This is a genomic window from Bradyrhizobium niftali, from assembly GCF_004571025.1.
GTDB lineage: Bacteria > Pseudomonadota > Alphaproteobacteria > Rhizobiales > Xanthobacteraceae > Bradyrhizobium > Bradyrhizobium niftali.
On record NZ_SPQT01000016.1, the window covers coordinates 1 to 54,985 of the forward strand.

Consider the following 54,985-nt stretch of genomic DNA (forward strand, 5'->3'; position numbering starts at 1 on the left):
CAGCGGCCCAGCCTCCAGCCCGATCCGCTTCACTGCAAAGCCAAGCGTCTCGAAAAATTCAACCAAGGCGTTGGGTTCGCTCGTGACCTTCGCTTCCTTCAGGATTTTACCTTGGGCATCCACAACGCATACGCTCGACAGTTCCAATGACACGTCAATTCCGGCATAGTTCTCCACGGCTGTCCTCCGTCTCCAGATGCTTGGGGCCGACTCAAGTCGTGACCCCGTTTCATCATCTATCGGGGGACAGCCACCATCATCACCCCTTGCTCGGAGCCGGGCCCATTACCGCATCTAGGTTAAAGTCGGCGTCGACCCGCTCACGTCGGAGAAACATGCTCGCTCGAACCCTGTTTGCGGCCACCGTCCTGTTGATGCTCGCGCACCCGGCAATGGCGCAGGAGCCGCTCGCGACCTACAAATCCCTGAGTCCCGAGCTGGCGCTTGATCTGGCCCGGGCAGCGCTTGGCGATTGCCGATCACGCGGGTACCAGGTCGCCGTCGCGGTCGTCGATCGCTTCGGGGGGACTCAGGTGATCCTTCGTGACAGGTTCGCGGGCGCTCACACCGTTTCGACGGCCTCGGGCAAGGCGTGGACCGCAGCAACATTCCGTACCAGCACCACCGAACTGAATGCCGTCAGCCAACCTGGCATGATGCAGGCCGGTATCCGCAATCTCCCCGGCGCGGTCATCATAGGTGGCGGATTGATTGTCGAAGCGGGCGGTTCGCTGGTCGGAGCCGTCGGTGTGTCTGGGGCGCCTGGCGGCGATGCTGACGAAGCCTGCGCCAGGGCCGGAATCGACGCCATACGCGACAAGCTCGAGTTTTAGGGCCGCCTTGCCCGCCTCAGCGGGGCCTTGAGCGCGTTAGCGTGAGGGCTTCGGCAACCGCGAAGCCCTCAATGCGCCGTGGCGATGAGGACGCGCCTAGATCCCCAGCAGCTTGCGCGCGTTGGCCTTGAGCACCTTCGGCCGGATCTCGTCGCGGATGTCGATCTTGGCGAAATCCGACAGCCAGCGGTCCGGCGTGATCACCGGCCAGTCCGAGCCGAACAGCATCTTGTCCTGGAGGATCGAGTTGATGTAGCGCACCAGGATCGGCGGGAAGTATTTCGGCGACCAGCCCGAGAGATCAATGTAGACGTTCGGCTTGTGGGTCGCGACCGACAGCGCCTCTTCCTGCCAGGGGAAGGAAGGGTGGGCGAGGATGATCTTGAGGTCGGGAAAGTCCGCCGCGACGTCGTCCATGTACATCGGGTTGGAATATTTCAGCCGCATGCCCATGCCGCCGGGCATGCCCGAGCCGACGCCGGTCTGACCGGTGTGGAACAGCGCGATCGCGCCGCCATTGTTGATCTCTTCGTAGAGCGGATAGGCCATGCGGTCGTTGGCATAGAAGCCCTGCATGGTCGGATGGAATTTGAAGCCGCGCACGCCGTATTCCTCGATCAGCTTGCGCGCCTCGCGGGCGCCGAGCTTGCCCTTGTGCGGGTCGATCGAGACGAACGGGATGAGGACGTCGAGATGGTCGGAGGCAACCTCCAGCATCTCGTAATTGTTGTAGCGGCGGAAACCGGTCTCGCGCTCGGCGTCGACCGGGAAGATCACGGCGGCGATGTTCTTGGAGCGGTAGTAGGCCGCGGTCTCCGGCACGGTCGGCGGATGCTTGTTCGGCGACTTGAAGTACTCCGCCATCTGCGCCTGGAAGTCGTCATAGCCGTCGTCAGCGTGGCAGCCACAGGGCTCTTCGGCGTGGGTGTGGATGTCGATCGCGACGACATCGTCGATATTGGGCAGCTTCAGCTTCGGCATTGGTTTCCTCCCGACGGGTTGCCAAATTGATTATATGATATAACGAATTTGGCAAGGCATTGCCGCCGTAGCTTATCGATCTCGCCGATCGGGCCGATCCGGCCACTTCTACTGTGCATGGGGTTGTTTTCGCGAAATTGCCGGTTCGGAACCGGGCAGTTAACATTGACATCCCCTCCCGCGATGCCTTAAGAACCGCCCCGTCCCGGGCGGTCGGTCCGCCAGCGGGAAAAATCTCATTTTGCCACATTCGCGCGTGCCGAAACGGTAGTGCCGAACACGGCCTTTCGAACGTTCAGGATTCTGCCATGAAGGTCCGTAACTCGTTGAAGTCGCTGCGCGGTCGCCATCGCGCCAACCGCCTGGTCCGCCGCAAGGGCCGGGTCTATGTGATCAACAAGGTGCAGCGCCGCTTCAAGGCTCGTCAGGGCTGATTTCGCCCTGCCGGACGCCCCGCGCGCCCCGCAAGACCACGGTCTCACACGAGTTTGACGCCGCCTTTGCTTTGCAAGGGCGGCTTTGCGCGTCTAGACTTCAGTCATGGCAGTGAGATTCCCTTTCGCGCGCACCCTGTGTCTGGCCCTTGCTCTGGGAGCCGCCGGCCTCGCTCCGGCCGCGGCGCAGCAGGTTGAGCCGCCGCCCCCTCCCGGCAAGCAGAAGAAGCTTCCCGAAGCGCCGGCCAAGCTGCCCAAGGTCGATCGCGGCAAAAATCTCGATTTCCTGTTCGGCGCGCTGAAGGCGGCGCCCGACGATGCCAGCGCCAAGCATGTCGAGGCGCGGATCTGGGCGATCTGGCTCCAGACCCCGAGCGACACCGCCTCGCTGCTGATGGCGCGGGCCAAGACCGCCGTCGACGCGCAGAAGATCGACGTCGCGATCAAGCTGCTGGATTCGGTCATCAAGCTGCGGCCCGACTACATCGAGGCCTGGAACCGGCGCGCCACGCTCTACTACATGCAGAACGATTACGGCCGCTCGCTCGCCGACATCCAGCAGGTGCTGATCCGCGAACCCCGCCATTTCGGCGCGCTCGCGGGGCTCGGCATGATCATGCAGGAGGTCGGCGACGAGAAGCGCGCGCTCGAGGCCTATCGCAAGGCGCTCGCCGTCAATCCGCACCTCGAGAAGATCCCCGATCAGGTCAAGTCGCTGACCGAGAAGGTCGAAGGCCGCGACATCTAGAGCACGATCCGGACCCGAAGGGCCGCGCCAGCGCAAAGGGATAGTTTGATCATTTCCCGAGCGATTGCGGCGCACGCGGATTAACCACGATCACACGCGTCGCATGAGCTGGGGTATCGTCCATGCGGCCGCAGGCCTACCTGCATGGCAGGAGCAAAGCCATGAAGCGTTTGATTTTTGCGGGTAGCTTGCTGCTCGCGTCGGGAACGATGAGTCTCGCCGACGGACTGTTCTGGGTGGTCGGCAACCGCGCCACCGGCAGATGCAACATCGTGACCAGCAATCCGGTCATCGTCGGCGACATCTGGTTCGGCGATGGTCCCTACAAGTCCATGGCCGACGCCAAGCTTGCCCGCTCGACCATCCGCGCCTGTCCCGCGGTCAACCCCGACGACCAAAAGGACGAGGACAAGACGGACTAGAGTCTGGCCCGCCTAGTGCAGGACGCTGCCGCCGCGCTCTGCGAGGCCGCGATCAGCTGCAGCGGCGTAAGCCTTGGCGAGCTCCGTCTCGAGATGCTCGTTGATCAGGAGCAGCGCCCGCACGGCACCGCGCAGGTCACCGTTGCAGCTCGCGACGATCTCGTCGATTGCAGTGTCGTTCGATCTCAAGCTCATCGAAGAATCCTCCGGTTCAAACCAGGACAAATCTTGCCGGTCTTTCCCGCATCTCCTGAGGTGCGAGGAGGATCGGCGCCCACCCGCGCCTAAATGGCGGAACCGACCATGGCGATTATATGGAAGCCGCGATGACGACCGCATGAAGCTGGTCCGAAGCTTGCGTGCCATCGGGAATATCATTGATTCTATTGAGTTTTTCCGACCTGCAATTATGCACATATCCACAGCCCCTCATTTCCGGTGGAAGTGCTGAGGCGCCTGGGGCGAAACTGCCGCGTGCCACGCTCGTAATCACCAGGTGGCTTATGACCAAGTGCCCTGGATCGTCCGGATTCAATCCATGATCGTGATGACAGTCGTGACGGCGCTGGTTCTGCTGGCGCTGGCCACGCAGGCCGGAATCGTCGCCGTGCAACGCGCCTTTCCACCTCAGGGCCGGATGATCGAGGTCGATGGCGCGACGCTTCACGTCGTCGACATCGGCCCGCGCGATTCAGGCCTGCCGATCGTGATGCTGCACGGCGCGAGCTCCAATCTCGAAGCGATGCGGCGCCCGCTCGGCGATCTCCTCGCAAAAGACCATCGCGTCATCCTGATCGACCGTCCCGGTCATGGCTGGAGCACGCGCGCTCGGCGGCAGGATTCGACGCCGCAGATCCAGGCGCGGATGATCGACGAGGCGCTCGGCAAGCTCGGAGTCGATCGTGCGGTCTTCGTCGTGCATTCCTGGAGCGGGGCGCTCGGCGCGCGCCTCGCACTCGATCATCCGGGCCGCGTCGCGGGCCTCGTGATGCTGGCGCCCGTCACCCATCCCTGGCGCGGCGGCGTCGGCCGCTACAACGAGCTCATCGCAACGCCCGTGATCGGCCCGCTGCTCGCCTACACCATCACGCTGCCGCTCGGCTATGTCGTCGCCGAGTCCGGGGCGCGCAACGTGTTTCTGCCGCAGACCATGCCCGATGGTTTCGTGCAGGACTCCGCGACGCCGCTGCTGCTGCGGCCGCGCGAGTTCATCGCAAATGCCTATGATCTGGTGACGTTGAAGGAAGCTGTCGCCGCGCAAGTCGCGCGCTATGGCGAGATCAAGGCGCCGGTCACCATCATCGCCGGCGAGCCCGACAAGACAGTGAAGACCAGCATCCACGCGCGACCGTTCGCCGCGACCGTACAGAATGCGAAGCTGATCGTGCTGCCCGATCTCGGCCACATGGTGCAGAACGCAGTGCCGGATCTGGTGAAGGCGGAGATCGAGACGATGATCGCTACAATCGTCCCGGCGCAGGCGGCCGCCGATTGAAGCGTTTTCGAGCGAATTGGATACTTCGCGTGAAGAAAACGCGCCAAGACAAGAAGCCTGAGCCTCGGTTCTGATTCAGTCGGAACCGAAGCTCTGGCGGCCGCCTCTCGCGCGCTTACTGCTTGATCTTCCCGTCCTTGTCGAACTGCGAGATGAAGGTCCAGAGATTGTTGATCTCGGTCTCGTTCTTGATGCCGGCGAATGCCATCTTGGTGCCGGGGATCTTGGCCTTCGGATCCTTGATGTACTCCTTGAACGTGGCTTCGTCCCAGGTGATGCCGGAATTCTTGTTCGCGTCCGAATAGCTGTAATCCGGGGCGCTGCCCGACTTGCGGCCGTTGATGCCGTTGAGCTCGGGGCCGACCTTGTTCTTGGCGCCTTCGCCGATCGCGTGGCAGGCCAGGCATTTGTTGAACGACGTCTTGCCGGCCGCGACATCCTGCGCCATCGCGGCGGGTGCGGTGGCAGTCACGGTGAGGGCAACCAGCGCGGCGAAAGTCAATTTTGTCATAGGATGCTCTTCGTCTCTTCCCGGGTCAGATTGAGGGGCGTGGTTTTGGCAGGTCCGCTGCAAGTGGACAAGCCGCGAGATCTTGACAGGTTTCATGGTAGCAGACTTGCCCCAGAGAGAACTTGCGCTGCAACAAAGCAATGGGACCTTCGGAGGACCTACCCAAGAGCGGGCAGACGTGCTTGATTTGCCGGAACAAATTCCAATGCCGGACGAAGGTTTCGTAACATGGCCATCATGATGCCCGCGAGCGATCAGGCGGTGCTGGCGCGTCGCAGCGAGATCGTCGCCGCCTTGCGCGCGATCGTATCCGGCGAGGGTGTGATCGACAGCGCCGCCGAGATGCGGGCCTATGAATCCGACGGGCTGACCGCCTATCGGCAGCCGCCGATGGTCGTGGTGCTGCCCGATACGACCGAGCAGGTCGCGCTCGTCCTGAAATATTGTGCCGCCCAAGGCATCAAGTTGGTGCCGCGCGGCTCAGGCACGTCGCTCTCAGGCGGTGCGCTGCCGCTCGAAGACGGCGTGCTGCTCGGGCTCGGCAAGTTCAAGCGCATCCGCGAGATCGATTTCGACAACCGCGTCGTCGTCACCGAGCCCGGTGTCACCAATCTGGCGATCAGCCAGGCGGTCGCGCATGCCGGCTTCTATTACGCGCCCGATCCATCGTCGCAGATCGCCTGCTCGATCGGCGGCAATGTCGCGGAAAATTCCGGCGGTGTGCACTGCCTCAAATACGGCATGACCACCAACAACGTGCTGGGCTGCGAGATCGTGCTGATGAGCGGCGAGATCCTGCGGATCGGCGGCAAGGGGTGCGAGAACGCCGGCTACGACCTGATGGGCGTCATCACCGGCTCCGAAGGCCTGCTCGGCGTCATCACCGAGATCACGGTGCGCATCCTGCAGAAGCCGGAGACGGCGCGCGCGCTGATGGTCGGCTTCGCAGAGGTCGAGGCGGCCGGCGAATGCGTGGCGCGCATCATCGGCGCCGGCATCATTCCCGGCGGCATGGAGATGATGGACAAGCCGGCGATCCACGCAGCGGAAGCCTTCGTCCATGCCGGCTATCCGCTCGACGTCGAGGCGCTTCTCATCATCGAGCTCGACGGTCCCAAGATCGAGGTCGACGAGCTGATCACGCGCGTCGAGACGATCGCGAACGCCTGCGGCTCGACCACCTGCCAGATATCGACCTCGGAGGCCGAGCGCAATCTGTTCTGGGCGGGCCGCAAGGCCGCGTTTCCGGCCGTCGGCCGCATCTCGCCCGACTATCTCTGCATGGACGGCACGATTCCCCGCGGCGCGCTGCCGAAGGCGCTGGCGCGCATCCGCGAGCTGTCGGAAAAATACCAGCTCGGCTGCGCCAACGTGTTCCACGCCGGCGACGGCAATCTGCACCCGCTGATCCTCTACGATGCCAACAAGCCCGGCGAGATCGAGCGTGCGGAGGCGTTCGGCGCCGACATCCTGCGCGCCTGCGTCGAGTTCGGCGGCGTGCTCACCGGCGAGCACGGCGTCGGCATCGAGAAGCGCGACCTGATGCCGGAGATGTTCAGCGAGATCGACCTCAACCAGCAGCAGCGGCTGAAATGCGCCTTCGACGCGCAGGGCCTGCTCAACCCTGGCAAGGTGTTCCCGACCCTGCACCGCTGCGCCGAGCTCGGCCGCATGCATGTGCACGCGGGCAAGCTGGCGTTCCCGGATATTCCGCGGTTCTGAAGGCAGCGGTGACGGTGCACCCTCTCCCCTTGCGGGAGAGGGTGGCTCGCCGCAGAGCGGCGAGACGGGTGAGGGGTATCTCTCCGCGCAAACCGCTTGCAGTTGAGTTCGCTGAAGCAACCCCTCATCCGGCGCCATAGCCAAAGCTTAGCTTCGGCGTTCTTAAGAACGGCGGCCGAAGGCCGCCTATGCCACCTTCTCCCACAAGGGAGAAGGAAGAAGAGCACTCACAGCAATCCGTATTGCGCTCGCTCCCGCTTCGCCAGCAGCGGCAGCGCTTCGCCGGCGATGTAGGTCTTGAAATGTGCGCTCTCCTGGTGCGCCTTGAAGGCGGCCTCGTCGCGGAACAGTTCGTAGAACAGGAACTGGGCCGGATTGTCCTTGGCGCGCGAGATCAGGAACAGCTTGACGCCGTCCTCGCGCTGCGCCTCGGGCAGGAAGCGGTCGAGGATCGCAGCGACCTTGTCGGCCTCGCCCGGTTTCGCCTCCCATTGCGCGACGACGAGCAGGCCGCCGCCGTCGACGGCGTCGCTGAGGGATTTCTGCGTGGCGTAGTGGTTCATGGTCCTTCCTCCTTGCTGCTGGGCTTGAGATGACGACGTCCATGGCGAGAGATAGATTGCCAGGACGGCTCCGAAGGCGGTGATCACCGACCTCCGGCTGAACACTTCGTGGACGCGCGGCGCCGGCGGCCGCGCATATGTCGATCGCTTCATGTCTGTCTCCATCGGCTGAGCTCGATCGCGATCGGCGCAAGCTTGTAGCGATGGCCTGCCGGCTTTGGTTCGCCGGTGATCGAAGTGTCGATGTCGTGAACGCTTCGATATTTATCGAACCGTTGCTGTCGGATTTCGCGGAGCCGGCCTGACGGATTTTCGTCGCATGTCGGACCGTCGTCGCGCCGACAGGTGGTCGCCGCGTCACGCTGCATTTGATTTTGGCGGCGAATTTCGCTACCGCCTTTTCCCGTGGATACGCTTAGGGTCAGAGACGCCAAAGACGTCGAAGAGGTGGTGCGCGCGGCGATTGCCAATGAGCAGCCGCTCGAGATCATCGGTCATGGCAGCAAGCGCAGCATTGGCCACGCCATGGCGACCAACGCCGTGCTCGACGTCTCCGCGCTGAATGCCGTCACCTCCTACGAGCCCAACGAGCTGATCGTGACGCTTGAGGCGGGTGCGCCGCTGGCCGACGTGCTGTCGCTGATCGATGCCAAGAACCAGCAATTCGCCTTCGAGCCGATGAACACCGCGCCGCTGCTCGGCACGCCCGTATCAGGCACCATCGGCGGCATGATCGCGGCGGGCCTCGCCGGCCCGCGGCGCATCAGGGCGGGCGGGGCGCGCGATCACCTGCTTGGGGCGCACGCCGTCTCCGGCTTCGGCGACAGCTTCAAGACCGGCGGCAAGGTGGTGAAGAACGTCACCGGCTACGACCTCTGCAAGCTGCTCGCCGGTTCCTGGGGCACGCTGTCTGTCATGACCGAGGTCACGCTGAAGGTGATGCCGAAGCCGGAGGCCGAGCGGACGCTGCTGCTGCGCGGGCTCGACGAGGCCGTCGCCAACAAGGCGATGACCGCGGCGCTCGGCTCGCCCTTCGACGTCTCCGGCGCCGCACACCTGCCGAAATCCGCATTCCGGGCGAAGACCGACGGGCTCGGCGACATCGCGGGCCAGGGCGAGGCGCTGACCGTTCTCCGGCTCGAAGGCATTACCGCCTCCGCCGCGCATCGCGCCGGCTCGCTGCGCGAATTGCTGGCGCCGTTCGGAACCGCGACCCTGGTCGAGGACGCCGAGTCGTCGGCACTATGGGCTACCATCCGCGACGTCCTGCCGTTCGCGGCCAGTGGCGCGCTGGGGGCCTGGCCGGTGTGGCGGATCGTCTGTCCGCCGGCATCGGGTGCGGCGCTCGGGACGCAGCTGGCGCGCGAGACCGGCGGCGACATGATCTTCGATTGGGGCGGCGGATTGATCTGGGCCGCATTGCCGCCGAAGGGCGATGCGCATGAGCCGGCCGTGCGCGCGTGTGCGAATGCGGTCGGAGGGCACGCCATGCTGATCCGGGCGGCCGAGGATGTCAGGCGCGAGGTCGATGTGTTCCAACCGCAGGCGCCCGGCATTGCCGCCTTGAGCGAGCGGGTACGCGCCAGTTTCGATCCGAAGTCCATTCTCAACCGGGGACGGCTGACGCGGGGCGCTGCGGCATGAAGACCGAATTCTCACTGGCGCAACTCGCCGATCCCGATATCGCGGAGGCCGACAAGATCCTGCGCGCCTGCGTCCATTGCGGCTTCTGCACTGCAACCTGTCCGACCTATGTGCTGCTCGGCGACGAGCTCGATAGCCCGCGCGGCCGCATCTATCTGATCAAGGAGATGCTGGAGAAGGACCAGGCGCCGACGGCGGAGGTGGTCAAGCATGTCGACCGTTGCCTGTCGTGCCTGGCCTGCATGACGACCTGCCCCTCCGGCGTGAACTACATGCACCTCGTCGACCAGGCCCGGGTCAGGATCGAGCAGCGCTATCAGCGGCCGCTCACCGAGCGGCTGCTCCGCCAGGTGTTGGCCTTCGTCCTGCCGGACCCGCAGCGCTTCCGCGCCAGCATGTGGCTGGCGCGGCTGGCCCGTCCGCTGGCCGTATTCCTGCCGACGCCGCGGCCCTCGGCCACGCCCGGACTGATCCAGCGCCTCAAGGCGATGCTGGCGCTGGCCCCGAACCGGCTGCCGTCGCCCGGCCCCCTCCCGGGCAGCGTGTTCGCGGCGCTCGGCAAGAAGCGCGGCCGGGTCGCGCTGCTCCAGGGCTGCGCCCAGCAGGTGCTGGCGCCGCGCATCAACCAGGCTGCGATCAGTCTTCTCACCCGCCACGGCATCGAGGTCGTCCTGGTCAGGGACGAGCAATGCTGCGGCGCGCTGACTCATCACCTCGGCAACGACCACGATGCGCTGGCGCGGGCTCGCGCCAATATCGCGGCATGGCGCGCGGAGGCGGCCGGCGAGGGGCTCGACGCCATCCTGGTGACGGCGTCCGGCTGCGGCACGGTGATCAAGGACTACGGCTATCTGCTGCGCGAGGATGCTGCGTTCGCGGCCGATGCGGCGAAGGTGTCCGCACTTGCCAAGGACATCACCGAATACGTTGCCGGCCTCAGTCTTCCGACCACTGCGATAGGCGACAACATCGTCGTCGCCTATCACTCCGCGTGTTCGTTGCAGCACGGACAGAAAATCACGGGCCTTCCGAAAGAATTGCTTTCCAAGAATGGATTCGTGGTGAAAGATGTGCCCGAGAGCCATTTGTGTTGCGGTTCGGCGGGGACCTACAACATTCTCCAACCCGAGCTTGCGGGCAGGTTGCGCGATCGCAAGGTCGCCAACATCGCAAGCGTCAAGCCGGACATGATTGCCGCGGGCAATATCGGCTGCATGGTGCAGATTGCCAGTGGCACGTCAGTTCCGGTCGTACACACGATTGAGCTTCTCGATTGGGCTACGGGCGGGTCGCGGCCGGCATTGAACGCGTCGAGCTGAGCTTTCGTCCGAAGGTGACGGCGGAAAGACGCCCGATCGATCATTGTACGGCGGCAACAGGAGGACCACGATGGCGAAAGCGAAGAAGAAGAAAAGCAAGAAGGCCAAAAAGGCCAAGAAGGCTGTAGCGGCGAAGAAGACCGCGAAGAAGGCGACGAAGAAGAAGAAGGCAGCCAAGAAGACCGCGAAGAAATCTGCCAAGAAGGCCGCTAAGAAGGCCGCGCCGAAGAAGTCGGCCAAGAAGGCTGCAAAGAAAGCTGCACCGAAGAAGGCCGCCAAGAAGGCTGCGAAGAAAGCGGCACCGAAGAAGGCGAAGGCAGCTCCCGCGCCGAAGCCGTCAGCGCCGGTGGCGGCTCCGGCTCCCGAGCCTGTCGCCGAGACAAGCTGGGCGATGCCTTCGTCTTCTGCGGAACCGACGCCGGCCGAGGGGCAAGGTTAGGCCCAGCGTCAGGCCCGGGCTGCCTGGGGTCAGGCCGAAGGCCGGCTCCAGTCCAGCGACCATGATCGACAGCAGGAGGGCCGCGGCGGCGACGCTGCGGCCTTTTTGCATCTCAAGCGCCGGCCCCCGGAGGCCGCCTTCCACGGTGACCGCCCGATTCGTGGCGAGCGCAGCACGCACCGCCGGACTCCCGTACTAACCCGGTCCTCCAGTGCCCGTTGGAATGCAAATAATGTGATCGAGAAGCCACACAGGCCGACAACCTTCTTTGGAATCGCCAGAACGCCTAAAAAGTCGGCAGATGCTCGCGTTTTTTGCTTCACGGTTTGCATCCCTCAATCCAGATTGTCGCAGTAACGCAATTTTGCATATGGGTCGTACGCCCCGGGGGGCTTCCGGGAAACCGACTGGGTGAGAACTGGTGATGGGGATCGAAATGAAAAAAGTGGCTTTGTTGGCAACGGCGCTGGCAATGGTGACGACGGGTTCCGCTTTCGCGGCGGACATGGCGGTGAAGGCCAAGAAGGCTCCGCCGGTCGTTGCCTTCGACCCCTGGGATATCGCCTTCGGCGGCGCGATCATGAGCGACTACATCTTCCGCGGCGTCACCCAGTCGAACCACCAGCCTTCGGTCACCGCCTATTTCGAGCCGCGCTACAACGTCACCAAGGACCTCCAGCTCTACGTCGGCGTGTCCGCCGAGAGCATCTCCTTCGCCAATCGCGCCGCGGCTGAAGTCGACGTCTACGGCGGTATCCGCCCGACCTTCGGCGCCTTTGCGTTCGACATCGGCGTCTGGGGCTACCTGTATCCGGGCGGGAGCTGCGCCGACAACGTGCTCACCGGCGGCATTCCCGGCGGCAACGTCTGCGGCGTCAGCACGACCACGATTTTCCTCGCCGACGGCAACGTCATGAAGAAGGACGTCAGCTTCTTCGAAGTCTACGGCAAGGTGAACTACACCATCAACGACAGCTTTACCGTTGGCGCGACCGAGTACTACTCGCCGAACTTCCTGAACTCGGGTGCCTGGGGCAACTACGCTTCGTTGACGGCCAAGTACACGGCGCCCAGCACGGTCTTCGGCCCCTCGGGCGTCGGCATGTACGTGTCGGGTGAGTTCGGCCGTCAGTGGTTCGGCACTTCGGACGCCTTCTACGGCACCGGCGCCGGCACCGTGTTTGCCAACGGCATTCCCTACAAGGACTACAACACCTGGAACATCGGCATCGGCTTCACCTACAAGGTGTTCACGCTGGATCTGCGTTACTCCGACACCGACCTGAACAAGGGTGATTGCAACGCCTTCACCAGCGCGTTCAACGCCACCGGCACCACCAACGTCACCGCGATCAACCCGGGCGGCGCTGGCTCCAACTGGTGCGGCGCGGCGGGTATCGCCAAGCTGTCGTTCGACCTGACGGCGATGAGCAACCTGAAGTAAGTTTCTTCCCGAAACGGCTTACGAGGGCGGCAGAGCAATCTGCCGCCCTTTTGCTTTTTGCGGCCTGGAGCGCTGCGGCCGTGCCGGGCCTTCATGGTTCGAGACGCGCCGTCAGGCGGCGCTCCTCACCATGAGGGTCTGGGATTTTGCCGCAAAATCCCACCTCATCCTGAGGGCCCGCCAAAGGCGGGCGTCTCGAAGGTTGGGCCGCAAGGAAAGGCGCCTATCGAGGTCTTTCAACTACGATAGCGATCGCCTTGCGCGCTCAGCGCGCCGCGGTCGGCTCCGTCTCGGCCGGCACGCCGCTCTTGCCGAGGACGTGGATCTTGCCCTCCTTCACCATCGTCACCTTGCGGGTGTGGAAGGCGTCGAGGGTCGAGCGGTGGCCGATCGAGACGATGGTGGCTTGTGGCAGCCTCTCCGTCAGCAGCCGGTACAGCCGGGCCTCGGACGGCTCGTCCAGCGAGGCGGTGGCCTCGTCCAGGAACAGATAGTCCGGCACGTGCAGCAGCGCGCGGGCGAGCCCCAGGCGCTGTTGCTCGCCGAGCGACAGCATCCGGTTCCAGTGGCCGTCCTCGTCGAGCCGCTCGGCGAGGTCGGGCAGTCCGACCGCGATCAGCGTGTCGCGGATCCGTGCGGTCTCGAACGCGCCTGGTGCAGCGGGATAGACCAAAGCATCGCGCAGAACGCCGACCGGGAAATAGGGGCGCTGCGGCAGCATCATCAGCTTCGCCTTCTCGGGGACGAAGATGGTGCCGGTGCCGAACGGCCAGATGCCGGCGATGGCCCGGAACAGCGTCGACTTGCCGGAGCCGGACGGCCCGGTCACCAGCACGCGCTCCGGCATCTGGACGGCAAAGGCGTCGGCGGCGACCAGCGGCGTGCCGCTGGGCAGGTTCACGCAGAGCTGATCGAGGGCGATGCTGCCGTTGCCGCCGGCGGCCTTGAGGGCGATCGCCGGCTCATGGGCCGGCAGGTTCGCGGCTGAATCGACCGACATCTCGAATCCGTCGAGACGCGCGACGATCGAGCGCCATTCCGCCAGCGATCGGTAGGCCGTGACGAAGAACGACAATGCGCCTTGTACGCTGGAAAAGGCCGATGCGGTCTGCATCATGTCACCGAGCTGGATCTTCTTGGCGAAGAAGGCCGGCGCCACCAGCACATAGGGAAAGATCACGGCGGCCTGCTGGTAGCTCGCGGTGAACGCGGTAAGGCGTTTGGTCCGGCTCATGATGGCGTACCAGTTGCCGATCACGAAGCCGAAGCGGTCCAGCAGCCGGCCGCGTTCGGCGCCTTCGCCCTTGAGCAGCGCGATCTGCTCGGAATTCTCGCGGACGCGGACGAGGTTGAAGCGGAAGTCGGCTTCATAGCGCTGCTGCTCGAAATTGAGGTTGACCAGCGGAGCGCCGATCCAGTGCGTCAGCGCGGTGCCGAAGATCGCGTAGACCAGCGCGCCCCAGCAAAGATAGCCCGGGATCACGAGGTCGGTGCCGAACAGGTGCAGCGGGGCGGCGTTGGAGAGACCCCAGAGGATGATCACGAAGGAGAACAGCGTCACGATCGACGACAGCAGGCCGAGTCCGATGGTCAGGGTCTGCTCGACGAAGTTCTTGACGTCCTCGGTGATGCGCTGGTCCGGGTTGTCAGCCGCATCGCCCTTGAGCTGCATGCGGTAATGCGTGGCGTCTTGCAGCCATTCGCCCAGATAGTGCCGGGTCAGCCATTGCCGCCAGCGGATCTGGAGCCATTGGTTCAGGTACAGCTTGTAGACCGCCAGCGCGATATAGATCGAGGCGAGGGCGATGAAAATCCAGATCTGCGTGACGAACGCGTCCCAGTCGCTCGCCTGGAGTGCGCTGTAGAACCGGTTCTGCCACTGGTTCACGAGCACGTCGATCGCGACCAGGGCCAGCTCCATCGCGATCACGGCGCCGAGCAGGCCGCGGCCGGCCCATTTGTCCTCCGATCGAAAATAGGGGGCGGCGATTCGCCAGACGATCGCGAGCGTGGCGCTGATGTTCTTCACAGAGCTCTGTCTCCTGAGGGGATGTGCACAAATGCCTTGAGCCAAATGGCCGAGGCAATGGCCGAAATGGGCGCGCTTAGACTAAAGTCGCAAGTTCTGCAATTTGCGTTGGCTTGTCGCGGCTTGCAACCCTAGCATGGGCCGTAACGGCGCGGGGTGGGGGCCTTCGGGACTTCGCGAGCTTGTGAGCGGACGGGAACCGCCGCATTCGCGAGGAATTCGCGTCCAGCTCGGGGGTTATCGCTTCCAGCGTCAAGCAGGTTCGGCTGTCCACGCGGGCCGCCTGCCGCAAACATGCGTGGGGGAGGAAGACCATGTGGAATCAAATCTATGACCCGCTGCACAGCCCCGTGCTGTCGACGATCGCGGCGGCGGTGCCTGTCATCACGCTGCTGGTCCTGATTGCGAGCGGCCGCGTCCAGGCCCACATCGCGGCCGTCATCGCCGTGATCGTGGCCAACCTGATCACGATCTTCGTTTTCACCATGCCGGCGAACATGTCGATCCGCGCCTCGATCCTCGGTATCGTCACCGGCTTCTTCCCGATCGGCTGGATCGTCCTCAACGTCATCTTCCTCTACCAGGTCACGGTCGGCTGCGGAAAGTTCGAACTCCTGAAGCGCGCCATCGGCGGCGTCACCGAGGACCGGCGGCTGCAATTGCTGCTGATCGCGTTCTCGTTCGGCGCCTTCTTCGAGGGCGCCTCCGGCTTCGGCACGCCGGTCGCCATCACGGGCGCGGTGCTGATCGGGCTCGGCTTCTCGCCGCTTGCGGCTAGCGGCCTGTCGCTGATCGCCAACACCGCGCCGGTCGCCTATGGCGCGCTGGGCACGCCGATCCAGGGCCTTGCCTCGGTCACCGGGCTCGATCCCTACATCCTCGGCGCGATGGTCGGACGGCAATTGCCGTTCTTCTCGCTGATCGTGCCGTTCTGGGTGGTATGGGCGTTCGCGGGCTGGAAGGGAATGAAGGACGTCTGGCCGGCGATCCTCGTCACCGGCGTGTCGTTCGCGATCCCGCAATTCGTGATCTCGAACTTCATCAATCCATGGATCGTCGATATCGGCGCCTCCCTGATCTCGATGGGCGCGCTGATCCTGTTCCTGAAGGTGTGGCAGCCCAGGCAGCTCTGGCTGTCGCCGGCGCTGCGCGGCCGCGATGAATCGGCGGCCACCATGGCGCCGGCAAAGCCGCTCGACAAGACACCGCTGACGCAAAGCGAGCTCTTCAGCGCGCTGCTGCCGTGGATCATCGTCTGCATCGTGATGCTGATCTGGGGCAACGGCGCCTTCAAGACCTGGGCGAACTCGATCTTCGTCTGGAATTATCCCGTTCCCGAGCTGCACCAGATGATCAACAAGATGCCGCCGGTCGCACCAGGCCCGACGAAGGAGAACGCGGTGTTCAGCTTCACTTACCTGTCCTTCACCGGCACGGGCATGCTGATCGCGGCGATCATCTCGGGCTTCCTGATGGGCGTCGGTCCCGGCAAGCTCGTGACCGAGTACGGCCGCACCATCCGGCTGTGCGCGATCTCGCTGATCACGATCTCGGCGATGCTCGCGATCGGCACGCTGACGCGGCTGTCCGGCGTCGACGCGACGCTCGGTCTCGCCTTCGCCGCAACCGGGGTGCTCTATCCCTTCTTCGGCACGCTGCTCGGCTGGCTCGGCGTGGCGCTGACGGGATCGGACACCGCCTCCAACGTGCTGTTCGGAAATCTGCAGAAGATCACCTCCGAGCAGCTCGGCCTGTCGCCGATCCTGATGGGCGCGGCGAACTCCTCCGGCGGCGTGATGGGCAAGATGATCGACGCGCAATCGATCGTCGTCGCTTCCACGGCCACCAACTGGTACGGCCACGAAGGCACCATCCTGCGCTTCGTGTTCTGGCACTCGATCGTGCTGGCCTGCCTCGTCGGTGTGCTCGTGACGTTGCAGGCCTATGTCTGGCCGTTCACGGCGATGGTGCTGAAGTAACAGGCCCTACTTCGACGCAAATCCCCGCGGGCTCGTCCCCGCGGGGATTTTTGCATCGCGTGTGGGCGAACCTTCTCAATTGCGCCGCCGTCTTATAGAAGGTGCGGCAAATCAGGTCGGTCGAGAGGTTTCATGGTTTCGCTCAGGCAGGTGGTGTGTGCGACGGTTGCAATGCTGGCGATGTCCATTGTCGCGCGTGCTGAGGACGGTTTTCCCTTCGGCACCGAGATGACGCTGGAGGCGCTGCCGCAGCCGGGCTCGAAGCGGATTCCGAATATCGAGATCGGCGACAATGGCGAGGTCGTGCTGGAGCTGTGGTGCAAGGGCGGCAAGGGCCAGTTCTCGGTCGCCGGCAACACCGTGATCTTCGTGCCCGGCCAGATCCAGGACCGGTCCTGCCCGCCTGCAAGGGCCCAGGCCGACGACGATCTCGTCGCGGCGCTCGGCAGCGTCGAGACCTGGAAGCGCCAGGGCGACGTGCTGACGCTTCTCGGCCCCAAGCCGCTGCGCTTCCGCGTCAACGGGAATTAGGTCTCGTGTCCCGGACGCGGGCGTAGCGCGTAAGCGCTGCGCCGCAGAGCCGGGACCCAGTTTTCTTTCGACGATCTCGCGTGCGGCCTCTGGGCCCCGGCTCTGCAGCGCCTACGCGCTGCGTCCGGGGCACGATAGCCCGGCCTATTTCCACACCGACTTGTCGGCGTCCCAGCGCTGGCCCTTCAGCTCCTTTGCGAGCGCCTCGATCGAGCCGTTGTCGTCGGGCTGGTCGCCTTCCTCGTCGGCCGAAGCCTCGTCCGAGAGATTGAGCTTGGCGCCGCCGCTCTCGTCGGCGGTGGTGGTTGCGGGGCTGCCGATCCAGAGCATGAGCTTGTCGGTCGTGCCCGGCTTGTCGGGCGAGATGAGCCCTGCGACCTCGATCGTGTCGGTGAGATCGAGCGCCGGGAAATCCTGGTTCGGCCGCTTGAAGACCAGCTTGAGCTTGCCGGTGGCCGGGTTGAAGCTTTGCGAGACCGGCTTTGCCGCGAGCGTCCGGCTCAGCACGCCCGCCACCGCGGCCGCGAGCTTGTCGCGGTTGATCTTGTCGCCGTCGCGCCAGTCGGCCCCGGCGAAGCGGATTGTGCGGTCCATCTCGGTCATGCCCGCGGTCCAGCCCGCGGCGACGACGCCGGGCATCGCCTTGAACTTAGCCAGCAGCGCGCCGGCCCGCTCCGGGTCGACCGACATGTTGATGGTCTGCTCGCCGGCGCGCAACGCGTCGCAGCCGACGCTGAGGCTCGCCAGCGTCACTTCGACCTCCTGGCCCTTCAGGCTCTTCAGGAACTCGGTCGCGGCATCCAGCTTGACCTTGACCGCGATCGCCTCCGGCGAGACGTCGGTGAAATCCTTCGGCTGCGGCGTGATGCCGTCGTCGGAGGTCTGGTTGTCCAGAAACTCCTTCTCGCTGAGATCGGAATTGTCGGGCGAGGTGACCTCGGTCACAGCCTGGCCGATTCCAATCTGGCCGCGGAACTCGAAAGTGTCTCCGGCCTGCTTGCGCAGCAGCTTGACGGTGACGGGCGCCTTCGCGCCGAGGCTCTGCGTCGTGCCGGTCAGCATCTGGCCGGCGACCTGGAGATTGACGACGAAGCGATCCTTGCGGTCGGAATTCTTCGCGACCGGATAGCAGACGTCGAGCACGGCCGCCGTGACCGTCTTGCCCTGGCGGGTCTCCTTCAGGATCACGTCGGCATTGCCGTCCATCAGCCCGTCGATCGAGGTGAAATAGCGCGTCTCGGGTCCGCCCGGCGCCGTCGCCTTCGGCGACAGCTTCATCTGGGCGGATGCGACCTCCGGCGAAACAGCAAGCAGAGCAAGGGCCGTGGAGCAAACCAGAAGCGCGCGCATCGACGAAATCCTCGAGCAAGGGAGCATGATCCGGAAAAGTGTGACGCGGTTTTCCGAAAAGATCATGCTCAAACAATAACCTAAAGCGCGATGACGACTCATTTTCCGATCTCATCGCGCTTTAGAATCGGCGCCACCGTAGTGGGTTTTGGCCGTCGGTTGAATCGGAAAGCGTGAGCCATGGTCGGCAAAAAAGAAGGCCGCCCGGAGGCGGCCTTCGCAACATTGTCACGGAACGGTCGGCTCAGAAGCCGCCCATGCCGCCGCCGGCCGGCATCGCGGGCGGAGCTTCCTTCGGCGTCTCGGCGACCATGGCTTCGGTGGTCACCAGCAGGCCGGCCACGGAGGAGGCGTCCTGGAGCGCGGTGCGCACCACCTTGGCGGGGTCGATGATGCCCTTCTCGACCATGTCGACATAGGCCTCGTTCTGGGCGTCGAAGCCGAAGGTCTCGGACTTGTTCTCGAGGATCTTGCCGACGACGATCGAACCTTCCACGCCCGCGTTCTCGGAGATCTGGCGGATCGGGGCTTCCAGCGCCTTCAGCACGATGTTGATGCCGGCCTGGACGTCGTCGTTGGCGTTGGTGAGACGGCCGACCGCCTTCTTGGCGCGGAGCAGCGCGACGCCGCCGCCGGGGACGATGCCTTCCTGCACCGCGGCACGGGTGGCGTTGAGGGCGTCCTCGACGCGGTCCTTCTTCTCCTTGACCTCGATCTCGGTCGCGCCGCCGACGCGGATCACCGCGACGCCGCCGGCCAGCTTGGCGAGGCGCTCCTGGAGCTTCTCGCGGTCGTAGTCCGAGGTGGTCTCCTCGATCTGCGCCTTGATCTGGCCGACGCGGGCCTCGATGTCGGGCTTCTTGCCGGCGCCGTTGACGATCGTGGTGTTCTCCTTGTCGATCACCACCTTCTTGGCGCGGCCGAGCATCTTCACCGAGACGTTCTCGAGCTTGATGCCGAGCTCTTCGGAGATGAGCTGGCCGCCGGTGAGGATCGCGATGTCCTCGAGCATGGCCTTGCGGCGGTCACCGAAGCCCGGCGCCTTGACGGCGGCGACCTTGAGGCCGCCGCGCAGGCGGTTGACGACCAGGGTCGCCAGCGCCTCGCCCTCGACGTCCTCGGCGATGATGACGAGCGGCTTGCCCGACTGCACCACGGCTTCGAGCACCGGCAGCATGGCCTGGAGGCCCGAGAGCTTCTTCTCGTGCAGGAGGATGTAGGCGTCCTCGAGCTCGGCGGTCATCTTCTCGGCGTTGGTGACGAAGTAGGGGCTGAGATAGCCGCGGTCGAACTTCATGCCCTCGACGATGTCGACTTCGGTGTCGAGCGACTTGTTCTCCTCGACGGTGATGACGCCCTCGTTGCCGACCTTCTGCATCGCCTGCGCGATCATCTTGCCGATGGCGGCATCGCCGTTGGCCGAGATGGTGCCGACCTGGGCGACCTCGGAGGAGGCGGCAACCGGCTTGGCGCGCTTCTCGATGTCCTTGATGACCGCCGCAACCGCGATGTCGATGCCGCGCTTGAGGTCCATCGGGTTCATGCCGGCGGCAACCGCCTTGGCGCCTTCGCGCACGATGGCCTGGGCCAGCACGGTCGCGGTGGTGGTGCCGTCGCCGGCGAGGTCGTTGGTCTTGGAGGCGACCTCACGCACCATCTGGGCGCCCATGTTCTCGAACTTGTCCTCGAGCTCGATCTCCTTGGCGACGGTGACGCCGTCCTTGGTGATACGGGGCGCGCCGAAGCTCTTCTCGATGACGACGTTGCGGCCCTTCGGGCCGAGCGTCACCTTGACGGCGTTGGCGAGAATGTCGACGCCGCGCAGCATGCGTTCGCGCGCGTCTCCGGAAAACTTGACGTCTTTGGCAGCCATTTCTGCAATCCCTCGTGTTTGGTGACGTGTCTTGTTTCGTAATGTGGCGGCGGAATGATGGATGCCCGGATCGCGCGATCCGGGCATGACATTCAGCGGCTGTTCAGGCGGATGGCCCTAGGCCAGAACGCCCATGATGTCCGACTCCTTCATGATCAGGAGCTCTTCGTTGTCGATCTTGACCTCGGTGCCCGACCACTTGCCGAACAGCACGCGGTCGCCCGCCTTGAGGTCGATCGGGATCAGCTTGCCGGTCTCGTCACGGCCGCCGGGGCCGACGGCGACGACTTCGCCCTGGGAGGGCTTTTCCTTGGCTGTGTCCGGAATGATGATGCCGCCCTTGGTCTTTTCCTCGGCGTCGATACGTTTGACCACGACACGGTCATGCAGCGGACGAAATTTGGATTTAGCCATGACGTTTCCCTTTGGAGGCTCGCTTCGGAAGTAATGAAGTGGGTGGGGCGGCGCTTCCGTCCGTCCTCTTCCCGAGGATCGAACGGCGCGCTTAGCAATCGGGCTTTCCGAGTGCTAATAGTGCGCCCGGAAATATGGCTTGGCCGCGATCCTGTCAAGCAAAGGTGGTTAAGCGATTGGTGAGGCGGATATAGGATGGTGGCATTGGAAACGTGTTCGGGGCGCCGGCGTATCAAAGGACGTCATTGCCCCGGCGTCGGTTTTGCGCTTGGCTGCGGGAGGGGTGCGGCCATGGTCTTGTTCGGGGGAATGCCATGATCAGTTCAGCTCGCGCGCGCACGGTAGCCAATCTGGCGGCCGCGTCTTCTCTGGCGCTGTTGCTGGGCGCCTGCGGCGGCGGCATGAGCCTGCCGTCCTTCTCGTCGTCGTCTCCGCCGCCCGAAGCCGAGCCCGGTACCGGCCCGGAAATGCCGGCGAGCATCCGCGCCGACGAGATCGTCGGCCGCTGGGGTCTTGCCTCGTTCCAGAACCCGGCCGACCGCGCCCGCACCGAGGCTGCGGCGCGGTCCCAGTGCAAAAATCCCTACGTGATCGGCGCCGGAACCTCCGGCGGCGTGGTCATGCATCTGGCCGACCAGGCGACGCCGCAGGAATTGCGGCTCAAGGGTTCGCCCAGCGGCAAGAACTATATCGGGCCGGCCGGTCCGACCCCCGGCGAGCAGGACCGCGAGATCGTGTCCTTCGACGGCCGCGTCCTGATCACCCGCTTCATCGACAAGGACGCCGCCACCCGCTACGGCAACATGGTCTACGTCCGCTGCGCCCCGAGGGCGTAGTCTCTCGCCTCCGTCATGCCCCGCGAAGGCGGGGCATCCAGTACGCCGCGGCTTCTCGGCTCTAGCCTCGCTGTCTCTGGAATACTGGATGGTCCGCCCCAATGCGCAATTGCGCACAAGGCGGACGATGACAGCGTGAGATAAATCCCCAAAAACAAAAACGCCGGCTCGCGCCGGCGTTTTGCTTGTCCGCGATCTCGCGTCCGTTCAGTCGAACAGCGCGTCGATGTCGTCCTGCGAGGCGTGGCCGACGTCGCCGGCGAGCTTCGGACCATTGAGGAGTTTTTCGTCGTCGCTGCGGGCGTCGACCGGCGCCGGCACATGGGCCTTGATCGCGTCGACGCCGCCCCAGATCTCCATCATCGCGTTGATGTGCTGCTCGATGAACTTCATCGTGGTCATGACCTTGCTGATGCGCTGGCCGGTCAGGTCCTGGAAGTTGCAGGCCTCGAAGATCGAGATGACGCGTTCCTGGATGTCGTCGGCGAGCCGCTTCTGCTGGTCGGCCGATTGCACCTTGGACATCGCGCTGGCCGCCTGGTCGATCGACTCGGCGGCTTCCAGGATCTGCTGGGTCGCCTGCTCGGTGCCGCCGACGACCGCGCCGAGTTCGCCATTGACCTTGGCCATCTCGCCGCCGTCGAAGCTCTTGCCATGCAGCGTCGCGATTTCGCGCTTGGTGCGGTCGATGGCGTCGTGGATGAGGTCGAGCTCGACCTTCAGCTTCTCGCACTGCTCGATCTGCGCCCGGTACGTGTCGAGCATGGTGCGCGTCTCGGCAAGCTCATGGGCCGTGGAAGCATCGATCGCCGCCATCGCCGCGCTGGCGGACAGTGGGGCAGCGGTGCCCTTCGCCATCTGTGCGCGGATCGCGCGCAGCTCCGCCATGATCTCGTTATGCATCGGCGCAGCCTCCTCAATCATTTCGGGGCTGGGCATCTCGCCGACAATAGCCTCTTCGACACGAAAACGTTTGCGGTGAATCGCCATCAGGAACTCCCCCCACCTCACTCACGCGTCTTTTTAGGCAGAAGCAATTTAACACGAGGTTCACGACCGGAACTGTTGCGCGGCCGCGCGCGACGGCCCGCAAACGAGCGATTAACCATGAGCATGAGGCGTTCATCGAAAATAAACGCTGATCGCCAAATTGGGCCGTCGCTCGCGACGTGGTGAATCAAAACGGCGTTTCCGTTTACCAAACAAAACGCCTTTTGCTTTTTATTGACCACGTCGCGGACGCCGATCAGCCATCAGCTCTGCACGACGCATGTGATCTAGACGAAACAGTACAGAGTACGTCGATGTTCAAGAAAATGTCTGTCGCGCTGCTCGGCGGCGCTTGCACCCTCGTTGCCGGCGCAACAAGCGCCAGCGCCTTCGACAATACCGTGCCGAACGATCCGCCCGCAGTGCTCTACCAGCCGCAAGTGGCGCCGGCGCCGGTGCGCGTCGCCTCCAACGCGAACATGGGCGGCGGCTTCATCGAGTTCCTGTTCGGCGACGGGCCCGGCCGCGGTCCGGCCTACGCTCCGCCGCCGGTGTATCAGCAGCAGCCGGGCTACAACGATCCGCGCCGCCTGCCGCCGATGGGCGAGCCGCAGATGCAGGGTGGATATCAGCAAGGCGCAGGTCTCCAGCAGGAGGCGGTCGATCCGCGGCAGCGTCAATTCGATCCGAGATTCGAGAAACAACTCGTTGACTATAGCGGCAAGGAAAGTGCCGGCACGATCGTGGTCGATACGCCGAACAAGTTCCTCTATCTCGTCGAGGGCAACGGCCGGGCGATGCGCTACGGCATTGGCGTCGGCCGTCCCGGCTTCACCTGGTCCGGCGTGAAGTCGATCACGGCCAAGCGCGAGTGGCCGGACTGGACCCCGCCGGCGGAAATGATCGCGCGCCGCCCCGACTTGCCGAGGCACATGGAAGGCGGTCCGGAAAACCCGCTCGGCGCCCGTGCGATGTATCTCGGCTCCACGCTCTACCGCATCCACGGCTCCAACGAGCCCTGGACCATCGGCACCAACGTCTCCTCCGGCTGCATCCGCATGCGCAACGAGGACGTCATCGACCTCTACGGCCGCGTCAATGTCGGCACGAAGGTCGTGGTGATGTGAGGTCCGAGTTTCGAAATGAAAACGGCCGCCCCATGGGCGGCCGTTTTTGTTTGCGCGCTATCGAGCCGCCTTACGCATAATCGCTGCCGCCATCGTCACCGCCGCCGAAATCGCTGTCGTCGGCCATGTCGACGTTGTCGTCATTGTCGTTCTGATCGTTGTAATTCTGGTCGTCGTTCGAAGCCTGGTCGACAAAGCCTTGGCGGGAATCGCCGCCGCGGTCGCGGCTGGAGCCGATGTCGTTGAGGCCGGCATCGCGCGCGAGCGAGCCGCCGGACTGGTCGCTGCCGCCCCAAGGACTTCCACCAGCGCTGCGGTCGCCCAGGGCGTTGGTGTCGCCGAAGGCCTGCTGGTGCGATCCGCCCATCATGCCGCGGATGCTGGAGAGCAGCAGTGAGCCGCCGACGACGCCGGCCGCGGCCGCCGCGGCCGTACCGAGGAACGAGCCGCCGCCACCGCCGACCGGAGGGGCACCATAGCCCGGGGCCGGAGCCTGACCGTAAGCCTGTCCATAGGGCGGCGGGGCGCCGTAACCGGGTTGCGTCTGTTGCATCGCCTGGCCGCTGTTCCAGACTGGCCGCGAATCGCGCGGCGGCACGTTCGGAACCGAGCCGCGCGAGGGGCCCCCACCGAACAGCGTGTCGCGCATGGTATCCAGGAAGCCGCCGGATTGCGCCTGTTCGGGCGCATGGGCGGCCTCCAGCTCCTGGATGCGGTTATGGGCGCGCTTCAGCGCTTCGTCCTGCAACAGCGTGGTCTGCACCAGCGCGTAAATCGCGCCGGGCGCCTTGCGCAGGCCGTCGGAGATCGCGGCGATCGCGTCGGGATCGCGCGGTGCATTTTCCAGTTTCGAAAGCCGGTCAAAAAGCTCGTCGACGAGCTGGCGTTCCTGCGGCGTCATGATCAATCTCCCTCGCGCAAAACCAAGCGCGCAGGAGATGTAGGGTTCCATTGTGGCCCCAACAGTGCCGGCCGGATTAAATTTCGGTATGCGACAAGCTGCCTCGTCGGGCCGGCGCTTTCGCCGGCTTTCACCCCAGTGTGGTATTGGTCTGCGCCAGCAGCCGCACGAATTCGTCGCTCCCGAGATAGGCATATTCGCGTTCGCGCACGTCGGTCATCGGATCAAGCGCGGCAAGGACGTCGTCGACGAAGCCGGGATGGCACATCACGAGGCCGCCATCCGGCAGGCCGTCCAGGAATTGCCGCATCATTTCGCCGAAATCGGCGGCGCGGCTGAAGTCATAGGCGCCGGCGAAGCCGGGATTGAAGCCGAGGCCGGCACCGGCGGCGCGGCGGCGGAATTGTGCGCTGAGGATGTCGAGCACCATGGCTTTGGGTGAGGCCAGCCGCTGCTTCAGCGGCAGGTCGCGGCCGCCCTGACGCACCCAGGCGTTTGGCGCGGTTTCGATAACCGCGTCGACAAAGCCGTCGCGCACCTGCGGATAGAGCTGCACATGCTGATGTCCGTCGACGAAGTCTGGAGTGCGGCCGAAAGCATCAGCGAAGGCCGCGAGCTGCGCCTTCACCTCATTGCGAAAGAATTCGCGGTCGAGCCGCCGCAAAACACCCGCGCACAAGAGCTTCGGAAACGGCATGAACATGTCGCCGTCGAGCGGGCGAAAATGCATGGTAAGCGGCCGGAACGGCGCGGACAGCGTCACGTGCAACCCGATCGCGCAGCGCGGGCTCGTCTTCGCTGCGGCCTGGAGCGCCTCGATCTCGCCGCGAGCGATCGTGGGGCCCACCATCATCACCGAGGTGGCGTTGAGGCGGCCGCGTTCGATCAGGTCACGGATGGCGCGGTTGACGCCCGGGCTGATGCCGTAATCGTCGGCGCAGAGCCAGATCCGCCGCGGCGGCGCCGCCGCGCTCATTCCGCCGCCGTCCTCTTCGAGGCGTCCTCCGCCTTGTCGGTGTCGAAGTGCTTTTCACTGTGTTCGGCGACGAAGTAGATCGGGCGGGCCTTCAGCTCGGAGAGGATCTTGCCGATATATTCGCCGACGATGCCGATCATGATCAGCTGGACACCGCCGATCGTCATCAGGCCGACCACGAGCGAGGGATAGCCGGGGACCTGCTTGCCGGTGGTGAAGACCTCCCAAAGAATGGAGAGGCCGAACAGGAAAGCGATGCCGGCGAGCACGACACCGAGCAGGCTGGCGAAGCGCAGTGGTGCCACCGAGAACGAGGTCAGGCCCTCGATCGACAGGCCGAGCAGGCGCGCGGCGTTGAAGGTGGTGACGCCATGGGCGCGCGGCGCGGGCTCGTAGTCGACGCGGATCTGGCGGAAGCCGATCCAGCTTGCCAGGCCCTTGAAGAAGCGGTTGCGCTCCGGCAGTTGCCGAAGCGCTGTAACCGCGCGCGGCGAAAGCAGGCGGAAGTCGCCGGCATCTTCCGGAATCTTCTGGCGGGCGCCCCAGTTGATCAGGGCGTAGAAGCCGTGCACGGCGAGCCGCCGCAGGAAGGTTTCGTTGTCGCGATGCGCCTTGGCCGTATAGACGACGTCATAGCCGTCATCGATCCAGTGTCGCACGAGCTGCTCGATGAGAGCCGGCGGATGCTGGCCGTCGCCGTCCATGAACATCACGGCGCCGAGGCGGGCATGGTCGAGGCCGGCCATCAGCGCCGCCTCCTTGCCGAAATTGCGCGACAGCGAGACCACCTGGACGTCGATCGCGTCGGCCGGCAGGCTGCGTGCGATCGACAGCGTCGCGTCCGCGCTGCCGTCGTCGACATAGACCACCTCGCAAGCGAGGCGATGGCGCTGCCGCAGGGTCCTTGCGAGATCGCAGATGCGCTGGTGCAGGGCGGCGAGGCCCGCCGCCTCGTTGTAGACGGGGACGACGATCGACAACCCCTTCGCGGCGGCGCTCGCCGCGGTGGTCGTCAGGCCGGAAACGTCAGAGCCCAGCGTCATCGATCAAGGTTCCAGAGGGCGTTCAAGGTCATCTCAACAGCATATGGTAGCTGCCGTTTGCTGTCGCTACGCTGAACGGACCTGAGGCTCACCGCCGCAGGAACGCCTCGAGCTTGGCGAACAGCGGGTTCTCCCGGTCGAACACGTAGTCGAGCGAAACCACCGAGACGGTCTCGGCGCCATGCTCGCGCAGGAAGCTTGCGAGCGCATAGAGCTGTCCCGGCGGGCAGTGCAGCGTCAGCATGCCCGACGAGGTCGGCCCGCCGAACGGGGCCTCGACGCCGAAGCGGCTGTAGGCCTCGCCGAGCAGGGCGGCGTCGCACTGCCGGAAACGGGTCCGGACCTCGCGGTACTTGTTGGCCCGCGCCCGCGCCGCGATGTGGTCGAGGATGATGCGCGCGGTCTCCCGCGCCTGCGGCGACCAGTCGGCATCCCTGGAGGCGACCAGATTGGCCTGGCTGCGCAGGATCATGCCGTCGTCGAGCACCCGCAAGCCGTTGGCGGCGAGGGTCGCGCCGGTCGTCGTGATATCGACGATCAGTTCGGCGCTGCCGGCCGCCGGCGCGCCTTCGGTCGCGCCCGCGCTTTCGACGATGCGGTAATCGGTGATGCCGTGGTTCTGGAAGAACGCGCGGGTGAGATTGACGAACTTGGTCGCGACCCGCATCCGCATGTGATGCTGCTCGCGGAAGCCGGTGGTGACGTCGTCGAGGTCGGCCATGGTGCGCACGTCGATCCAGGCCTGCGGCACCGCCACCACGACGTCGGCATAGCCGAAGCCCAGCCCTTCGATCAGGGACACGCGCTTGTCGGCGTCCGCGATGTTCTCGCGCACCAGGTCCTCGCCGGTGACGCCGAGATGGGCGAAGCCGCGCGACAGCTGCGCGGCGATCTCGCTCGCCGAGAGATAGGCGACCTCGACGTTGTCGAGGCCCGCGATGGTGCCGCGATAGTCGCGTGCGCCGCCGGCCTTCGACAGCTTGAGGCCCGCGCGGGCGAAAAAGGCCTCGGTGTTTTCCTGGAGGCGGCCCTTGGAGGGAACGGCCAGAACGAATGGCGCGCTCATGACTTAAGCTCCCACCTTGCGGCCGATCCGGGTCAGCGCGTCCACCCAGACCGAGAAACCGACCGCGGCGATCGGCTCGGCCGAGCCGAGCTGGGTCATCAGCCCGTCATAGCGTCCGCCGGCGACCAGCGGCTCGGCGCCGTTGCCGCGGTGATGCAGCTCGAATTCGAAGCCGGTGTAATAGTCGAGCCCGCGTCCGAACGCGGTGGAGAAGCGCGTCTGCTTCACGTCGATGCCGCGCGCCGCCATGAAGCCGACCCGACTCTCGAACTGATCGATCGCAGCCGTGAGGTCGAGCCTGGCGTCGGTCGTGAGCGCGCGCAGCTCGGCGACGGCGTCGTCGGGATTGCCTGCGATCGACAGGAAGCGCTTGAGCACGGCGATCGCCTCGCGCGGCAGCGCGCCGCCCTTCAGCGTCGATTGCTCGAGGAAGCGGTCGGCGATCTCGGCGGTGGTGCGGCCGCCGACATTGGTGGTCCCGGCGATCGACATCAAATCGGTGACGAAGGCGAGCGCCGCCTTGCGGTCGGAGCCGGCGAGCGCGGCCAGCACGCCCTCATATTCGCTGCGGGTGGCGGTCGTCGCGGCCGCCAGCCGCTCCAGATCCTGCTCCAGGCTGATCTTGCGGTTGAAGTCCTTGACCAGGCGCCGACGCCAGACCGGATAGAGGTTGAGCGCGTCGAGCAGCGCGTTGAACAGCGCCACATCGCCGGTGCGGATCTCGACGTCGCGGACGCCGAAGGCGCTGGTCGCCTCCAGCGCCAGCGCCAGCATCTCGGCATCGGCCGCAGCGCGGTCCTGGCGGCCGAATGATTCGATGCCGGCCTGAAGAAATTCGCTGGCCTGGCCGCTGCGGTAGCGGAACACCGGCCCGAGATAGCTGAACCCGGCAGGCTGGCCGGCGCGGCTGGAGGCGAGGTAATCGCGCGCCACCGGTATGGTCAGGTCCGGCCGCAGGCAGAGCTCCTCGCCGGTGAGGTCCGTGGTGAGGTACAGGCTCTTGCGGATGTCCTCGCCGGAAAGGTCCAGGAACGGCTCGGCCGGTTGCAGGATCGCCGGCTCGGCCCTGACATAGCCGGCCTGCGCGAACGACAAGAGCAGCGTATCCGCCCAGGCGGCGGAGCCGGCAGCATTTGAGGTGGCAGTCGCGGTCATCTCAGGGGTCCATCGTCCCGGCGGAACCGGGCAGGGCAAGGGGAGGCACGGTAGTTGGCGCAGCCCTTAGCATGGCCGGAAACCGGTTTCGACCTCCAAAGGATCAATCGCTTAACGGCCTGCCAACTCCCCTGCCAACGCCATCGTCATGCCCGGGACAAGCCCGGCCATGACGACCTCCTGCGGTCTCAAATGTGACACTACAAGAGCTAAGCGGCCTTGCCGCCCCAATCGCCCAGCACCGCCTGGACCAGCGCCAGCGCAGCCACCGCGGCGGTGTCGGCCCGCATGATCCGGGGCCCCAGGGCGAGCCGCAGGATTTTCGGCTGCCGCAGCAGCAGCGCCCGCTCTTCCTCGGCAAAGCCGCCTTCGGGGCCGATCAGCACGTCGATACCTTGTCCTGCCTCGCGTGCGCCGTTCAGGCTCTGGACGGGATTTTCGACCTCCGCGGCCTCATCACAGAAGATGAGCAGGCGACCGGCGGCGCGCTGGCCAAGGAAGCGCTCCAGCGGCACCGGCTCGGCCACGGTCGCGATGCTCAGGATGCCGCATTGCTCGGCCGCCTCGACCACGTTGGCACGCATCCGCTCGGTGTTGACCCGGGAGGCCTGGGTGAACCGGGTCAGGACCGGTTGCAGGCTGGCGGCGCCCATCTCGATGGCCTTCTGGACCATGTAATCGAGCCGGGCGTGCTTCAGTGGGGCGAAGACGTAAGTGAGGTCCGCCAGCCGGTCCTGCGGCCGGGTCGGCTGGAGGATCACCAGGCCGTCCGGCCGTTTGCGGCCTTCGATGGCGGCCTGCCATTCGCCGTCGCGGCCGTTGAAGGCCAGGACCTCGGCCCCCGCGGCCAGCCGCAGCACATTGCCGAGATAATTGCTCTGGTCGCGGTCGAGCGGAACCCTGGCGTCCTGGGCGAGGGGGCCATCGACGAACAGGCGGGGGGCGCGAAAATCGTGGGAGGGCATCGTTCAAAGGTCCGTTTTGCCGCCGTTATTAACCGAAAGCCGCCATTCCGGGGGTAAATATTGCCAAACCGGTGCGGCGGCGCGCCGCGCTCCTGCCCTATTCGACGGGTTGTTAAGCGCCGGCGGGAATCGTAAAAACGCGAACACGCTGGTTGCGCTTCAATTGGGAAGACGCCGAACCCCGTAAGCTCCTGCCGGAGAGACTGCCTTGATGATCCGTCATTTGATGGTTCCGATCACCGCCGCCATGGTCACCATGGGAGCCGCGGGTGCCTACGCGCAAAGCGCCTTCCCGGCGCCGCTGCCGAACCAGGCCGCGAGCAGCTCGGCATTTCCGCCCGTGAACGGCTCCGCGCCGGCCGCATCCGTCGGCGCGGCGCCGCAATCCTCGTTTCCCGCGAACGGCGCTGCGCCGATCGGCGGCGCCGGCGCCTTCAGCGCGGCCCCGCCGACGCAAGGGCCGGGCGAGGACTGCATGAAGGGGTTCGTCCCCTTGCGCGAAGAGGCCGAGAAGCGCGGCAAGCTGATCAAGGCCGCGAGCGACCGTCACGCGATGCCGGACGAGGCCTGCAAGCTGATCGGCAATTTCAGCCAGGCCGAGCTCAAGATGATCAAGTTTGTCGAGGCGAATGGCGCCAAATGCGGAATCCCGCCGCAGATCGGCGCGCAGATGAAAGACGGCCACAAGAACACCGAGGCCATGCAGAAGAAGGTCTGTACGGTTGCGCAGCAGATGCAGAACCAGCCGCGCGGTCCGGCCGGCCCGTCGCTGAGCGAGGTGCTGGGATCGGGCTCGGCGCCTGAGGCCAACGCCGGCAAGAAAGGCGGCAGCACCTTCGATACGCTCAACGGCAACGTCCTCACCCGATGAGCGACACGAGCGCCCGCGTTGCCGACTCCACCGGCAACTGGGTCGATACGCTCGCGCCGCAATGGGCGCGGCCCTATTTGCGATTGTCCCGCTTCGATCGTCCGATCGGCTCCTGGCTTCTCCTAATGCCATGCTGGTGGTCGGCGGCGCTTGCCGCCGGCATCGCGCACGACGCCAGCCGCCTGCCGCTCACCATCGTCCTGTTCTTCATCGGCGCCTTCGTCATGCGCGGAGCAGGCTGCACCTGGAACGACATCACCGACCGCGACCTCGACGACAAGGTCGAGCGCACCCGCTCGCGGCCGCTGCCGTCGGGGCAGGTGACCACGAAGCAGGCGCTGGCCTTCATGGTCGCGCAGGCCCTGATCGGTCTCGTGGTGCTCTTGCAATTCAATCGCTTCGCGGTCCTGACCGGCATCGCCTCGCTTGTGATCGTCGCGATCTACCCCTTCATGAAGCGCATCACCTGGTGGCCGCAGATCGTGCTCGGGCTCGCCTTCTCCTGGGGCGCGCTGATGGGCTTTGCCGTCACCTTCGGCCGCATCGACGTCACCGCCCTCGTGCTTTATGGCGGATCGATCGCCTGGGTGATCGGCTATGACACGATCTACGCGCATCAGGATGCCGAGGACGACGCGCTGATCGGCATCAAGTCGACCGCGCGCCTGTTCGGCGCGCACACGCACCAGGCGCTGATCCTGTTCTATGGGCTCGCGGTGATGCTGATCGGCGTCGCGCTGGCGTCAGGCGACGTGCGCTGGCCCGCCTGGCTCGGGCTTGCCGCTTTCGCCGCGCATCTGGCGTGGCAGATCGTGCGGCTCAGGATCGATGATCCCTTGCTCTGCAAGCGCCTGTTCTATTCGAACAAGCATGCGGGCTTGTTGCTGTTTGCGGGATTGCTGGCCGACGCGGCGATGCGGGCCGCCTGACGCAAATGCGTAGGGTGAATTAGCCCGCGGCTGCGCAACGCGCAGTCCGCTGGCGTAATCCGCCAACGTCTATCCGCATCGAGAGCAAAGAGGTGGGTTACGCCTTCGGCTAACCCACCCTACGGCACCTTTAGTTCCTTGCGATGATCTCACGCTCTTCGCGGTGAACCGGCAGCTCGCGTGTTATGGCGGTGCGCCGGCGCATCAGGAATTTCGGACGGCGGGCTTGGATCGCGTTGGCGCGACGGCGGCGCGGTGCGGGCTTGCGGGCGCCCTCGTCGAGCTGCGGAAGCGCGAAGATCTCGCTCCAGACCGCCCAGGCTGCGGTGAGCTCGTCCCCGTCGGCGCCGACCAGCAGCGGAACGGAGAGCGAGGGGTCGCGATGGACGAGGATGAGGGCCTGCGCCTCGTTGTTGCCGCGCAGCGCGACGCCAGTGAAGTCGCTGACGCGCACGTTGATGGCCATCTGCATGCCGCGGACGGCACGGCGCAACACGACGCGTTCGCGATGAAGCTCGATCTGCCTTGTGTATCCGTCGGCGCGCGGATCATGTGCATCGAAGCGGACCGGAAGGGAAAGGGGGTCGAGCCGCAAGCTGCGGCTCGACCCGGCGGGAGCGATCCCGCTTGTTGCTGTTTGACGCCTCACGGCTTTAGTTCTCCCCGCCAGGATTATGTTCCCGGTCGATGCGAGGACCTTAGCGCGCCCGGTTCGGAAACCGCTTAAAAAGGCTGGTTAACCCAGCGTCACCGCGGCTCATGATTGACAAGACCTTGGCGCGCATGATTGACGAGACGTTGCGCCGAAGTCGCGAATCTGAGCTTTTGGCGGGCTGAAAATGCTTGAAGTCCGCGCTACCAGGGCACATCTGTGGGTTCCGGTCCCGAACCCCGCCCCAACAGGATTTCGTTTGTGAACCCTTCACCAAGCTCGACGCTTTCGCCCAAAGCCAATAGTGACCTGTTCGATCAGTCCGCGCTGTCCGATCTCGCGCAGCGGCTGGTCGAGGCGGCGAGGCGCGCCGGCGCCGATGCGGCCGATGCGGTCGCAGTGCGCGGCGTCTCGCAAGGCGTCGAGGTGCGCGACGGACGTGTCGAGGAATCCGAGCGGTCCGAGGGCGACGATGTCGGCCTGCGCGTTCTGGTCGGCCAGCGCCAGGCGGTGGTCTCGACCAACGACGTCAGCGGCGATGCCGTGACCAAGCTCGCGGAACGCGCGGTCGCGATGGCGCGCGTCGCACCTAGCGACAAATATGTCGGCCTCGCCGATCCCGCGCTGCTCGCGCGCGACTTCCCCGATCTCGATCTGCTCGATCCCGATGTGCCGGCCACCGCCGAGCTCGAGCGCCGCGCGCTCGAAGCCGAGGCTGCGGCGCTCGCGGTGAAGGGCGTGACCAAGTCCGGCGGCGCCTCGGCCTCCGCCGGCATCGGCGGCATGGTGCTCGTCACCAGCACCGGCTTTCACGGCTCCTATCTGCGCTCCAGCCAGGGCATCTCGGCCACCGCGATATCGGGCGAGGGCACCGGCATGGAGCGCGACTACGATTTCACCTCGGCGCCGCACGGGGCCGACCTGCTGTCGCCGGAAATCGTCGGCCGTTCCGCCGGCGAGCGCACCGTGGCGCGCTACAATCCGCGCAAGGTCGAGACCTGCAAGGTCCCGGTCGTGTTCGATCCGCGCGTTGCGGGCTCCCTGGTAGGCCATGTCGTCGGCGCCATCAACGGCGCCTCGATCGCGCGCAAGACCAGCTTCCTGAAGGACAAGCTCGGCCAGCAGCTGTTCGCCAAGAACATCCGCATCATCGACGACCCCTTGCGCAAGCGCGGCCTGCGCTCGCAGACCTTCGATGCCGAAGGCGTCGCGGTGAAGCAGACCGCGCTGATCGACGAGGGCGTGCTCACGACCTGGCTGCTTGATTGCGCGACCGCGCGGGAGCTGGGCCTTGCCACCACCGGCCACGCCCATCGCGGCGTCTCGTCCTCGCCCTCGCCCGGGCCGTACAATCTGCATCTCGAGGCCGGCACGCCGACGCCGGCCGAGCTGATCGCCGACATCAAGCAGGGCTTCTACGTCACCGACCTGATCGGCTCCGGCGTCAACGGCGTCACCGGCGATTACAGCCGCGGCGCCTCCGGCTTCTGGATCGAGAACGGCGAGATCACCTATCCCGTCAGCGAGGTGACGATTGCGGGCCACCTGTTCGAGATCTTCAAGTCGATGCAGCCCGCCAACAATCTCGAGTTCCGCTACGGCATCAATGCGCCGACGGTGCGCATCGAGGGTTTGACGCTTGGCGGACGCTGACGCGAACTCTCTCGATGCGACGATCCTGACCCGCGACGCGGCGCTGCTGAAGGACACGGTGCGGGAAGCGGGCGCGCTCGCGCAGTCGATGTTCCGCACCGAGCTGAAGACATGGACCAAGGGCGCGTCCTCGCCGGTGTCGGAAGCCGACATCGCCGTCAACGACCTGCTCGAAGCGCGCCTGCGCGGTGCCACGCCCGACTATGGCTGGCTGTCGGAGGAGAGCGCCGACGATGCCACGCGGCTGTCGCGGCGGCTTGTCTGGGTGGTCGATCCCATCGACGGTACGCGCAACTACCTGGGCGGCCATGACGAATGGTGCGTCAGCGTGGCGCTGGTCGCGGACGCCGCGCCGGTGCTGGCCGCGGTGTTCGCACCGACCAGCGGCGAGTTCTTCTTCGCGGCCCGGGGCCAGGGCACGCTGCTCAACGACAAGCCGGTGCGGGCGACGCCCGGGTCAACGCTCGATTTCTCCCGCATGGCCGGCCCCAAGCCGATGGTCGAGCGGCTGAACAGCTCCGGCGGCGACATCAAGCTGCACCCGCGAATCGGCTCGCTCGCGCTCCGACTCTGCCGGGTCGCCCATGGCGCGCTGGATGCGGCTTTTGCGGGCGGCAACAGCCATGATTGGGACCTTGCGGCGGCCGATTTGATCGTGCAGGAAGCGGATGGTAGGATGAGCGACCTCTCCGGAGATCCCATCCTCTATAACCGCCGGGAAGTGGCGCACGGGGTGCTGGTGGCAGCGGGTCGCGATCGTCATGCGAGCATTGTCGCGCATTTTCGAAATCGTCCCTTGCCCTGAGCGCTTTCGCTGTGCTTGTCGAACACTGCTTTGCCGGGCAGCCCGTTAGGAACAGAACCCATGCCAGATAGTGCCCCGCAACAACTGCTCCATCTCGTCATCGGAGGCGAACTGCTCGATCTCGAGCACAACACCTTCAAGAACCTCGACGACGTCGAGATCGTCGGCCTCTATCCGAACTATGCGTCCGCTCACGTCGCCTGGCGCGCCAAGGCGCAGAGCACGGTCGACAACGCGCAGATGCGCTACTTCATCGTCCATCTCCACCGGCTGCTCGACCCGAATCAAGAAACGAAGGCGCGTTGAAAAGGCTGCTTCGCAATACGCTGCGGAGCAGCTTCGTTCAGCGTGCCGTCGGGGTCCTGGCGGCCGAATATCTGCGTCTGGTCTGGCGGACCAACAAATTCACGTTCGATCCGCCCGACGTCTATGACATCGTCGAGCCGCAGATCCCGGCGATCTTCGCCTTCTGGCACGGCCAGCATTTCCTCACCCCGTTCATCAAGAACAAGGACTGGTACAAGGCCAGGGTCCTGATCTCGCGGCATCGCGACGGCGAGTTCAACGCGATCGCCGCCGAGCGGCTCGGCATCGGCACCATCCGCGGTTCCGGCGACCATGGCGGCGCCTTCCACCGCAAGGGCGGCGTCGGCGCCTTCAAGGAAATGGTGCGGACGCTTCAGGACGGTTGTAATGTCGCCCTGACCGCCGATGTCCCCAAGCGCTCGCGCGTGGCCGGGCTCGGCATCATCATGCTGGCACGGGAATCGGGGCGGCCGATCATGCCTTTTGCGATGGCGACCAGCCGCTTCATCCGGCTCAAGAACTGGGACCGCACCACCATCAATTTGCCATTCGGGCGGGGCGCATTGGTCGGCATCAAGGAAATCTACGTTCCGCCGGACGCCGACGCCGCCATGATGGAAGCGCTGCGGCTGGAACTGGAGGAGACGTTGAACGAGGCGACCCGGCGCGCCTATGCGCAGCTCGGCCGCCCGGGGCCGGAAGATGCCTGACACGCTCCCGATGACGCTGCGGATGTATCAACGCCTGGCCTCCGGCCTCGTGCCGCTCGCGCCTGCGCTGATCAAGCGGCGGCTGAAGCAGGGCAAGGAAGATCCCGCGCGCGTCGGCGAGCGGCGCGGCCTGTCCCGGGACGTGCGGCCGCATGGTCCGCTGGTCTGGATCCACGGCGCCAGCGTCGGCGAGGTGCTGGCCGCGGCGGCACTGATCGAGCGCCTGCGCGATCTCAACTTGCGCATCCTGCTCACGTCGGGCACCGTCACTTCGGCCGCGGTGGCGGCCAAGCGTTTTCCGCCCGACGTCATCCACCAATACGTGCCGTATGATTCCCCGCGCTATGTCGCGCGCTTCCTCGACCACTGGAAGCCGTCGCTGGCGCTGTTCATCGAATCCGACCTGTGGCCGAACCTGATCCTGGCGGGCGCAACGCGACGGGTACCGATGGTGCTGATCAACGGGCGGATGTCGCCGCGCTCCTTCCCGCGCTGGCAGCGCATGTACGGCACCATCTCGGCGCTGCTGTCGCGCTTCGACATCTGTCTCGCGCAGTCCAAGACCGATGCCGAACGCTTCTCCGCGCTCGGCGGCCGCGACGTCCTCACCACGGGCAATCTCAAGCTCGACGTGCCGGCGCCGCCGGCCGATCCCGCCAAGCTCGAACGGCTGATGGCGATGACGCGCGGGCGGCCGATCATCGTCGCGGCCTCGACCCATCCGGGCGAGGACGAGATGCTGGTGGCGGCGCATCGCAGCCTCGTCGGCTTCTTCCCGCAGCTCCTGACGGTGATCGTGCCGCGCCATCCGGATCGCGGCTCCTCGATTGCGGGCCTGATCACCGCGTCGGGCCTGAAGCCGGCGCTGCGCTCGCGCGAGGAGCTGCCGACGGCGACCACCGATGTCTATGTCGCCGACACCATGGGCGAGCTCGGCCTGTTCTACCGCCTCTCGCCGATCGTGTTCATGGGCGGGTCGCTGATCCGCCATGGCGGCCAGAATCCGATCGAGGCGATCAAGCTCGGTGCTGCCATCGTCCACGGTCCGCACGTCTTCAACTTCGCCGACGTCTACGAAGCGCTCGATGCGAGCGGCGGCGCGCGCCAGGCCGACACGCAGGAGCTTCTGGTCAAGCAGCTCGGCCAACTCCTGGCCGATCCCGCCGCGCGCGACAAGCTGCAGCACGCAGGCGCAGGCGTGGTCGAGCAGCTCGGCGGCGCGCTGGAGCGCACCATGACCGCGCTCGAGCCGTATCTGCTGCAATTGCGGATCGAGATGGGAGCCGCCAATGCGTGAGCCGGCCTTCTGGTACCGGCCGCGTTCCCCACAGTCCCAAATCCTCCGTCCCCTGGGCGCGATCTATGGCGCGATCACGGCGCGCCGCATGGCGCTCGAGGGTTTCGACGCCGGCATCCCCGTGATCTGCGTCGGCAACTATCATGTCGGCGGTGCCGGCAAGACGCCGACCGTGCTGGCGCTGACGAAGCTCCTGCGCGAGCTAGGCGAGACGCCGGTGGTGCTCAGCCGCGGCTATGGCGGGCGCCTGAAGGGTCCTGTCGTGGTCGATCGCGCGCGTCACATCGCAGCCGACATCGGCGACGAGCCGCTGATGATGGCGCGCGACGTTGCGGTCGTCGTCGCGCGCGACCGCCTCGACGGTGTGGCCCTTGCAAAGTCACAAGGCGCGACCGTGATCCTGATGGACGACGGCTTCCAGAACCCGCGTCTGCTGAAGGATACCTCGTTGATCGTGATCGACGGCGAGCGCGGCATCGGCAACGGCAACGTGTTTCCCGCCGGTCCCCTGCGCGCGCCGCTGAAGGCCCAGATCGCGCGCACCGACGCGCTGGTGCTGATCGGCGACGGCCGTGCCGCCAACGATGTCGCCGCCGAGCTTGCCAAGCGCAACAAGCCCGAGCTGCGCGCGCGCCTGAAGCCGGATGCTGCCTCGGTCGCGCAGCTGCTCGGCAAGCGGGTTTTCGCCTTCGCCGGCATCGGCGATCCCGGGCGCTTCTTCCGCACCCTGCGCGCCTGCGGCGTCGAGGTCGTGCGCACGCGTTCCTTCGCCGATCATCACGTGTTCTCGCCCGAGGAGATCGCCGCGCTCGCGGCGGACGCCCGGCGCGAACAGCTCACGCTGGTGACGACGGAAAAGGACATCGCGCGCCTGCGCAGCCACGAAGGTGTGCCCGACGGCATCGTGCCGTTCGCGGTTCAGCTCGAATTCGATGACCCGGCAAAGCTGCGGCAGTTGATCAGCGACCATCTCTACAAGGCGCGCGAGCGGCGGTTCGGCAGGCGATGATTTTGCAGGGCGGGCAAAGCTGCTCCGCCGTAGCCCAGCACCGCGCGCCATTGACCGGGCGACATGTCGCGGCCGATGAAGTCTCGTCCGCACATTCGGGAGTTGATGTAGCCTTGCATGAGAGCCGTCACCGGGACGTGCCGAACTCCCGGCAATCATCGGCGGCGCCCAGGTAACGGCCTGCGATCGCGGCTCGGCAATCAGTCATGCTCACCACGCTCCAACGGCCATCAATCCGATAATGGTCAGGCACGAGACGCAGGCCACCATGACAGTATAGCATTCGGGTGTATTCATTGCTTGCTCCCAAACTGCTGCCAATTGCTTGGCCACTGCTACGCGGGAGAGATCGCCGGTCCTGGGGCCGATTCAATTCGGCACGCCGCGACCGGTCTTGCGTTGTGCGTCCGTCCTCTCATCGTCACCCTGATCCGCAGGATGATAATGCGCTTCGAGAGCTTCGGCGCGTTCAGCTGCGATCAGAAGCTGTTTCCGCATTTCAGCGAGGCGGGCGCGGCAATATTCACGATAGAGCAAGTCCAGTATGGTGGGCATGATCACCCCCATCGTTTGGCTTCCGATTTACAGACATTCCACCGCAAATTTTCGAGGTGATCGTAACCCGCCGGATGGCTCTTCGATATGAGCCCGTTCACAGACTGCGCCAATTCCAAAGCTCGATGGCCGTTTGGTTGACTTGATTGTCTGCGCGATAAAAAGAGCAGGGCCAGTTACCTAACATGCAGCATAGCAGCCCTCTGTTTCACCAAGACTTCGTCAAACAACTTAAGGGCGCCGACCCGCAACAAAGAATCCAACCACAGCGCGAAATGACTCACCAGGGAGTGCAAGCACCATGCGATGCAACGCGGATCGGTCGGAGGAGATCATTTTGGAGACGCGCAATTGAGACGCCGACACATCCATTCCCATGCCTCGCGATAGGCGGTATTGTTCGTGCTTCCCGGCTCGACGAAATCGCTCCACTTTTCTCGGATCACCTTGCGATGGAGTCCGGGAGGTGCCGCTTCAGGACGACAAGGAATGGCTTTCCAGCGTGACGACATCATTCACGCGACATTCATCGCAAAACGCCTATCGGTCTGGGACCGATCAGGAGAATTCGATGAAACTGCCGTCCGCGACCGTCGCCGCCAGCCTTGTGTGTCTGATTGTTGCGCCGGTGTTTGCACAAACGCCGCCGCCCGCCGCTTCGACCGGCACGGTGCCGGTTCCCGCGACCAAGCGCGTGACATGCCTCGGCTCGACGCAAAACCTGAAGGGGCAGGACAAGCGCGACCAGCTGCAGCTCTGCATGGCACAGGCGCGGGTCGATTGCCTGAAGCAGGCGATCGATCAGAAGGTCGTCGGCGAGCCCAGGAAGACCTTCATCAAGACCTGCGTGGGCGGCGATGCCACCGAGCAGCAATAGAAGCGCAGGCGCGGCCTCACGGCTGCGGCTTCGGCGCGCCGGGGAAGTGCCGCTGCAGCACCGCGGCCGGCGTGGCATAGGCTTCTTGAAGGTCCACGCTCCAGTATTTCAATTCGTCGAGCGGGATCCGCGTGTCGGTGATCGCGCAGCGCACATAGGTCCCCGGCGAGATCACGCGGAAATCGCCGTCGAGATACTGCACCTGCGCTTCGCCATTGCCGGAAGAGCCGAACTTGTTCAGCACACGAAAGTCTCCGTGGAAGGCCTCTCCGTAAAAAAAACCTGGAGGGCACGATGTGTTGGACGGGATGTAGCATAGATAGGGCGGCCTGTCCGCCCGGTAAACCCACCGGTTTGTGATGTTTTGTCGCCGTTTTCGCATGATAGTGCTTCGGGCGAAGGATCGTCCCGGCGCCAGCGGCCGGCACCTGATACGGCAGAGTCCGATGCGCCTTCGACTGACCGCCCTGTTCCTGATGCTGCTGATGTCGGCCGCGCGCGCCGCGCCTGCGCCGCAGCAGGTCGAGATTCCGCTGTCGTCCGGCGTCCTGCATGCGCAGCTCTACAAGCCCGAGGGCGCGGGGCCGTTTCCGACCGTGATCGCGCTGCATGGCTGCGGCGGCCTTGGCGGCCATGGTGATCCCGTATTGCCGCGCTATCGCGACTGGGCGGAGCGGTTGCTCAAGGCGGGTAACGCGGTGTTGCTGCCCGACAGCTACGGCTCGCGCGAGCTTGGGCCGCAATGCCGCGTCAAGGAGACGCACGTCAAGGCGCGGCGCGAGCGTGTCGCCGACGTCGCGGCCGCGCGCGCCTGGCTGATGAAGCAGGCCTGGGTCGCGCGCGACCGCGTCAGCCTCATCGGCTGGGCCAACGGCGCGAGCACGCTGCTGTGGGCGGTGCGCCCGCAAAATGCGACGCGCGACGCAGGCCCGGATTTCCGCGCGGCGATCGCGTTCTATCCGGATTGCCGGATTTCTGCCGGCCTCGGCTGGAGCACGCGGGTGCCGACGCTGGTCTTGATCGGCGCCAATGATGACGTGTCGTCGCCGCCGGCCTGCCGCCAGATGGTCGAGGGTGCGCATGGCCGCAGCGCGCTCGCGCGCATCGTGGTCTATCCCGGCGCCTATCACGATTTCGACCACGCCAACACGCCGCTGCACGCAGCTAGCGGCAGCAGCGACGCCGCCGTGCCCGAGCACGGCCATCTCGGCACCGATGCGGTCGCACGCGCGGAGTCGCAGAAGGAAGTCGCGGAGTGGCTGGCGCGGTGATGAAGATCCAGTAGCCCGGATGAGCGAAGCGATATCCGGGAAGACTGTTCCCGCATATCGCTGCGCTCATGCGGGCTACGAGGCGACGGATTCCCAAGCGGGGCCGCCCGAGGAACAGTTTGATGCGGACAGCCCCGCATCGACCACCGCCCTGCACGGATAATGGCCGACCGTGAATCTACGGATCGCACACGGCGGCGGTTTCAGCATGTGGCGGTGCCATCATTCGACCACGATGTCGGTTAAACGCATCCCACATGCGCAACCGCATCATCCTCTTTTCCTCCGCACTGATCGTCTTCACCGTCGCGATCTTCCTGTTCGAAGCCCACGCCGGCGCGCCAATGCTCGCGCCGGAACATTGCGGCTTCTGGACCACGATCGACGCGGGATTGTCCTGTCGGTAACGTTTAGCTGCTTCCACGCCGTCATTGCGAGCGTAGCGAAGCAATCCAGAGTCCCTCCGCGGAAAGATTCTGGATTGCTTCGCTGCGCTCGCAATGACGAGGTTGGAGCTGCACGTGCACGCTACACTCTCGCTGTCATCGCCCGGCTTGACCGTGCGATCCAGTACTCCGAGACGTCCGTGGTTTACTGAGAAGCCGCGGCGTACTGGATTCCCCGCCTGCGCGGGGAATGACACTGAGGGCGGAGCAGCGTCGCCGCCAACTCAGAACAAAGTGCCCTGATCCACCGGCTTGCCGACGCGCTTTGGCGCGGGTTTTGTCTCCTGCGCGGCCGGCTTCGGCTGCTGTGCGCGCTTTGCGGGAGGCGCCGGGCGATCTGCGTCCGTTGTCGCGCCGACGCGTCCGTCCGCGAACTCGATCTCGACGCGCGCGCCGGGACCGATGCTGTCTGCCGAATGCAGGGGATGGCCGGCCTCGTCCCGCACCAGCGCGAAGCCGCGGGCGAGCACGCCGCGGTATGACAACGCGGAGAGCAGCTTGCCGCTGTTCTCGACGCGGGCATCGAGCCGCTGCAGCAACGTGACGAGAGCGCGTTGCGCGCGCTCGGAAAGACGCTGCGTTCGCTCGCGCTGGCGGGCAATCGCGTTGCGCTGTGCCTGCGCGTTGGCGAGCTTCGAGGCGCGCAGGCGAACCTCCAGCCCGGCAAAGCGGTCGCGCCGCTGCCGCAACAGCGACCGCGCAGAGAGACCGAGCCGCTCGCCGCACACGGTGAGCCGGTGATCGGCCTGCGATATCTGCCCATGCAGCACGCGCAGCGTCAGCTTGGCGCCGGCGGCTGTGAACCTGCGAAAATGCGCATGCGTGTTGGCTTTCAAGCCGCGGGGCAGGGCGGAGCCTGCCGAATCCAGCCGTTGCCGCGGGATCGCCAGAAGATCGCCGGCCGCGGGCAGTGCGCGCGCAGCAGCACGCAGCTCGTTGCGGCGGCTTTCGTGGGCACGCTGCCAATAGGCGCGGGTGCGGCGGGCGAGATCGGCGACCTCGACAAACAGATCGCTGCGCACCGGCACCGCCATCTCGGCGGCGGCCGTCGGCGTCGGTGCGCGCTTGTCGGCGACGAAATCGATCAGCGTGATGTCGGTCTCGTGCCCCACCGCGGAGATCAGCGGGATCATGCTCTCGGCTGCTGCCCGCACCACGATCTCCTCGTTGAAGGACCAGAGATCCTCCAGCGAGCCGCCGCCGCGCGCGACGATCAGCACGTCGGGCCGCGGGATCCTGCCGCCCTCCGGCAGCGCGTTGAAGCCGCGGATCGCAGCCGCGACCTGCTCGGCCGAACCTTCGCCCTGCACCTTGACCGGCCACACCAGCACATGGCGGGGGAAGCGGTCCTCCAGCCGGTGCAGGATGTCGCGGATGACAGCGCCTGTCGGCGAGGTCACGACACCGATCACCTCCGGCAGCCACGGCAGGAGCTGCTTGCGCGCTTCGTCGAACAGGCCCTCGGCGGCAAGCTTCTTCTTGCGCTCCTCCATCAGCGCCATCAGCGCGCCGATGCCGGCCGGCTCCAGCGCCTCGATCACGATCTGGTACTTCGAGGAGCCCGGATAGGTCGTGAGCTTGCCGGTGGCGATGACCTCGAGCCCCTCCTGGGGCTTGAAGCGCATGCGGCCGTGCACGCCCTTCCAGATCACCGCCTCGATCTTGGCGCTCTCGTCCTTGAGCGCGAAATAGCAGTGGCCGGAGGAGTGGGCGCCGCGAAAGCCCGAGATCTCGCCACGGACCCGGACATGGCCAAAGGCATCCTCCACCGTCCGCTTCAGGGACTGCGAGAGCTCGGAGACGGTGAATTCTGGGGCGTTGAGCAGGGGTTCCGCGGGCGGCATCGGCAAACGATTCGGCATTTTGGGGTCGGGCCCGACGTTAAGGATTTTCGCCTGAGAGCGCCAATCCGGGGATTGACCGGGAGAGTACTCTGCAATATAGAGTTCTCTATTGATTGATGTGTTCCAGGGAGTTGAGCGATGGCGATCCGGCTGCTGCGCGGCGTTTTGCACGGACTGAAATGGGCCCTGTGTGTGGTCGGCGCTGTGGCGCTGATCGTGGCCGCAATGATCGCAACGCCGCTGGAGCGGCCGCCCGAGATGAAATCGGTCTCGGAGTCCGTGAAGCTCGTCGACTTCTCGACCATGCCGCCGCTCGAGCGCTTCCAGGCCCGCGACGGCACCTGGATCGGCTATCGCCACTACACGCCGAATGGCCCCGCGACGGGCCACGGTGCGATCTTCATCCATGGCTCGTCCGGCTCCAGCGGCACCGTCAATCATGCGTTGACCCATGCGATCGCCTCGCGCGGGGTAGAGACCTGGGCGCTCGACATCCGCGGCCACGGCGGCTCCGGCACGCGCGGCGACATCGGCTATGTCGGCCAGCTCGAGGACGACCTCGTCGATTTCGTCGCCCAAGTCCGTAAGACCGCGCCGGACCTGCCGCTCACCCTGATCGGCCATTCCGCCGGCGCCGGCTTCTCGCTGCGCGTCGCCGCGACCCCGATCATGCAGGACATGTTCGTGCGAACCGTGCTGCTCGCGCCCTATCTCGGCCATGACGCACCGACCAACAGGCCGCACGCCGGCGGCTGGGCCATCGTCGATGTCCCGCGCTTGCTGGGCCTGACTGCGCTGCGCAAGCTCGGCATCGACTGCTGTTCGCAGCTTCCGGTGCTCGCCCTGGCCGTGCCGGCGACTTCGGCGAAGTACCTCGTCTCCACCTATTCCGATCGCCTGATGCGCAATTTCGCGACGCGCGGCTATCGCGTCGACCTTCCGGCGACGACGCGTCCGATCACGATCTTCGGCGGCGCCGACGACGAGATGATGATCTCGGACAAATATGCGGAGACGGTGCAGGCGATCAAACCGTCGGTCGACGTCAAACTGATTGACGGCATCAACCACATGGGCATCGTCACCCACCCGAAGGCGATCTCGGTGATCGCCGAGGACGTGGCAACGCGCGGAGCAGGGCAGTCATGATGCGCCCCGTTGACGGCAAGGCAATCGCAGATGGGAGCGGTTTCCCCGTGGCCATCCTTCGAGACGCCCGCCTGCGGCGGGCCCTCAGGATGAGGGCGGAGTTTGCGGCAGCCGCTTCAACGGGTCCTGGTGCAGCTGAGCCTCATCCTGAGGAGACCGCTGGAAGCGGTCGTCTCGAAGGACGAGGCGCGCGCTCAGGTGTCACCGAGCGTCATACGAGATAGCCCAGGGACAGAAAGGGACGACATGATCGACAGCAAGGAGGCGTCCGCGGCGCTGGCCGATATCGACGATATCGTCCAGCGGTTGAAGCAGTCGCAGCTCTACGAGCTCGCGAGCCTCGCGGCTGTCTGGTGGGGCGTCCTGGTGTTTGCCGCCAATCTCGTGACCTGGCTCTGGCCGGTCTATGCCGTCTACGCCTGGGTTGCCTCGGACTTTCTGGGCGTCGGCGGTCTGGTTGCGATCCGCCTGCTCAATCCGCCGCATCAGCCCCATGGCGCGGCCTTCAATATCAGGCTGGTCCTCGTGTTCGCCTTGTTCTTCGCGTTCGGCTACCTCGTGACATCAGTCATCGGTCATTTCGGTCCGCGCCAGTTGGGCACGTTTTGGCCGATCTATTTCATGCTGTTCTACACGCTGGCGGGCCTCTGGTTTGGTTACGCGTTCGTAGCGATCGGTCTCGGCATCTCCGCGCTGACGCTGATCGGCTTCTTCTTCATCGGCGAGGCGTTTCCGCTCTGGATGGCCTTCGTCAATGGCGGCGGGCTCATCCTCGGCGGCCTCTGGATGCGGCGGATCTAGCGCGATGGCCGAGCTCGACGACATCATCCACCAGCCGCTGCGGCTCAAGATCATGGCGGCGCTGAACGCACTGCCCGTGTCCGCTGGCCTCGAATTCGCGCGGCTGAAAAAGCTGACCGGCGCCACCGACGGCAATCTCGGCGCGCATATCGAGACCCTGGCCAAGGCGGGCTATGTGTCCGTGGAGAAGGCGTTCGTCGGCAAGAAGCCGCAGACGACGGTCACCGCCACCGCGACCGGCCGCGGCGCGTTTGCGCGGCATGTGGCGACGTTGCAGGAGATTATTGCGGGGAGGCAGGGCTAGCTCTCCCGTCATTCCGGGTCGGAGCGCCAGCGACGGGCCCGGAATCCATTTCACTACCAACGCCGCGGGCCAATGGATTCCGGGCTCGCGCTACGCGCGCCCCGGAATGACGGGGAATTGGAACGGCGCCCCCCTTGAGCCCCACCCCGATTCGTGCGACCTCCGCCCCCAGCAAACCCCTCATTTCGAGCCTTCGATGCACATTCTCCTGCTCGGTTCTGGCGGCCGTGAACATGCCCTGGCGTGGAAGATCGCAGCCTCTCCCCTCGTGACCAAATTCTGGTGCGCGCCCGGCAATGCCGGCATCGCGCGCGAGGCGGAGTGCGTGGCGCTCGACGTTGCCGACCATGTGGCCGTGATCGACTTCTGCAAGACCAACGCGGTCGAGCTGGTGGTGGTCGGCCCGGAGACGCCGCTGGCGGCCGGCATCGTCGATGACCTCACTGCCGCCGGCATCAAGGCGTTCGGGCCGAGCGGGGCGGCCGCCCAGCTCGAAAGCTCCAAGGGCTTCACCAAGGCGCTCTGCACCGAATTCGGCATTCCGACCGGCGCCTACAAGCGCTTCACCAACGCCGATGACGCGCGTGCCTATGTCCAGAGCCAGGGCGCGCCGATCGTGGTGAAGGCCGACGGTCTTGCCGCCGGCAAGGGCGTCGTCGTCGCCAAGACCGTGCGCGAGGCCGAGGACGCCATCGCCATGATGTTCGAGGGCGCCTTTGGCGAAGCCGGCGCCGAAGTCGTGATCGAGGAATTCCTGCCGGGCCGCGAGATCAGCTTCTTCGCGCTGTGCGACGGCGAGACCGCCATTCCGCTGGCCTCCGCGCAGGACCACAAGCGTGTGTTCGACCACGACGTCGGCCCGAACACCGGCGGCATGGGCGCCTATTCGCCGACGCCGCTGGTGACGCCCGCGATCCACGACGCGATCATGGCCAGGATCATTTTGCCGACGGTGGCCGGCATGAAGCAGCGCGGCACGCCGTTCCGCGGCATCCTCTATGCCGGGATCATGCTGACCACGCAGGGCCCAAAACTGTTCGAGTTCAACGTCCGCTTCGGCGATCCCGAGTGCCAGGTCCTGATGCTGCGCATGATGTCGGACATCGTGCCGGCGTTCATTGCCGCCTGCGACGGGGAGTTGAAGCATTTCGATCTGCGCTGGTATCCGGAATCCGCGCTCACGGTGGTGATGGCGGCGAAGGGCTATCCCGGCGACTATCAGAAAGGCACGCGCATCGAGGGGCTGGAGGAGGCCGCCAAGGTCGACACCGTCGAGATATTCCACGCCGGCACGGTCGCAAAGGACGGCGCGATCCTCGCCAATGGCGGCCGCGTGCTCAACGTCTGCGCGTTAGGGGCGACCGTGACGGAGGCGCAAGGCCGCGCCTATCAGGCCGTGGACCGCATCAACTGGCCGGAAGGCTTCTGCCGCCGCGACATCGGCTGGCAGGCGGTGGAAGCCGAGAAGGCCAGGGGCTGACAGGCTTTTTTCCGCTGCACGCGCAGGGAACCTTGCGCCATCGCTCCGCCACATCGACATTTCAAAAATGCGTAGTCGGCTGTTGGGCTTAGCGCCCTTCGCCGAGGACGCGTGCTACTGTGCATGGGGTTGTTTTCGACATTTTTGTTGGGAGCCGCTCCGCGACTGACCAGACAAGGATGCAGAAAGATGTCCGATCTCGCCGATCTTTATCCCGGCTTCGCCTCCGAGTGGATCAACACCTCCCTCGGCCGTATCTTTGCCCGCGTCGGCGGCAAGGGACCGCCGCTCTTGCTCCTGCACGGCTTCTCCGAGACGCATGTGATGTGGCACCGCGTGGCGCCGCAGCTTGCCGACAAGTTCACGCTGATCATCGCCGACCTGCCGGGCTATGGCTGGTCCGACATGCCCGAGAGCGACGCGCTGCACATGCCCTACAGCAAGCGCGCGATGGCCAAGGCCATGGTGGAGGCGATGGAGCGCCTCGGCCACGTGCACTTCGCGCTGGCCGGCCACGACCGCGGCGGCCGCGTCTCCTACCGCCTCGCGCTCGACCATCCCGGGCGGCTGTCGCGCCTTGCCGTGCTCGATATCCTGCCGACCTATAATTACTGGGAGCGGATGAACCGCGCCTACGCGCTGAAGATCTATCACTGGACCTTCCTGGCGCAGCCGGCACCGCTGCCGGAGACGCTGATCTCGAGCAATGGCGAGTTCTTCCTGCGCTTCAAGATGGCGAGCCAGACCAAATCGAAGACGCTCGACGCCATCGACGAGGGTGCACTGGAGCACTACATCGCCCCGTTTCGCGATCCCGCCCGCGTGCACGCGATGTGCGAGGACTACCGCGCCGGCGCCTATTTCGACTACGACCTCGACAAGGCCGATTTCGAGGCCGGCAAGAAGATCACCATTCCCATGCTGGCGCTGTGGGGCAACGCCGGCGTGGCGCAAGCCGCCGCGACACCGCTGGATACGTGGAAGCAATGGGCCACGAACGTGGATGGCATGCCGGTGGATTCCGGCCACTTCCTCACCGAGGAGAACCCCGACGTCACCGCGCAGGCGTTGCGCGAGTTCTTCGCAGGCTGAACTGCGCTGTCGCGACACACACAGCTGCTTGACCGGGCGATCCAGTACTCCGCGACGGTGGTGGTCGATAGGCCGCGGCGTACTGGATGCCCCCGCCTTCGCGGGGCATGACGGCGGAATATGTGAATTTACCGCCGCTCCCGGAAGAACTCCCGCAGCAGCCGCGCTGCTTCGCTCTCGCCGACACCGGAATAGACGTCCGGCGCGTGATGGCAGGTCGGCGAGGCAAAGAACCGCACGCCTGATTCCACCGCGCCGCCCTTGGGATCGGCGGCGCCGTAATAGAGCCGCCTGACCCTTGCAAAAGAGATCGCGCCCGCACACATGGTGCAGGGCTCCAGCGTCACGTAGAGGTCGCAGTCGACCAGGCGCTCGCTGCCGATCTTTTTCGCGGCCTCGCGCAGCGCAACGATCTCGGCATGGGCGGTGGGGTCGTAGTCGGTCAGCGTCCGGTTCGCCGCGGTGGCGATGACCTCGTAATTGCGGACGACCACGCATCCGATCGGAACTTCGCCCGCCTTTCCGGCATTTTCGGCCGTTTTGAGCGCCAAATCCATGAAAGAGGGGGCTTTCAAGCCTCGTATCATCGCCAGAAACCTGCTAGTAGCTCCGCCTTCAGCAAGAGTGAATACCGGTTTTGCCTGAGCATGCGGCTCGAAACGAGCGCGCACAATGCTTTCTGGCCACCCCCTGAGTGAGATTATTCATGCCTCGCGACAGCGACAAAGACAACGATTCCCGCGGCCGGCGTGATCGTGGCCCGGCCAAGGGCCGGTCCGGCAAGCCGCGCGGCCCCGAGAAGAAGTTCGCCAAGCGCGGCTCTGAGGGCAAGGGCGACAGCCGTCCGCCCCGCGGCGACCGCGACAGCCGTCCGTTCCGCCGCCGCGAGGAGGGCGATGCGCCGCGCCGCGATTTCAGCGACCGCCCGCGCTTCAAGCGCGACGACCGCGGTGGTGAGGAGCGCAGCTTCAAGCCGCGTGGCGACCGTCCGTTTTCGGATCGCGGCGCGCGTGACGGCGAGAAGCGGCCGTTCAAGCCGCGCGGCGATCGCCCGTCCTATGGCCGTGACGACCGTCCGCCGCGCAGCCGGGATCGCGACGATTCCCGCCCCGCCGGCCGGACCGGCGACAAGAAGTTCGGCGACAAGCGGCCCTACGCGCCGCGTGGCGATCGTCCGGAACGCAAGTTCGACGGCGAGCGGAAGTTTTCGCGTGGTGCGCCGGATCGCAGCGACCGGCCGCGCGATCGTGGCGAGCGCAGCGATTCAAAGCCGTGGCAGAAGCGCGATGCGGGTCCGCGCGGCGACCGGCCGCCGCGCAAGGATTTCAGCAAGGGCCCGCGCAAGGATTTCGGCGGCCGCGACCGCGGCGAGGACAAGCCCTGGCAGAAGCGCGAAGGCGGCGAGGATCGTCCCCGGTTCTCGCGTTCGCGCGACGATCGTCCCTCGGGCGATCGTCCGTTCCGCGAGCGGCCCAAATTCGATCGGCCCAAGTTTGATCGCCCGCGCGATGATCGTCCCAAGTTCGATCGTCCCCGTCGTGACGGCGATGGCGAGCGCGGCGACCGTCCGAAATTCAATCGCCCGCGCGAGCGCTCGGAAGGCCGCTCCGACTGGCACGAGCATCCGCGCAGCGAAGGCCGCTTCGGTGATCGTCCGCGCCGTGAAAACGAGGACGAGAGCAGGATCTTCGAGAAGCGCCCGGCCTTCGGTGGCCGCGGCGCCTATCGCGAGCGCGATCGGGATTTCGAGGGGCGGCCGCGCCGCGAAGACGCGCCGAAGCCGAAGAAGGTCGGCGAGCGCATCGCCAAGGCTCTGGCGCGCGCAGGGCTTGCCTCGCGCCGCGACGCCGAGGAGATGGTCACGCAGGGCCGGGTTACCGTCAACGGCCGCGTCATCAATTCGCCCGCGCTCGACGTGACGCCGAACGACGTCGTGGCTGTCGACGGCAAGCCGTTGCCGCCGCGCGAGCGCACGCGCCTGTTCCTCTATCACAAGCCGCGCGGCCTCATGACCACGCATGACGACCCCGAGGGCCGTCCGACCGTGTTCGACAATCTGCCCGAAGGTCTGCCGCGCCTGATCAGCGTCGGCCGGCTCGACTTCAACACCGAAGGCCTGTTGCTGCTCACCAATGACGGCGGCCTCGCGCGCACGCTCGAGCTGCCGGACACCGGCTGGCTGCGTCGCTACCGCGTCCGCGCCCATGGCGACGTCACCCAGGCACAGCTCGACGTGCTCAAGGGTGGCATCGAGGTCGAGGGCGTGAAGTACGGTCCGATCGATGCCACGCTGGAGCGCGACCAGGGCGCCAATGTCTGGCTGGTGTTCGCGATCCGCGAAGGCAAGAACCGCGAGGTGCGCAACGTCTGCGCCCATCTCGGGCTCGAGGTGAACCGGCTGATCCGCGTGTCCTACGGCCCGTTCCAGCTCGGCGAAGTCCCCGAAGGCCAGGTCGAGGAGATCAAGTCGCGTGTGCTGCGCGAACAGCTCGGCGACAAGGTGATCGAGAAGTCGGGCGCGCAGTTCGACGTGCCGCAGAAATCTTCTTCACCCGATGGCGAAGCGCCGCGCGAGAAGAAGCCTGCCAGCAAGCGGGACGTGATCAACGATCGCAAGGGCCGCCGCGTGCTGGTGCAGCGTACCGGCAGCGAGGAGGCGCGCGAGCGCAACGAGGCGGAGGCGAGCGGTTACGGCCCGCCGCGCCGTCCCAAGCGCGGCTATCACGGCAAGCGCGACCTGACGCCGCGGGAGGACTAGTTGCGCGTCGTCGGCGGTCGCTTGAAGGGGCGTAATCTCGCCTCACCGTCCTCGCGCGATATCCGCCCCACGGCGGACCGCCTGCGCGAGTCCGTGTTCAACATCCTCGTGCACGCGTATGACGATCCGATCGAGGACGCGCGCGTGCTCGATCTCTTCGCCGGCACCGGCGCGCTCGGCATCGAGGCGTCTTCGCGCGGCGCGAAGTTCGTGCTGTTCGTCGACAACGGTGCGGAGGCGCGGGCGTTGTTGCGCAACAATGTAGAATCGCTCGGCCTCGGCGGGGTGACAAAAGTCTATCGCCGCGATGCGACCGATCTCGGCCCGGCGCATCCCGTCGAGCCGTTCTCGCTGGTGTTCCTCGATCCGCCCTATGGCAGGGGACTTGCGGAGAAGGCGCTCGCGAGCTTGCGCGACGGCGGCTGGCTCACGCCGGGTGCGCTGCTCGTGGTCGAAGAGGCGAAGGCCGCGCAGTTCGTGACGCTTGATGGCTTCGAGGAATTGGAGCGGCGCGCCTATGACGACACGGAGTTCGTGTTTTTGAAGAGGCCGTAGCTTCGTGTTCAGTGCGTAGGGTGGGTTAGCCGAAGGCGTAACCCACCACTGTCTTTCTCAGCGGAAACAGAAAGGGGTGGGTTACGCTGCGCTAACCCACCCTACGCGTTCGAGGGCTACCGCCGCCCGAACAGCTTCTCCACATCCGACAGCTTCAGCTCGACATAGGTCGGCCGGCCGTGATTGCACTGGCCGGAGTTTGGCGTCTCCTCCATCTCGCGGAGCAGGGCGTTCATCTCCTCGGGCCTGAGCCTGCGGCCGGCGCGCACCGAGCCGTGGCAGGCCATGGTGGCGGCGACGTGCATCAGGCGGCGCTCCAGCGGCAACGCTTCGTCCCATTCGGCCATGTGCTCGGAGAGATCGCGCAACAGGCCGCCGGCATTGGTCTTGCCGAGCAGCGACGGCGTCTCGCGCACAGCGACCGCGCCGTGGCCGAAGGATTCGATCGCAAGCCCGAATGAGGTAAGCTCGTCGCTGCGCTCGAGCAGGCGCTCCACCGTGGCCTCGTCCATCTCGACGATCTCGGGGATCAAGAGGATCTGCCGCTGCACGCCGTTGGCGGCCAGCGAGGCCTTCAGCCGCTCATAAACGATGCGTTCATGCGCGGCATGCTGGTCGACGATGATGAGGCCGTCGCGGGTCTGCGAGACGATGTAGGTCTCGTGGATCTGCGTGCGCGCGGCGCCGAGTGGGCGATCGACGAGGTCGCTGACGGGCTGCGTCTCGAACCGCACGTCGGCACTGGGCGCGCCGACGTCGAACGCCGCCTGGGCGCGCTCGGAGAAGGCAGGCGCTGCCGCGCCATCGAATGACGGCATCGGCGCGACTGGGGCGGATGGCGAGGCCCGCCAGTCCCAGCTCGCCGGGCGCGGCGTGAAAGCGGGCCGGAACGAGGACAATGCGCTCTCGCCGCTGTTGGCGGCGGTGCGCCTGCCCTCGCGTGCGAGCCCTTCCTTCAATCCATGCACGATCAGCGCGCGCACGAGGCCTGCGTTGCGGAAGCGGACCTCGGTCTTGGCCGGATGCACGTTGGCGTCGACCTCGCGCGGATCCAGCGTGACGAACAGCGCCAGCACCGGATGACGGTCGCGCGGCAGATAGTCGGAATAGGCCGCGCGCACCGCCCCTAAGATCAGCTTGTCGCGCACCGGGCGGCCGTTGACGAAGAGATACTGCCCGAGCGCATTGGCTTTCGTCAGCGCCGGGGCTGCGGCATAGCCGGAAACGACGACGCCCTCGCGCTCGGCATGGACCTCGATGGCGTGGCTGCGAAACTCCGCGCCGAGGATGTCGCCGAGCCGTGTCAGCCGTCCGGCAGCGCCGGGCAGCGCCGCGGCCCAGGTCACCGGCGCGCGCTCTTCGCCCGCAAGCGTGAAGGCGACGTCCGGTCGCGCCATCGCGAGGCGCCGCACCACCTCGCGGATCGCCTCGGCCTCGGTGCGGTCGGTCTTGAGAAACTTCAGCCGCGCCGGCGTGGCGTAGAAGAGGTCGTTGACCTCGACGCGGGTGCCATGCGCGAGCGCCGCCGGCATGATCTCGGACTTCGCGCCGCCCTCGACGGTGAGCGCCCATGCATGCGGCTCGCCGGCATGGCGCGTGGTGATCGAGAGACGCGCGACCGAGCCGATCGAGGGCAGGGCCTCGCCGCGGAACCCGAGCGTGCGGATCTGGAGCAGGTCTTCGTCGTCGAGCTTGGAGGTGGCGTGGCGCTCGACCGCGAGCGCGAGATCCTTCGCCGTCATCCCGCTGCCGTCGTCGGTGATGCCGATCCGCCGCCGGCCGCCGCCATCGGTGAAGACGTCGATCCGGCTCGCACCGGCATCGATCGCATTCTCGACCAGTTCCTTGACCACGCTCGCGGGCCGTTCGACCACCTCGCCGGCGGCGATGCGGTTGACGACTTGCTCAGGCAATTGGCGGACGGGCATGGGCTCACTCGGCGAATATCCCAGTCTAATGCCTCGTGGGCACAAATGCATGGGGAAGGTCGAGCTTCCCACATGGCAAATGTGGCGCGTCTATCCTCGCTTACTTCTTATGCACGCGGGGAACGTGTTCCGCGCTGCCGCATATGCGGAGGACAATTCCGCGAAACCGCCTCGAAATCCCTAAACGATCACCACACGAAGCGGATTGCATCGCGATCGCGCCGTTCGAACTCTCTATGCGATGAACCGGTCCGGTGCAGGCGAACGGCGCAGGACGCAGCCGACCCGGTCATCGCAAAAAATCCAGGAGAAATGGATGAAGTTGGTGAAGACTTCTGCAATCGCATGCGCTCTTGCAGCCCTCATTGCGACGCCCGTTTTCGCGCAAGGCACGTCAGCTGGCACCAAGCCCGGCGGCACCGTGCAAAGCAAACCCATGCAGGGGGGCGCGTCAGCCAGCGAAGATGAGGATCTCGGCACGCAGCAGGGCGCTGCGGGTGAGAAGATGGGCATGAAGTCGACCAAGGGAACGAAGGGCGCGGTCGGCACTACGGGAAGCGCAGCGCACAAGGGGACGGTCGACGATTCCGCCTCGGGCAGTCCCGCCACCGGCAAGCGTTACTGACGCCGGAACGTGAACCTGCAAACCTCCGGTCGCTTGGCGGCCGGAGGTGTTTGTCCATTCAATCGTCGAAACTCCGGCCGCGTCCGGCCTTGACGTCGCTGCGACGCTTCTTGCCCTCGAGCCGGCGCTGCTTGGAGCCGAAGGTCGGCCGTGTCGCGCGCCGTGGCTTCGGCCGTATCATCGCCTCGCTCAGGATCTCGACGAGCCGGTCGATGGCGTCCTGGCGGTTGCGTTCCTGGGTGCGGAAGCGCTGCGCGTGGATCACGATCACGCCGTCCTTGGTCATGCGCTGGCCGGCGATGCGGGCGAGCCGGATCGTGGCATCCTCCGGCAGGGTCAGCTTGCGCGTGTCGAAGCGCAGCTGGGCCGAGGTTGCGACCTTGTTGACGTTCTGCCCGCCGGGGCCGGAGGCGCGGACGAAGCCGATCTCGATGTCGTCCTCGTCGATGACGAGATCGCGGGATATCCGCAGCATGATGGCACCATTCGTGATGTCCGGACATATCCCGGACGTCCACGTTCGGCAATGGCGCTCATGCGAAACGCAAATGGCCGGGGCGAGCCCGGCCATTTGACACAGAGGATGGAAGACCTCAGTTCGACTTGGGCGCCGCTGCCGCCGGCTGCGCCGCAGCCTGCGGGGCGCGGCCGACGACGACGGTCAGCAGGCCCTGGCCCCAGAGGCGCTTGGCGGCTGCCTTGGCGTCGTCCAGCGTGACAGCGTCGACGATGGCGTTGCGCTTCTCGATATAGTCGATCGGAAGCTTGTCCTGCTGATATTGCAGCAGCGCCTGGGCGAGCTTCGAGGACGTATCCAGCGCCAGCATCTGCGAGCCCTTGAGGTAGGACTTGGCCTCGTCGAGCTCCTTCTGCGTCGGGCCCTCCTCGGCGATCCGGCGCACCTCCTTCTCGATGGCGTCGATGGTGTCGTTGGCGCGGTCGGCGCGGGTGCCGGTATTGCCGATGAAGACCGCCGAATGCTCCATCCAGAGCAGGGATTCGAACACCGAATAGGCCAGCCCGCGCTTCTCGCGAACCTCGCGATAGAGCCGGGAGGACAGTCCGCCGCCGCCGAGGATGTGGTTGACGACATAGGCCGCCATGAAGTTCGGGTCGCTGCGCTTCACGCCGGGGCCGCCGAAGGTGATGACGGTCTGCGGCACGTCGAGCGGCACGAAGGCGCGCTGCGGCGGCTTGGCCGCCTCGATGTCGGGGACCGGCACGAGATTGGCCTTGGCGGGCAGGCTGCCGAAGGTGTGGTCGAGCAGCTTGCCGAGG

The 54,985-nt window shown here is 65.7% G+C and carries 56 protein-coding genes and 1 pseudogene (1 of these 57 cut by a window edge); 33 read left to right on the top strand and 24 right to left on the bottom strand.

The annotated features are described in order from the left end of the window. Positions 1-177, bottom strand: a pseudogene (locus E4K65_RS48795) (IS110 family transposase); the annotation flags it as partial. A 158-nt stretch (positions 178-335) separates the two neighbouring features. On the opposite strand from E4K65_RS48795, the gene E4K65_RS25425 reads away from it, so the two are divergent. Beyond that, positions 336-833 carry a GlcG/HbpS family heme-binding protein gene (locus E4K65_RS25425; RefSeq protein ID WP_135176466.1) on the top strand — a complete coding sequence of 166 codons (498 nt, stop codon included), beginning with the start codon at positions 336-338 and terminating at the stop codon, positions 831-833. A gap of 96 nt (positions 834-929) precedes the next feature. On the opposite strand, the gene E4K65_RS25430 is transcribed toward E4K65_RS25425, so the two are convergent. Continuing rightward, positions 930-1,814, bottom strand: a complete 885-nt coding sequence (locus tag E4K65_RS25430; protein ID WP_011090280.1) for a 4-hydroxyphenyl-beta-ketoacyl-CoA hydrolase — start codon at positions 1,812-1,814, stop codon at positions 930-932. 308 nt (positions 1,815-2,122) lie between these two features. Here E4K65_RS25430 and ykgO point away from each other — a divergent pair, with 308 nt between their 5' ends. From ykgO to E4K65_RS25445, 3 genes are all read left to right on the top strand, one after another. After that, positions 2,123-2,248: a type B 50S ribosomal protein L36 gene (gene ykgO / locus E4K65_RS25435; RefSeq protein WP_006611362.1), complete on the top strand. Its 126-nt coding sequence runs from the start codon at positions 2,123-2,125 to the stop codon at positions 2,246-2,248. Between the two features lie 106 nt (positions 2,249-2,354). Beyond that, a complete protein-coding gene (locus E4K65_RS25440; protein WP_135176467.1) occupies positions 2,355-2,996 on the top strand; it encodes a tetratricopeptide repeat protein in 642 nt (213 codons plus the stop codon). 161 nt (positions 2,997-3,157) lie between these two features. Continuing rightward, positions 3,158-3,418 carry a hypothetical protein gene (locus E4K65_RS25445; RefSeq protein WP_167771124.1) on the top strand — a complete coding sequence of 87 codons (261 nt, stop codon included), beginning with the start codon at positions 3,158-3,160 and terminating at the stop codon, positions 3,416-3,418. 12 nt (positions 3,419-3,430) lie between these two features. Here E4K65_RS25445 and E4K65_RS25450 read toward each other — a convergent pair whose 3' ends face one another. Beyond that, positions 3,431-3,613 (bottom strand): hypothetical protein, encoded by a 183-nt coding sequence (locus tag E4K65_RS25450; protein WP_027546063.1) that lies wholly within the window; start codon positions 3,611-3,613, stop codon positions 3,431-3,433. Between the two features lie 343 nt (positions 3,614-3,956). Between E4K65_RS25450 and E4K65_RS25455 the strand changes: the two genes are divergently transcribed. Continuing rightward, the gene (locus tag E4K65_RS25455) at positions 3,957-4,913 is read left to right on the top strand and encodes an alpha/beta fold hydrolase (RefSeq protein ID WP_167771125.1); all 957 of its coding nucleotides are present in this window, start codon (positions 3,957-3,959) and stop codon (positions 4,911-4,913) included. 115 nt (positions 4,914-5,028) lie between these two features. Here E4K65_RS25455 and cycA read toward each other — a convergent pair whose 3' ends face one another. After that, positions 5,029-5,424, bottom strand: coding sequence for a cytochrome c-550 CycA (cycA, locus tag E4K65_RS25460; protein ID WP_135176469.1), 396 nt, complete (start codon positions 5,422-5,424; stop codon positions 5,029-5,031). Positions 5,425-5,652: 228 nt separating this feature from the next. Here cycA and E4K65_RS25465 point away from each other — a divergent pair, with 228 nt between their 5' ends. Then, positions 5,653-7,146 (top strand): FAD-linked oxidase C-terminal domain-containing protein, encoded by a 1,494-nt coding sequence (locus E4K65_RS25465; RefSeq protein ID WP_135176470.1) that lies wholly within the window; start codon positions 5,653-5,655, stop codon positions 7,144-7,146. A gap of 227 nt (positions 7,147-7,373) precedes the next feature. Here the strand turns inward: E4K65_RS25465 and E4K65_RS25470 are convergent, their stop codons facing one another. After that, positions 7,374-7,862 (bottom strand): putative quinol monooxygenase, encoded by a 489-nt coding sequence (locus tag E4K65_RS25470; protein WP_135176471.1) that lies wholly within the window; start codon positions 7,860-7,862, stop codon positions 7,374-7,376. Positions 7,863-8,114: 252 nt separating this feature from the next. Between E4K65_RS25470 and E4K65_RS25475 the strand changes: the two genes are divergently transcribed. The 4 genes from E4K65_RS25475 (at position 8,115) to E4K65_RS25490 (ending at position 12,555) form a co-directional block, all read left to right on the top strand. Beyond that, positions 8,115-9,353 (top strand): FAD-binding protein, encoded by a 1,239-nt coding sequence (locus tag E4K65_RS25475; protein WP_135176472.1) that lies wholly within the window; start codon positions 8,115-8,117, stop codon positions 9,351-9,353. Next, complete coding sequence (gene glcF / locus E4K65_RS25480) at positions 9,350-10,672, top strand: glycolate oxidase subunit GlcF (RefSeq protein ID WP_135176473.1); 1,323 nt, start codon at positions 9,350-9,352, stop codon at positions 10,670-10,672. The genes E4K65_RS25475 and glcF overlap by 4 nt, the downstream gene beginning before the upstream one ends. 70 nt (positions 10,673-10,742) lie before the next feature. Continuing rightward, a complete protein-coding gene (locus tag E4K65_RS25485; protein WP_135176474.1) occupies positions 10,743-11,111 on the top strand; it encodes a histone in 369 nt (122 codons plus the stop codon). 436 nt (positions 11,112-11,547) lie between these two features. Beyond that, positions 11,548-12,555, top strand: a complete 1,008-nt coding sequence (locus E4K65_RS25490) for a TorF family putative porin (protein ID WP_167771126.1) — start codon at positions 11,548-11,550, stop codon at positions 12,553-12,555. A 265-nt stretch (positions 12,556-12,820) separates the two neighbouring features. On the opposite strand, the gene E4K65_RS25495 is transcribed toward E4K65_RS25490, so the two are convergent. Then, complete coding sequence (locus E4K65_RS25495; RefSeq protein ID WP_135176476.1) at positions 12,821-14,584, bottom strand: ABC transporter ATP-binding protein/permease; 1,764 nt, start codon at positions 14,582-14,584, stop codon at positions 12,821-12,823. Between the two features lie 314 nt (positions 14,585-14,898). On the opposite strand from E4K65_RS25495, the gene E4K65_RS25500 reads away from it, so the two are divergent. After that, positions 14,899-16,563: an L-lactate permease gene (locus E4K65_RS25500; protein ID WP_135176477.1), complete on the top strand. Its 1,665-nt coding sequence runs from the start codon at positions 14,899-14,901 to the stop codon at positions 16,561-16,563. A gap of 132 nt (positions 16,564-16,695) precedes the next feature. After that, entirely contained in the window at positions 16,696-17,094 is a 399-nt protein-coding gene (locus tag E4K65_RS25505) for an META domain-containing protein (protein ID WP_167771127.1), read from the top strand. 144 nt (positions 17,095-17,238) lie between these two features. On the opposite strand, the gene E4K65_RS25510 is transcribed toward E4K65_RS25505, so the two are convergent. The 3 genes from E4K65_RS25510 to E4K65_RS25520 all read right to left on the bottom strand — a co-directional run bounded on the left by E4K65_RS25510 (position 17,239) and on the right by E4K65_RS25520 (position 20,731). Next, positions 17,239-18,444, bottom strand: coding sequence for a hypothetical protein (locus E4K65_RS25510; protein WP_135176479.1), 1,206 nt, complete (start codon positions 18,442-18,444; stop codon positions 17,239-17,241). A gap of 244 nt (positions 18,445-18,688) precedes the next feature. Then, complete coding sequence (gene groL / locus E4K65_RS25515) at positions 18,689-20,317, bottom strand: chaperonin GroEL (protein WP_135176480.1); 1,629 nt, start codon at positions 20,315-20,317, stop codon at positions 18,689-18,691. Between the two features lie 117 nt (positions 20,318-20,434). Further along, on the bottom strand, positions 20,435-20,731 hold the full coding sequence (locus tag E4K65_RS25520; RefSeq protein WP_027546050.1) for a co-chaperone GroES: 297 nt from the start codon (positions 20,729-20,731) through the stop codon (positions 20,435-20,437). A gap of 314 nt (positions 20,732-21,045) precedes the next feature. Between E4K65_RS25520 and E4K65_RS25525 the strand changes: the two genes are divergently transcribed. Further along, positions 21,046-21,567 (top strand): hypothetical protein, encoded by a 522-nt coding sequence (locus E4K65_RS25525; protein WP_027546049.1) that lies wholly within the window; start codon positions 21,046-21,048, stop codon positions 21,565-21,567. A gap of 207 nt (positions 21,568-21,774) precedes the next feature. Here E4K65_RS25525 and E4K65_RS25530 read toward each other — a convergent pair whose 3' ends face one another. After that, positions 21,775-22,557: a protein phosphatase CheZ gene (locus E4K65_RS25530; RefSeq protein WP_027546048.1), complete on the bottom strand. Its 783-nt coding sequence runs from the start codon at positions 22,555-22,557 to the stop codon at positions 21,775-21,777. Positions 22,558-22,871: 314 nt separating this feature from the next. On the opposite strand from E4K65_RS25530, the gene E4K65_RS25535 reads away from it, so the two are divergent. After that, on the top strand, positions 22,872-23,684 hold the full coding sequence (locus E4K65_RS25535; protein ID WP_167771128.1) for a L,D-transpeptidase family protein: 813 nt from the start codon (positions 22,872-22,874) through the stop codon (positions 23,682-23,684). A gap of 70 nt (positions 23,685-23,754) precedes the next feature. Here the strand turns inward: E4K65_RS25535 and E4K65_RS25540 are convergent, their stop codons facing one another. From E4K65_RS25540 to E4K65_RS25565, 6 genes are all read right to left on the bottom strand, one after another. Then, complete coding sequence (locus tag E4K65_RS25540; RefSeq protein ID WP_135176482.1) at positions 23,755-24,585, bottom strand: DUF2076 domain-containing protein; 831 nt, start codon at positions 24,583-24,585, stop codon at positions 23,755-23,757. Between the two features lie 130 nt (positions 24,586-24,715). After that, positions 24,716-25,561 carry a ChbG/HpnK family deacetylase gene (locus E4K65_RS25545; protein ID WP_135176483.1) on the bottom strand — a complete coding sequence of 282 codons (846 nt, stop codon included), beginning with the start codon at positions 25,559-25,561 and terminating at the stop codon, positions 24,716-24,718. After that, positions 25,558-26,604, bottom strand: coding sequence for a glycosyltransferase family 2 protein (locus tag E4K65_RS25550; RefSeq protein ID WP_135176484.1), 1,047 nt, complete (start codon positions 26,602-26,604; stop codon positions 25,558-25,560). The genes E4K65_RS25545 and E4K65_RS25550 overlap by 4 nt, the downstream gene beginning before the upstream one ends. An 88-nt stretch (positions 26,605-26,692) precedes the next feature. Beyond that, a complete protein-coding gene (hisG, locus tag E4K65_RS25555; protein ID WP_135176485.1) occupies positions 26,693-27,670 on the bottom strand; it encodes an ATP phosphoribosyltransferase in 978 nt (325 codons plus the stop codon). 3 nt (positions 27,671-27,673) lie between these two features. Further along, positions 27,674-28,825: an ATP phosphoribosyltransferase regulatory subunit gene (locus E4K65_RS25560; protein WP_135176486.1), complete on the bottom strand. Its 1,152-nt coding sequence runs from the start codon at positions 28,823-28,825 to the stop codon at positions 27,674-27,676. A 209-nt stretch (positions 28,826-29,034) separates the two neighbouring features. Next, positions 29,035-29,790 carry a 16S rRNA (uracil(1498)-N(3))-methyltransferase gene (locus tag E4K65_RS25565; RefSeq protein ID WP_135176487.1) on the bottom strand — a complete coding sequence of 252 codons (756 nt, stop codon included), beginning with the start codon at positions 29,788-29,790 and terminating at the stop codon, positions 29,035-29,037. A 211-nt stretch (positions 29,791-30,001) separates the two neighbouring features. Between E4K65_RS25565 and E4K65_RS25570 the strand changes: the two genes are divergently transcribed. Continuing rightward, positions 30,002-30,661 carry a hypothetical protein gene (locus tag E4K65_RS25570; RefSeq protein WP_135176488.1) on the top strand — a complete coding sequence of 220 codons (660 nt, stop codon included), beginning with the start codon at positions 30,002-30,004 and terminating at the stop codon, positions 30,659-30,661. Continuing rightward, complete coding sequence (gene ubiA / locus E4K65_RS25575) at positions 30,658-31,590, top strand: 4-hydroxybenzoate octaprenyltransferase (protein ID WP_135176489.1); 933 nt, start codon at positions 30,658-30,660, stop codon at positions 31,588-31,590. Before E4K65_RS25570 ends, ubiA begins: the two co-directional genes overlap by 4 nt. Positions 31,591-31,720: 130 nt before the next feature. Here ubiA and E4K65_RS25580 read toward each other — a convergent pair whose 3' ends face one another. Then, the gene (locus E4K65_RS25580; protein WP_135176490.1) at positions 31,721-32,239 is read right to left on the bottom strand and encodes a DUF6101 family protein; all 519 of its coding nucleotides are present in this window, start codon (positions 32,237-32,239) and stop codon (positions 31,721-31,723) included. 264 nt (positions 32,240-32,503) lie between these two features. On the opposite strand from E4K65_RS25580, the gene E4K65_RS25585 reads away from it, so the two are divergent. The 6 genes from E4K65_RS25585 to lpxK are packed head-to-tail and all read left to right on the top strand — an operon-like array spanning position 32,504 to position 38,022. Then, positions 32,504-33,895, top strand: a complete 1,392-nt coding sequence (locus E4K65_RS25585) for a TldD/PmbA family protein (protein WP_167771129.1) — start codon at positions 32,504-32,506, stop codon at positions 33,893-33,895. After that, a complete protein-coding gene (locus E4K65_RS25590) occupies positions 33,882-34,700 on the top strand; it encodes a 3'(2'),5'-bisphosphate nucleotidase CysQ (RefSeq protein ID WP_135176492.1) in 819 nt (272 codons plus the stop codon). The genes E4K65_RS25585 and E4K65_RS25590 overlap by 14 nt, the downstream gene beginning before the upstream one ends. A gap of 60 nt (positions 34,701-34,760) precedes the next feature. Then, entirely contained in the window at positions 34,761-35,006 is a 246-nt protein-coding gene (locus tag E4K65_RS25595; RefSeq protein ID WP_011090249.1) for a DUF4170 domain-containing protein, read from the top strand. Continuing rightward, positions 35,003-35,716 carry a lysophospholipid acyltransferase family protein gene (locus E4K65_RS25600; RefSeq protein ID WP_135176493.1) on the top strand — a complete coding sequence of 238 codons (714 nt, stop codon included), beginning with the start codon at positions 35,003-35,005 and terminating at the stop codon, positions 35,714-35,716. The genes E4K65_RS25595 and E4K65_RS25600 overlap by 4 nt, the downstream gene beginning before the upstream one ends. Continuing rightward, entirely contained in the window at positions 35,679-37,013 is a 1,335-nt protein-coding gene (locus tag E4K65_RS25605; protein WP_135176494.1) for a 3-deoxy-D-manno-octulosonic acid transferase, read from the top strand. The genes E4K65_RS25600 and E4K65_RS25605 overlap by 38 nt, the downstream gene beginning before the upstream one ends. Beyond that, positions 37,006-38,022, top strand: a complete 1,017-nt coding sequence (lpxK, locus tag E4K65_RS25610) for a tetraacyldisaccharide 4'-kinase (RefSeq protein WP_135176495.1) — start codon at positions 37,006-37,008, stop codon at positions 38,020-38,022. The genes E4K65_RS25605 and lpxK overlap by 8 nt, the downstream gene beginning before the upstream one ends. Positions 38,023-38,391: 369 nt before the next feature. On the opposite strand, the gene E4K65_RS47465 is transcribed toward lpxK, so the two are convergent. Beyond that, positions 38,392-38,589, bottom strand: coding sequence for a hypothetical protein (locus tag E4K65_RS47465; RefSeq protein WP_235885729.1), 198 nt, complete (start codon positions 38,587-38,589; stop codon positions 38,392-38,394). Positions 38,590-39,148: 559 nt separating this feature from the next. Between E4K65_RS47465 and E4K65_RS25620 the strand changes: the two genes are divergently transcribed. After that, complete coding sequence (locus E4K65_RS25620; protein WP_135176497.1) at positions 39,149-39,454, top strand: hypothetical protein; 306 nt, start codon at positions 39,149-39,151, stop codon at positions 39,452-39,454. Between the two features lie 16 nt (positions 39,455-39,470). Here E4K65_RS25620 and E4K65_RS25625 read toward each other — a convergent pair whose 3' ends face one another. Beyond that, positions 39,471-39,698 (bottom strand): DUF2093 domain-containing protein, encoded by a 228-nt coding sequence (locus E4K65_RS25625; RefSeq protein ID WP_011090242.1) that lies wholly within the window; start codon positions 39,696-39,698, stop codon positions 39,471-39,473. Between the two features lie 202 nt (positions 39,699-39,900). On the opposite strand from E4K65_RS25625, the gene E4K65_RS25630 reads away from it, so the two are divergent. Together E4K65_RS25630 and E4K65_RS47470 are read left to right on the top strand one after the other, a co-directional pair. Continuing rightward, complete coding sequence (locus E4K65_RS25630) at positions 39,901-40,725, top strand: dienelactone hydrolase family protein (protein ID WP_167771131.1); 825 nt, start codon at positions 39,901-39,903, stop codon at positions 40,723-40,725. A 257-nt stretch (positions 40,726-40,982) separates the two neighbouring features. Further along, positions 40,983-41,132: a hypothetical protein gene (locus E4K65_RS47470; protein WP_167771132.1), complete on the top strand. Its 150-nt coding sequence runs from the start codon at positions 40,983-40,985 to the stop codon at positions 41,130-41,132. Positions 41,133-41,395: 263 nt separating this feature from the next. Here the strand turns inward: E4K65_RS47470 and xseA are convergent, their stop codons facing one another. Then, complete coding sequence (gene xseA / locus E4K65_RS25640) at positions 41,396-43,033, bottom strand: exodeoxyribonuclease VII large subunit (protein ID WP_135176500.1); 1,638 nt, start codon at positions 43,031-43,033, stop codon at positions 41,396-41,398. Between the two features lie 120 nt (positions 43,034-43,153). Between xseA and E4K65_RS25645 the strand changes: the two genes are divergently transcribed. The 5 genes from E4K65_RS25645 to E4K65_RS25665 all read left to right on the top strand — a co-directional run bounded on the left by E4K65_RS25645 (position 43,154) and on the right by E4K65_RS25665 (position 47,841). After that, entirely contained in the window at positions 43,154-44,164 is a 1,011-nt protein-coding gene (locus tag E4K65_RS25645) for an alpha/beta hydrolase (RefSeq protein WP_167771133.1), read from the top strand. A 246-nt stretch (positions 44,165-44,410) separates the two neighbouring features. Next, on the top strand, positions 44,411-44,965 hold the full coding sequence (locus E4K65_RS25650) for a hypothetical protein (RefSeq protein ID WP_167771134.1): 555 nt from the start codon (positions 44,411-44,413) through the stop codon (positions 44,963-44,965). A gap of 4 nt (positions 44,966-44,969) precedes the next feature. Then, a complete protein-coding gene (locus E4K65_RS25655) occupies positions 44,970-45,269 on the top strand; it encodes a winged helix-turn-helix domain-containing protein (RefSeq protein ID WP_135176501.1) in 300 nt (99 codons plus the stop codon). Between the two features lie 196 nt (positions 45,270-45,465). Continuing rightward, positions 45,466-46,749 carry a phosphoribosylamine--glycine ligase gene (gene purD, locus E4K65_RS25660; protein ID WP_135176502.1) on the top strand — a complete coding sequence of 428 codons (1,284 nt, stop codon included), beginning with the start codon at positions 45,466-45,468 and terminating at the stop codon, positions 46,747-46,749. Positions 46,750-46,938: 189 nt separating this feature from the next. Next, positions 46,939-47,841 (top strand): alpha/beta fold hydrolase, encoded by a 903-nt coding sequence (locus E4K65_RS25665; protein ID WP_135176503.1) that lies wholly within the window; start codon positions 46,939-46,941, stop codon positions 47,839-47,841. A gap of 128 nt (positions 47,842-47,969) precedes the next feature. Here the strand turns inward: E4K65_RS25665 and E4K65_RS25670 are convergent, their stop codons facing one another. Then, positions 47,970-48,428 (bottom strand): nucleoside deaminase, encoded by a 459-nt coding sequence (locus E4K65_RS25670; protein ID WP_038955606.1) that lies wholly within the window; start codon positions 48,426-48,428, stop codon positions 47,970-47,972. A gap of 119 nt (positions 48,429-48,547) precedes the next feature. Between E4K65_RS25670 and E4K65_RS25675 the strand changes: the two genes are divergently transcribed. Further along, positions 48,548-50,599, top strand: a complete 2,052-nt coding sequence (locus tag E4K65_RS25675) for a pseudouridine synthase (RefSeq protein ID WP_167771135.1) — start codon at positions 48,548-48,550, stop codon at positions 50,597-50,599. Continuing rightward, complete coding sequence (gene rsmD / locus E4K65_RS25680) at positions 50,600-51,154, top strand: 16S rRNA (guanine(966)-N(2))-methyltransferase RsmD (RefSeq protein ID WP_135176505.1); 555 nt, start codon at positions 50,600-50,602, stop codon at positions 51,152-51,154. 116 nt (positions 51,155-51,270) lie between these two features. Here rsmD and mutL read toward each other — a convergent pair whose 3' ends face one another. After that, a complete protein-coding gene (mutL, locus tag E4K65_RS25685) occupies positions 51,271-53,082 on the bottom strand; it encodes a DNA mismatch repair endonuclease MutL (protein ID WP_135176506.1) in 1,812 nt (603 codons plus the stop codon). A 316-nt stretch (positions 53,083-53,398) separates the two neighbouring features. On the opposite strand from mutL, the gene E4K65_RS25690 reads away from it, so the two are divergent. Next, a complete protein-coding gene (locus E4K65_RS25690) occupies positions 53,399-53,707 on the top strand; it encodes a hypothetical protein (protein ID WP_167771136.1) in 309 nt (102 codons plus the stop codon). Positions 53,708-53,765: 58 nt separating this feature from the next. Here E4K65_RS25690 and arfB read toward each other — a convergent pair whose 3' ends face one another. Beyond that, positions 53,766-54,182 (bottom strand): alternative ribosome rescue aminoacyl-tRNA hydrolase ArfB, encoded by a 417-nt coding sequence (arfB, locus tag E4K65_RS25695; RefSeq protein WP_011090218.1) that lies wholly within the window; start codon positions 54,180-54,182, stop codon positions 53,766-53,768. 118 nt (positions 54,183-54,300) lie between these two features. After that, positions 54,301-54,985, bottom strand: partial view of a M16 family metallopeptidase gene (locus E4K65_RS25700; protein ID WP_430649040.1) — the 3' end only. The gene runs 704 nt beyond the window's last position; only the last 685 of its 1,389 coding nucleotides appear in the window; its start codon lies off the right edge, out of view — the gene reads right to left on this strand; its stop codon occupies positions 54,301-54,303.

What these genes read in the sequence shown, in the direction of transcription:
- E4K65_RS25425 (WP_135176466.1), top strand. Translation starts at nt 336, where the DNA reads ATGCTCGCTCGAACCCTGTTTGCGGCCACCGTCCTGTTGATGCTCGCG.
- E4K65_RS25430 (WP_011090280.1), bottom strand. Translation starts at nt 1,814, where the DNA reads ATGCCGAAGCTGAAGCTGCCCAATATCGACGATGTCGTCGCGATCGAC.
- ykgO (WP_006611362.1), top strand. Translation starts at nt 2,123, where the DNA reads ATGAAGGTCCGTAACTCGTTGAAGTCGCTGCGCGGTCGCCATCGCGCC.
- E4K65_RS25440 (WP_135176467.1), top strand. Translation starts at nt 2,355, where the DNA reads ATGGCAGTGAGATTCCCTTTCGCGCGCACCCTGTGTCTGGCCCTTGCT.
- E4K65_RS25445 (WP_167771124.1), top strand. Translation starts at nt 3,158, where the DNA reads ATGAAGCGTTTGATTTTTGCGGGTAGCTTGCTGCTCGCGTCGGGAACG.
- E4K65_RS25450 (WP_027546063.1), bottom strand. Translation starts at nt 3,613, where the DNA reads ATGAGCTTGAGATCGAACGACACTGCAATCGACGAGATCGTCGCGAGC.
- E4K65_RS25455 (WP_167771125.1), top strand. Translation starts at nt 3,957, where the DNA reads ATGATCGTGATGACAGTCGTGACGGCGCTGGTTCTGCTGGCGCTGGCC.
- cycA (WP_135176469.1), bottom strand. Translation starts at nt 5,424, where the DNA reads ATGACAAAATTGACTTTCGCCGCGCTGGTTGCCCTCACCGTGACTGCC.
- E4K65_RS25465 (WP_135176470.1), top strand. Translation starts at nt 5,653, where the DNA reads ATGGCCATCATGATGCCCGCGAGCGATCAGGCGGTGCTGGCGCGTCGC.
- E4K65_RS25470 (WP_135176471.1), bottom strand. Translation starts at nt 7,862, where the DNA reads ATGAAGCGATCGACATATGCGCGGCCGCCGGCGCCGCGCGTCCACGAA.
- glcF (WP_135176473.1), top strand. Translation starts at nt 9,350, where the DNA reads ATGAAGACCGAATTCTCACTGGCGCAACTCGCCGATCCCGATATCGCG.
- E4K65_RS25485 (WP_135176474.1), top strand. Translation starts at nt 10,743, where the DNA reads ATGGCGAAAGCGAAGAAGAAGAAAAGCAAGAAGGCCAAAAAGGCCAAG.
- E4K65_RS25490 (WP_167771126.1), top strand. Translation starts at nt 11,548, where the DNA reads ATGAAAAAAGTGGCTTTGTTGGCAACGGCGCTGGCAATGGTGACGACG.
- E4K65_RS25500 (WP_135176477.1), top strand. Translation starts at nt 14,899, where the DNA reads ATGTGGAATCAAATCTATGACCCGCTGCACAGCCCCGTGCTGTCGACG.
- E4K65_RS25505 (WP_167771127.1), top strand. Translation starts at nt 16,696, where the DNA reads ATGGTTTCGCTCAGGCAGGTGGTGTGTGCGACGGTTGCAATGCTGGCG.
- E4K65_RS25510 (WP_135176479.1), bottom strand. Translation starts at nt 18,444, where the DNA reads ATGCGCGCGCTTCTGGTTTGCTCCACGGCCCTTGCTCTGCTTGCTGTT.
- groL (WP_135176480.1), bottom strand. Translation starts at nt 20,317, where the DNA reads ATGGCTGCCAAAGACGTCAAGTTTTCCGGAGACGCGCGCGAACGCATG.
- E4K65_RS25520 (WP_027546050.1), bottom strand. Translation starts at nt 20,731, where the DNA reads ATGGCTAAATCCAAATTTCGTCCGCTGCATGACCGTGTCGTGGTCAAA.
- E4K65_RS25525 (WP_027546049.1), top strand. Translation starts at nt 21,046, where the DNA reads ATGATCAGTTCAGCTCGCGCGCGCACGGTAGCCAATCTGGCGGCCGCG.
- E4K65_RS25530 (WP_027546048.1), bottom strand. Translation starts at nt 22,557, where the DNA reads ATGGCGATTCACCGCAAACGTTTTCGTGTCGAAGAGGCTATTGTCGGC.
- E4K65_RS25535 (WP_167771128.1), top strand. Translation starts at nt 22,872, where the DNA reads ATGTTCAAGAAAATGTCTGTCGCGCTGCTCGGCGGCGCTTGCACCCTC.
- E4K65_RS25540 (WP_135176482.1), bottom strand. Translation starts at nt 24,585, where the DNA reads ATGACGCCGCAGGAACGCCAGCTCGTCGACGAGCTTTTTGACCGGCTT.
- E4K65_RS25545 (WP_135176483.1), bottom strand. Translation starts at nt 25,561, where the DNA reads ATGAGCGCGGCGGCGCCGCCGCGGCGGATCTGGCTCTGCGCCGACGAT.
- E4K65_RS25550 (WP_135176484.1), bottom strand. Translation starts at nt 26,604, where the DNA reads ATGACGCTGGGCTCTGACGTTTCCGGCCTGACGACCACCGCGGCGAGC.
- hisG (WP_135176485.1), bottom strand. Translation starts at nt 27,670, where the DNA reads ATGAGCGCGCCATTCGTTCTGGCCGTTCCCTCCAAGGGCCGCCTCCAG.
- E4K65_RS25560 (WP_135176486.1), bottom strand. Translation starts at nt 28,825, where the DNA reads ATGACCGCGACTGCCACCTCAAATGCTGCCGGCTCCGCCGCCTGGGCG.
- E4K65_RS25565 (WP_135176487.1), bottom strand. Translation starts at nt 29,790, where the DNA reads ATGCCCTCCCACGATTTTCGCGCCCCCCGCCTGTTCGTCGATGGCCCC.
- E4K65_RS25570 (WP_135176488.1), top strand. Translation starts at nt 30,002, where the DNA reads ATGATCCGTCATTTGATGGTTCCGATCACCGCCGCCATGGTCACCATG.
- ubiA (WP_135176489.1), top strand. Translation starts at nt 30,658, where the DNA reads ATGAGCGACACGAGCGCCCGCGTTGCCGACTCCACCGGCAACTGGGTC.
- E4K65_RS25595 (WP_011090249.1), top strand. Translation starts at nt 34,761, where the DNA reads ATGCCAGATAGTGCCCCGCAACAACTGCTCCATCTCGTCATCGGAGGC.
- E4K65_RS25605 (WP_135176494.1), top strand. Translation starts at nt 35,679, where the DNA reads ATGCGCAGCTCGGCCGCCCGGGGCCGGAAGATGCCTGACACGCTCCCG.
- lpxK (WP_135176495.1), top strand. Translation starts at nt 37,006, where the DNA reads ATGCGTGAGCCGGCCTTCTGGTACCGGCCGCGTTCCCCACAGTCCCAA.
- E4K65_RS47465 (WP_235885729.1), bottom strand. Translation starts at nt 38,589, where the DNA reads ATGGGGGTGATCATGCCCACCATACTGGACTTGCTCTATCGTGAATAT.
- E4K65_RS25620 (WP_135176497.1), top strand. Translation starts at nt 39,149, where the DNA reads ATGAAACTGCCGTCCGCGACCGTCGCCGCCAGCCTTGTGTGTCTGATT.
- E4K65_RS25630 (WP_167771131.1), top strand. Translation starts at nt 39,901, where the DNA reads ATGCGCCTTCGACTGACCGCCCTGTTCCTGATGCTGCTGATGTCGGCC.
- E4K65_RS47470 (WP_167771132.1), top strand. Translation starts at nt 40,983, where the DNA reads ATGCGCAACCGCATCATCCTCTTTTCCTCCGCACTGATCGTCTTCACC.
- xseA (WP_135176500.1), bottom strand. Translation starts at nt 43,033, where the DNA reads ATGCCGAATCGTTTGCCGATGCCGCCCGCGGAACCCCTGCTCAACGCC.
- E4K65_RS25645 (WP_167771133.1), top strand. Translation starts at nt 43,154, where the DNA reads ATGGCGATCCGGCTGCTGCGCGGCGTTTTGCACGGACTGAAATGGGCC.
- E4K65_RS25650 (WP_167771134.1), top strand. Translation starts at nt 44,411, where the DNA reads ATGATCGACAGCAAGGAGGCGTCCGCGGCGCTGGCCGATATCGACGAT.
- E4K65_RS25655 (WP_135176501.1), top strand. Translation starts at nt 44,970, where the DNA reads ATGGCCGAGCTCGACGACATCATCCACCAGCCGCTGCGGCTCAAGATC.
- purD (WP_135176502.1), top strand. Translation starts at nt 45,466, where the DNA reads ATGCACATTCTCCTGCTCGGTTCTGGCGGCCGTGAACATGCCCTGGCG.
- E4K65_RS25665 (WP_135176503.1), top strand. Translation starts at nt 46,939, where the DNA reads ATGTCCGATCTCGCCGATCTTTATCCCGGCTTCGCCTCCGAGTGGATC.
- E4K65_RS25670 (WP_038955606.1), bottom strand. Translation starts at nt 48,428, where the DNA reads ATGATACGAGGCTTGAAAGCCCCCTCTTTCATGGATTTGGCGCTCAAA.
- E4K65_RS25675 (WP_167771135.1), top strand. Translation starts at nt 48,548, where the DNA reads ATGCCTCGCGACAGCGACAAAGACAACGATTCCCGCGGCCGGCGTGAT.
- mutL (WP_135176506.1), bottom strand. Translation starts at nt 53,082, where the DNA reads ATGCCCGTCCGCCAATTGCCTGAGCAAGTCGTCAACCGCATCGCCGCC.
- E4K65_RS25690 (WP_167771136.1), top strand. Translation starts at nt 53,399, where the DNA reads ATGAAGTTGGTGAAGACTTCTGCAATCGCATGCGCTCTTGCAGCCCTC.
- arfB (WP_011090218.1), bottom strand. Translation starts at nt 54,182, where the DNA reads ATGCTGCGGATATCCCGCGATCTCGTCATCGACGAGGACGACATCGAG.